At 61.7% G+C, this 56,357-nt stretch carries 57 protein-coding genes and 1 pseudogene (1 of these 58 running past the window's edge); 40 read left to right on the top strand and 18 right to left on the bottom strand.

The annotated features are described in order from the left end of the window. The 5 genes and pseudogenes from repA to M3465_RS17205 form a co-directional block, all read left to right on the top strand. A partial coding sequence (gene repA / locus M3465_RS15770) for a plasmid partitioning protein RepA (RefSeq protein WP_249502746.1) occupies positions 1-1,194 on the top strand: 1,194 nt, incomplete at its 5' end. Further along, a complete protein-coding gene (repB, locus tag M3465_RS15775; protein WP_028288626.1) occupies positions 1,178-2,110 on the top strand; it encodes a plasmid partitioning protein RepB in 933 nt (310 codons plus the stop codon). The genes repA and repB, both read left to right, overlap by 17 nt. A 213-nt stretch (positions 2,111-2,323) precedes the next feature. After that, on the top strand, positions 2,324-3,535 hold the full coding sequence (gene repC, locus M3465_RS15780; protein ID WP_050525470.1) for a plasmid replication protein RepC: 1,212 nt from the start codon (positions 2,324-2,326) through the stop codon (positions 3,533-3,535). Positions 3,536-3,703: 168 nt separating this feature from the next. Continuing rightward, positions 3,704-5,308 (top strand): annotated as a pseudogene (locus tag M3465_RS15785) (ParB/RepB/Spo0J family partition protein); the annotation flags it as partial. A 16-nt stretch (positions 5,309-5,324) separates the two neighbouring features. Further along, positions 5,325-5,465: a hypothetical protein gene (locus M3465_RS17205; protein ID WP_009503871.1), complete on the top strand. Its 141-nt coding sequence runs from the start codon at positions 5,325-5,327 to the stop codon at positions 5,463-5,465. Between the two features lie 156 nt (positions 5,466-5,621). Here the strand turns inward: M3465_RS17205 and M3465_RS15795 are convergent, their stop codons facing one another. After that, complete coding sequence (locus tag M3465_RS15795; RefSeq protein WP_028288624.1) at positions 5,622-6,989, bottom strand: ATP-binding protein; 1,368 nt, start codon at positions 6,987-6,989, stop codon at positions 5,622-5,624. Beyond that, on the bottom strand, positions 6,986-7,645 hold the full coding sequence (locus tag M3465_RS15800) for a response regulator transcription factor (RefSeq protein WP_009503873.1): 660 nt from the start codon (positions 7,643-7,645) through the stop codon (positions 6,986-6,988). The genes M3465_RS15795 and M3465_RS15800 overlap by 4 nt, the downstream gene beginning before the upstream one ends. A gap of 145 nt (positions 7,646-7,790) precedes the next feature. Here M3465_RS15800 and M3465_RS15805 point away from each other — a divergent pair, with 145 nt between their 5' ends. From M3465_RS15805 to M3465_RS15845, 9 genes are all read left to right on the top strand, one after another. Further along, positions 7,791-8,108, top strand: a complete 318-nt coding sequence (locus M3465_RS15805) for a PepSY domain-containing protein (RefSeq protein WP_028288623.1) — start codon at positions 7,791-7,793, stop codon at positions 8,106-8,108. Further along, positions 8,065-9,450, top strand: coding sequence for a ferredoxin reductase family protein (locus tag M3465_RS15810; protein WP_249502747.1), 1,386 nt, complete (start codon positions 8,065-8,067; stop codon positions 9,448-9,450). The genes M3465_RS15805 and M3465_RS15810 overlap by 44 nt, the downstream gene beginning before the upstream one ends. A gap of 181 nt (positions 9,451-9,631) precedes the next feature. Continuing rightward, positions 9,632-10,012 carry a PepSY domain-containing protein gene (locus M3465_RS15815; protein ID WP_028288621.1) on the top strand — a complete coding sequence of 127 codons (381 nt, stop codon included), beginning with the start codon at positions 9,632-9,634 and terminating at the stop codon, positions 10,010-10,012. A 35-nt stretch (positions 10,013-10,047) separates the two neighbouring features. Then, positions 10,048-10,518, top strand: coding sequence for a DUF2271 domain-containing protein (locus M3465_RS15820; RefSeq protein WP_028288620.1), 471 nt, complete (start codon positions 10,048-10,050; stop codon positions 10,516-10,518). Positions 10,519-10,529: 11 nt separating this feature from the next. After that, positions 10,530-12,737 (top strand): PepSY domain-containing protein, encoded by a 2,208-nt coding sequence (locus M3465_RS15825; RefSeq protein ID WP_093362918.1) that lies wholly within the window; start codon positions 10,530-10,532, stop codon positions 12,735-12,737. Then, positions 12,718-13,698: an FAD:protein FMN transferase gene (locus tag M3465_RS15830; RefSeq protein ID WP_028288618.1), complete on the top strand. Its 981-nt coding sequence runs from the start codon at positions 12,718-12,720 to the stop codon at positions 13,696-13,698. Before M3465_RS15825 ends, M3465_RS15830 begins: the two co-directional genes overlap by 20 nt. Before the next feature lie 5 nt (positions 13,699-13,703). After that, positions 13,704-15,611 carry a heavy metal translocating P-type ATPase gene (locus M3465_RS15835; protein WP_036540305.1) on the top strand — a complete coding sequence of 636 codons (1,908 nt, stop codon included), beginning with the start codon at positions 13,704-13,706 and terminating at the stop codon, positions 15,609-15,611. Next, a complete protein-coding gene (locus tag M3465_RS15840; RefSeq protein WP_028288616.1) occupies positions 15,608-16,309 on the top strand; it encodes a VIT1/CCC1 transporter family protein in 702 nt (233 codons plus the stop codon). Before M3465_RS15835 ends, M3465_RS15840 begins: the two co-directional genes overlap by 4 nt. Positions 16,310-16,444: 135 nt before the next feature. Next, positions 16,445-16,606, top strand: a complete 162-nt coding sequence (locus tag M3465_RS15845; RefSeq protein WP_224557872.1) for a hypothetical protein — start codon at positions 16,445-16,447, stop codon at positions 16,604-16,606. Positions 16,607-16,634: 28 nt separating this feature from the next. Here the strand turns inward: M3465_RS15845 and M3465_RS15850 are convergent, their stop codons facing one another. Continuing rightward, a complete protein-coding gene (locus M3465_RS15850; RefSeq protein ID WP_028288615.1) occupies positions 16,635-16,928 on the bottom strand; it encodes a hypothetical protein in 294 nt (97 codons plus the stop codon). Positions 16,929-17,265: 337 nt separating this feature from the next. Between M3465_RS15850 and M3465_RS15855 the strand changes: the two genes are divergently transcribed. From M3465_RS15855 to M3465_RS15950, 20 genes are all read left to right on the top strand, one after another. Next, positions 17,266-17,751, top strand: coding sequence for a hypothetical protein (locus tag M3465_RS15855; protein WP_093362917.1), 486 nt, complete (start codon positions 17,266-17,268; stop codon positions 17,749-17,751). 40 nt (positions 17,752-17,791) lie between these two features. Continuing rightward, a complete protein-coding gene (locus M3465_RS15860) occupies positions 17,792-18,730 on the top strand; it encodes an ArdC family protein (RefSeq protein ID WP_093362916.1) in 939 nt (312 codons plus the stop codon). A gap of 23 nt (positions 18,731-18,753) precedes the next feature. Beyond that, on the top strand, positions 18,754-18,963 hold the full coding sequence (locus M3465_RS15865) for a DUF6330 family protein (RefSeq protein ID WP_093362915.1): 210 nt from the start codon (positions 18,754-18,756) through the stop codon (positions 18,961-18,963). A gap of 88 nt (positions 18,964-19,051) precedes the next feature. Beyond that, a complete protein-coding gene (locus M3465_RS15870; protein ID WP_093362914.1) occupies positions 19,052-19,441 on the top strand; it encodes a DUF3768 domain-containing protein in 390 nt (129 codons plus the stop codon). A 158-nt stretch (positions 19,442-19,599) separates the two neighbouring features. Then, positions 19,600-21,582 carry a ParB/RepB/Spo0J family partition protein gene (locus tag M3465_RS15875; protein WP_249502748.1) on the top strand — a complete coding sequence of 661 codons (1,983 nt, stop codon included), beginning with the start codon at positions 19,600-19,602 and terminating at the stop codon, positions 21,580-21,582. Between the two features lie 76 nt (positions 21,583-21,658). Further along, positions 21,659-22,252: a hypothetical protein gene (locus M3465_RS15880; protein ID WP_025042408.1), complete on the top strand. Its 594-nt coding sequence runs from the start codon at positions 21,659-21,661 to the stop codon at positions 22,250-22,252. Next, entirely contained in the window at positions 22,252-22,905 is a 654-nt protein-coding gene (locus M3465_RS15885; protein WP_249502749.1) for a DUF6927 domain-containing protein, read from the top strand. Before M3465_RS15880 ends, M3465_RS15885 begins: the two co-directional genes overlap by 1 nt. 124 nt (positions 22,906-23,029) lie before the next feature. After that, positions 23,030-23,356: a type II toxin-antitoxin system PrlF family antitoxin gene (locus tag M3465_RS15890; protein WP_249502750.1), complete on the top strand. Its 327-nt coding sequence runs from the start codon at positions 23,030-23,032 to the stop codon at positions 23,354-23,356. Continuing rightward, positions 23,353-23,871, top strand: coding sequence for a type II toxin-antitoxin system YhaV family toxin (locus M3465_RS15895; RefSeq protein ID WP_127657639.1), 519 nt, complete (start codon positions 23,353-23,355; stop codon positions 23,869-23,871). Before M3465_RS15890 ends, M3465_RS15895 begins: the two co-directional genes overlap by 4 nt. Before the next feature lie 94 nt (positions 23,872-23,965). Beyond that, on the top strand, positions 23,966-24,130 hold the full coding sequence (locus tag M3465_RS15900; RefSeq protein ID WP_009819683.1) for a hypothetical protein: 165 nt from the start codon (positions 23,966-23,968) through the stop codon (positions 24,128-24,130). Then, on the top strand, positions 24,120-24,272 hold the full coding sequence (locus M3465_RS15905) for an antitoxin PaaA2 family protein (protein ID WP_043754116.1): 153 nt from the start codon (positions 24,120-24,122) through the stop codon (positions 24,270-24,272). The genes M3465_RS15900 and M3465_RS15905 overlap by 11 nt, the downstream gene beginning before the upstream one ends. A gap of 103 nt (positions 24,273-24,375) precedes the next feature. After that, entirely contained in the window at positions 24,376-28,650 is a 4,275-nt protein-coding gene (locus M3465_RS15910) for a strawberry notch family protein (protein ID WP_249502751.1), read from the top strand. A 16-nt stretch (positions 28,651-28,666) separates the two neighbouring features. Further along, entirely contained in the window at positions 28,667-28,972 is a 306-nt protein-coding gene (locus M3465_RS15915) for a hypothetical protein (RefSeq protein ID WP_093362923.1), read from the top strand. A gap of 124 nt (positions 28,973-29,096) precedes the next feature. Next, complete coding sequence (locus M3465_RS15920; protein WP_093362910.1) at positions 29,097-29,825, top strand: DUF736 family protein; 729 nt, start codon at positions 29,097-29,099, stop codon at positions 29,823-29,825. 156 nt (positions 29,826-29,981) lie between these two features. Then, a complete protein-coding gene (locus tag M3465_RS15925; protein WP_245758954.1) occupies positions 29,982-30,518 on the top strand; it encodes a hypothetical protein in 537 nt (178 codons plus the stop codon). 148 nt (positions 30,519-30,666) lie between these two features. Continuing rightward, positions 30,667-31,248, top strand: coding sequence for a rhomboid family intramembrane serine protease (locus M3465_RS15930; protein WP_249502781.1), 582 nt, complete (start codon positions 30,667-30,669; stop codon positions 31,246-31,248). 439 nt (positions 31,249-31,687) lie between these two features. After that, positions 31,688-31,855 (top strand): hypothetical protein, encoded by a 168-nt coding sequence (locus M3465_RS15935; protein ID WP_156108168.1) that lies wholly within the window; start codon positions 31,688-31,690, stop codon positions 31,853-31,855. Positions 31,856-31,900: 45 nt separating this feature from the next. Continuing rightward, a complete protein-coding gene (locus M3465_RS15940; RefSeq protein ID WP_037240913.1) occupies positions 31,901-32,206 on the top strand; it encodes a helix-turn-helix transcriptional regulator in 306 nt (101 codons plus the stop codon). Further along, complete coding sequence (locus tag M3465_RS15945; protein ID WP_093362909.1) at positions 32,203-33,093, top strand: reverse transcriptase family protein; 891 nt, start codon at positions 32,203-32,205, stop codon at positions 33,091-33,093. Before M3465_RS15940 ends, M3465_RS15945 begins: the two co-directional genes overlap by 4 nt. 19 nt (positions 33,094-33,112) lie before the next feature. Further along, positions 33,113-34,078 (top strand): toll/interleukin-1 receptor domain-containing protein, encoded by a 966-nt coding sequence (locus M3465_RS15950; RefSeq protein WP_249502752.1) that lies wholly within the window; start codon positions 33,113-33,115, stop codon positions 34,076-34,078. Between the two features lie 49 nt (positions 34,079-34,127). On the opposite strand, the gene M3465_RS15955 is transcribed toward M3465_RS15950, so the two are convergent. Beyond that, positions 34,128-34,634, bottom strand: coding sequence for a hypothetical protein (locus M3465_RS15955; protein ID WP_249502753.1), 507 nt, complete (start codon positions 34,632-34,634; stop codon positions 34,128-34,130). 913 nt (positions 34,635-35,547) lie between these two features. Here M3465_RS15955 and M3465_RS15960 point away from each other — a divergent pair. The 6 genes from M3465_RS15960 (at position 35,548) to M3465_RS15985 (ending at position 43,815) form a co-directional block, all read left to right on the top strand. Next, positions 35,548-36,477: a DUF2493 domain-containing protein gene (locus tag M3465_RS15960; protein WP_093363072.1), complete on the top strand. Its 930-nt coding sequence runs from the start codon at positions 35,548-35,550 to the stop codon at positions 36,475-36,477. A gap of 155 nt (positions 36,478-36,632) precedes the next feature. After that, positions 36,633-37,625: a nucleotidyltransferase family protein gene (locus tag M3465_RS15965; protein ID WP_249502754.1), complete on the top strand. Its 993-nt coding sequence runs from the start codon at positions 36,633-36,635 to the stop codon at positions 37,623-37,625. 538 nt (positions 37,626-38,163) lie between these two features. Further along, positions 38,164-38,370 carry a hypothetical protein gene (locus M3465_RS15970; protein ID WP_093363073.1) on the top strand — a complete coding sequence of 69 codons (207 nt, stop codon included), beginning with the start codon at positions 38,164-38,166 and terminating at the stop codon, positions 38,368-38,370. Between the two features lie 519 nt (positions 38,371-38,889). Next, complete coding sequence (locus tag M3465_RS15975; RefSeq protein ID WP_093363074.1) at positions 38,890-39,483, top strand: transposase; 594 nt, start codon at positions 38,890-38,892, stop codon at positions 39,481-39,483. Then, positions 39,470-41,803, top strand: coding sequence for a relaxase/mobilization nuclease domain-containing protein (locus tag M3465_RS15980; protein ID WP_249502755.1), 2,334 nt, complete (start codon positions 39,470-39,472; stop codon positions 41,801-41,803). The genes M3465_RS15975 and M3465_RS15980 overlap by 14 nt, the downstream gene beginning before the upstream one ends. Before the next feature lie 8 nt (positions 41,804-41,811). Further along, positions 41,812-43,815: a type IV secretory system conjugative DNA transfer family protein gene (locus M3465_RS15985; RefSeq protein ID WP_249502756.1), complete on the top strand. Its 2,004-nt coding sequence runs from the start codon at positions 41,812-41,814 to the stop codon at positions 43,813-43,815. A gap of 61 nt (positions 43,816-43,876) precedes the next feature. On the opposite strand, the gene M3465_RS15990 is transcribed toward M3465_RS15985, so the two are convergent. The 14 genes from M3465_RS15990 to M3465_RS16055 form a co-directional block, all read right to left on the bottom strand. Next, a complete protein-coding gene (locus M3465_RS15990) occupies positions 43,877-44,593 on the bottom strand; it encodes a hypothetical protein (protein WP_131815006.1) in 717 nt (238 codons plus the stop codon). 23 nt (positions 44,594-44,616) lie between these two features. After that, positions 44,617-46,935, bottom strand: a complete 2,319-nt coding sequence (gene cap2-3 / locus M3465_RS15995) for an anti-phage 6A-MBL system cap2_3 protein (RefSeq protein WP_243614090.1) — start codon at positions 46,933-46,935, stop codon at positions 44,617-44,619. A 9-nt stretch (positions 46,936-46,944) separates the two neighbouring features. Continuing rightward, positions 46,945-48,117 (bottom strand): anti-phage 6A-MBL system MBL-fold protein, encoded by a 1,173-nt coding sequence (gene mblB, locus M3465_RS16000; RefSeq protein WP_249502757.1) that lies wholly within the window; start codon positions 48,115-48,117, stop codon positions 46,945-46,947. A 222-nt stretch (positions 48,118-48,339) separates the two neighbouring features. Next, positions 48,340-49,419, bottom strand: coding sequence for a TrbL/VirB6 family protein (locus M3465_RS16005; RefSeq protein WP_243614089.1), 1,080 nt, complete (start codon positions 49,417-49,419; stop codon positions 48,340-48,342). 6 nt (positions 49,420-49,425) lie between these two features. Next, on the bottom strand, positions 49,426-49,830 hold the full coding sequence (locus M3465_RS16010; protein ID WP_082386782.1) for a hypothetical protein: 405 nt from the start codon (positions 49,828-49,830) through the stop codon (positions 49,426-49,428). Further along, the gene (locus M3465_RS16015; RefSeq protein ID WP_054540613.1) at positions 49,827-50,015 is read right to left on the bottom strand and encodes a hypothetical protein; all 189 of its coding nucleotides are present in this window, start codon (positions 50,013-50,015) and stop codon (positions 49,827-49,829) included. Before M3465_RS16015 ends, M3465_RS16010 begins: the two co-directional genes overlap by 4 nt. Next, entirely contained in the window at positions 50,012-50,998 is a 987-nt protein-coding gene (locus M3465_RS16020; RefSeq protein ID WP_249502758.1) for an ATPase, T2SS/T4P/T4SS family, read from the bottom strand. Before M3465_RS16020 ends, M3465_RS16015 begins: the two co-directional genes overlap by 4 nt. 4 nt (positions 50,999-51,002) lie before the next feature. Beyond that, positions 51,003-52,382, bottom strand: a complete 1,380-nt coding sequence (locus tag M3465_RS16025; RefSeq protein ID WP_249502759.1) for a TraB/TrbI/VirB10 family type IV secretion system protein — start codon at positions 52,380-52,382, stop codon at positions 51,003-51,005. Then, complete coding sequence (locus M3465_RS16030; protein WP_249502782.1) at positions 52,379-53,047, bottom strand: TrbG/VirB9 family P-type conjugative transfer protein; 669 nt, start codon at positions 53,045-53,047, stop codon at positions 52,379-52,381. Before M3465_RS16030 ends, M3465_RS16025 begins: the two co-directional genes overlap by 4 nt. A gap of 28 nt (positions 53,048-53,075) precedes the next feature. Further along, on the bottom strand, positions 53,076-53,729 hold the full coding sequence (locus M3465_RS16035) for a VirB8 family type IV secretion system protein (RefSeq protein WP_249502760.1): 654 nt from the start codon (positions 53,727-53,729) through the stop codon (positions 53,076-53,078). A 15-nt stretch (positions 53,730-53,744) separates the two neighbouring features. Further along, positions 53,745-54,554 carry a type IV secretion system protein gene (locus M3465_RS16040; protein WP_040884167.1) on the bottom strand — a complete coding sequence of 270 codons (810 nt, stop codon included), beginning with the start codon at positions 54,552-54,554 and terminating at the stop codon, positions 53,745-53,747. After that, entirely contained in the window at positions 54,554-55,708 is a 1,155-nt protein-coding gene (locus M3465_RS16045) for a lytic transglycosylase domain-containing protein (protein WP_173585991.1), read from the bottom strand. The genes M3465_RS16040 and M3465_RS16045 overlap by 1 nt, the downstream gene beginning before the upstream one ends. Next, positions 55,698-55,865, bottom strand: coding sequence for a hypothetical protein (locus M3465_RS16050; RefSeq protein ID WP_008327378.1), 168 nt, complete (start codon positions 55,863-55,865; stop codon positions 55,698-55,700). Before M3465_RS16050 ends, M3465_RS16045 begins: the two co-directional genes overlap by 11 nt. After that, positions 55,862-56,357: the 3' portion of a VirB4 family type IV secretion/conjugal transfer ATPase gene (locus tag M3465_RS16055; protein WP_249502761.1), read on the bottom strand. The gene runs 1,880 nt beyond the window's last position; the window shows 496 of its 2,376 coding nt (coding positions 1,881-2,376); its start codon lies beyond the right edge, outside the window; the stop codon is at positions 55,862-55,864. Before M3465_RS16055 ends, M3465_RS16050 begins: the two co-directional genes overlap by 4 nt.

The following is a 56,357-nucleotide window of genomic DNA, read 5'->3' on the forward strand; positions in this document are numbered from 1 at the left end:
ATGAGCGAAGCTGAGCAGGACCTGGACATTGCCATCGGGCACTACGCAGAGCTTCTTGCGTCCAATCTTCATGCGCAACGTGCTGCCCACTTCCCTCCCGACGCCAAAAAAGTCATGCGCAGCCTGACCAGCGGCGAGGCGGCCGAGTTGCTTGGCGTCGATCATACCTACCTTCGCAAGCTTCATCGAGAAGGAAAGATCGCTGACGTCGAAACCACTGCGGGCAGCCACCGGCGATATACCCTCGATGATATCTGGGAGATTCGCCACGCTCTTGAGGCAAACGCGAAGAAGCCTGGAACCTACGTTCTGGGGCGTCGTGCCGGTGACGAGCTTCAGATTGTTTCTGTTGTGAACTTCAAAGGCGGGTCCGGGAAAACGACAACATCCGCTCACCTTGCACAGCGCTTGGCTCTCAAGGGATATCGTGTCCTTGCGATCGATCTGGACCCCCAGGCATCCCTTTCCGCGCTGCATGGCATCCAGCCTGAGCTGGACCTGATGGAGGGTGGCACGCTGTATGATGCGGTTCGCTACGATGAACCGGTCCCGATCTCGGACGTGATCCGCAAGACCTACATCCGTGGTCTTGACCTGATTCCCGGGAACCTCGAGCTCATGGAATTCGAACATGAGACACCGGCAGCCATTCAGCGTGGCGGCGCCCGCGCATTCTTTGCCCGTGTGCGCGACGCGCTCGACAGTGTCGAAGCGGACTATGACGTCGTCGTCATCGACTGTCCGCCGCAGCTTGGTTTTTTAACCATGTCCGCCCTTTCAGCATCTTCAGGGGTGCTTGTTACCGTTCACCCCCAAATGCTCGATCTGATGTCCATGTCGCAGTTTTTGCGCATGACCGCTGATCTGCTTGGCGTCATCCGGGATGCTGGCGCAAACCTTCGCTTCGACTGGCTGCGCTTTCTGCCGACCCGCTACAAGGTGGGTGATGCCCCGCAGACCGAGGTCATTGCTTTCATCCGGGGTCTGTTCGGCAGGTCAGTCCTGACCAACCACATGGTTGAGTCTACTGCGATCTCTGATGCAGGGCTGACGAAGCAGACGCTCTACGAGGCCGACAAGAAGGACTTCACGCGTCAGACTTTCGATCGTGCAATCGAATCCATGAACGCCGTCAACGACGAGATCGCGGCGATCATCCAGAACACGTGGGGACGCAATGGCAAGAAAGCCTAAACTGGGACTGCCACTGCAGACCCTGCGCAACGCGCCCGACGCTCTTGAAGGGCGCAGGCTGCGCGGCGGCGTTTTCGAAATCGAGCCTGACCAAATCGAAACCACAGGTCGGCTCGATGACAGGCTGCAGATTGAGACTGCGGGCCTCAAGGCGTCAATTTCCAAGAACGGACAGCGAGTACCAATCCTCGTCCGGCCGCTTGATGGTGATCGCTACAGCCTGATCTATGGCCGTCGTCGACTGGAAGCTTGCAGAGAACTTGGGATCAAGGTCCGCGCCATTGTCACAGAGATGGAGGGCGATCAGGCACTTCGTGATCAGCTGTTAGAGAACCAGGAGCGGCGGGATCTAAGCTTCATCGAACGAGCGCTTGTTGCCGCAGCCTTGCTCGACGGTGACCATCTGAGCGCATCCGAACGCACTAACAAGGGTGTCGCCGAGGTTCTCAATCTGACCGAGGCAGGAGTGTCGCAGCTGTTAAGCGTGGTCCGCACCGTTGGGGAGGACTTGGTCCTCGCCATCGGTGCCGCTCCGGGCATTGGTCGGCCCAGGTGGGAAGAGCTCAAGAAGTTGCTGGGGGCTACGGATGCCGATCGCGAACTGCTTGCAGCTTTGGCGGGTGAGGCCAAGACATCCTACCAAGGCGGTATTGACGAGAAATCCGATCATGCATTTTTGGCCGTCCTCTCTGCTGCAGGGAAGCCCGAACAGACCACATCCTCGTCTCGCCCTCGCGGGCGGCCCGGCACGGTGATTCCGGGGGTCGGTGCCGCCACTGTCACGATCGGACGTCGTGGAAAGCAACTCAAGCTCGAGTTGAAGGCCGAGGAGAGCGATTTTGTCAGCTGGCTTGAGGGCAACGCCCCGCAGCTGATCACCGAGCTTCACGAGCGCTGGAAGCGTTCGGAAGACTGAGGAAGAGCAACAATCAAAAAGGAGGCACGAGACAGGCAGAAAAGAAAAAGGCCCCGAGAAGCAAGCTTCACGAGACCTTTCTTAGGTTTCGCACGGGACCAGCCCGCTACAAAACTTCAGTTTTCGCACCTCTGAATGTAGCGATCTGGCCCCTTTCCCGCAAGCGCAAAGCGATTCGCGGGCCAGGGAAATTTTGCCTTCGTGAATGACATCATGGATTACACACCGATTTCGCCGTTTATGCGGCCGATCTCGCACGCCCATCTGCGCGTGGTCGAGCGTCCTGAGGCGTCTGTTCCCGGCAAGCCCGTCAACAAGTGGGAGCTCCTCCGTGAGCTGTCCAAGGCACAGGCCGCCTTCGGGGTTTCCGAGCGCGATCTGACCGTTCTTCAGGGACTTCTCAGCTTTTTTCCGGACGATGCGCTTGGCGGGAACACCGAAATGGTCGTCTTCCCATCCAACAAGGCGATCTGCGAGCGGCTGAACGGCATGCCTTGCTCGACGATGCGCCGTCACCTCGCCCGGTTGGTAGAGGCACGCTTGCTCATGCGGCGCGATAGCCCCAATGGGAAGCGGTATGTGCGCAAGCGTGGCGAAGATCGGGTGGCCTTCGGCTTTGATCTCTCCCCGCTCTATTGCCGGGCCGAGGAAATTGCACGGGCTGCAGAGGCTGTGCGTGAGGCCGAGGACCGTGTGCGGCGACTGAGGGAGGTAGTGAGCCTTATGCGTCGCGACTTGGCCGCTCTGGCGGAGTTCGGCGAGGAGATCCAGCCCGGGCTTGGCCTATGGGACCAGCTCCGCGACAAGGCAGCCCTCACCGCCCGCGCTCTTCGCCGCAAACTCTCGCTTGAGGATCTGTCGGCATTTCGGACTGAACTGGAGACCCTTCTTGACCAGGCGCGTAATGTGATTGACGGTCCTGAAACAGAAGAAATGAACACCAATGATGCCCAATGTGAGCGTCACCATCATAATTCAAATAAAGAATCTATAGATCTTGAACCTGCCTTAGAAAAAGGCGGGGCGGCGGGACGCGCGCCTGATGATGATACGGGTGAGCCCGTGGCTGACCTTGAAGAGTCTGACACGAGGCGGGTGCCGAAAATCCCACTCCACCTGGTAATCGCCGGCTGTCCCTCGCTCAAGACTTTCTATCAGGGCGACATTCGACACTGGCACCAACTTTTTGACGCGGCTTGTCATGTAAGGCCGGCCATGGGGATCAGTGTTTCCGCGTGGGAAGAAGCGCAACGCTGCATGGGACCAGAGCAAGCCTCGATCGTCGTCGTGGCCATGCTGGAACGATTCTCTGACATCAGATCACCGGGTGGATACTTGCGGGCGCTGACGTCCAAGGCCGCGGCGGGCGAATTCTCTTGCGGTCCGATGGTCATGGCTTTGATCGGTCGGCGAAGTGCGGCTTAACAGCTGTTAAGTTTCAACGCCGCGGTGCTCAGTTGGCATGACTTAACAGCTGTTAAGTCGCCTCTTGGCAACCATACGATCATCGAGAGGGAAAGGAGTGTTGGTTTGAGGGTGACGGGAAATGAGATCGGGAGAGTGGCTTCCGGCGCCCGTCGTGGAGAAGATCTGATGACGAAAGCTGTCCGGAAAATCACCCTGTCCCCTTCGCGGGATATCCCTTTTGACAAGCTGGTCCTGAGCCAGTCCAACGTGCGGCGCATCAAGGCTGGCGTGTCTGTCGAGGAACTGGCCGAAGACATCGCCCGCCGCGGTCTGTTGCAGAGCCTGAGCGTGCGGCCCGTCTTGGCTGACGACGGCACCGAGACCGGCAAGTTCGAGATCCCGGTCGGTGGCCGTCGGTTCCAAGCATTGTCCCTGCTGGTGAAGCAGAAGTGTTTGGCAAAGACCCCGCCCATTCCTTGCATCGTGCGCGATGCTGCGTCCGACATCCTGGCCGAGGATGATTCCCTTGCAGAAAGCATGCATCGCGTCGCCCTGCACCCGCTCGACCAATTCCGCGCGTTTGTGGCGCTGAGGGACAAGGGCCAGAGCGATGCAGAGATTGCCGCCGCCTTCTTCGTGACGCCGCAGATCGTGAAGCAGCGCTTGAAACTCGCTTCCGTCGCCCCTGCCCTGCTTGAGGTCTATGCCGAGGATGGCATGACGCTGGAGCAGCTCATGGCCTTCACCGTGAACCCCGATCATGCGCGTCAGGTTCAGGTCTGGGATGTGATCCATTCATCTTGGAACAAGGAGCCATTCCAGATCCGGCGCATGCTGACCGAGACCTCGGTCCGGGCGTCTGACCGGCGCGCGGTCTTTGTGGGTGTTGAGGCCTACGAAGCGGCGGGCGGCACGATGTTGCATGACCTCTTTCAGGGCGATGACGGTGGCTGGCTCGAGGACCCTGCCCTGCTCGATCGGCTGGTGACGGAAAAACTCCAGGCCAAGGCTGAGACGGTTGCCGTTGAGGGCTGGAAGTGGATCGAGGTCGCGCTTGACCTGCCCTACGGCTACAGCCACGGCCTGCGGTCCCTGTCAGGTGATCCGGCACCGATGACGGATGACGAAGGCGCGGACCATGCCAAGCTGCTCGCCGAATACCGGGCGCTGGAAGAGGAATACGCGGGTCAGGATGAAATCCCCGACGGGATCGACACGCGGCTTGGCGTGTTGGAAACGGAGATGGAAAAGATCGAGACCCGGCCGTTGATCTTCGACGCGGAGGAGATCGGGCGGGCAGGGGCGTTCGTCACGCTCGACCGCTACGGCGCGCTGGCCGTCTATCGCGGCTATGTGCGTCCAGAGGATGAGCCGGTTGACGTGACAGCGGTCCAGGATGGTGCTGATCCTGCGGTGGCGGGGCAGGGGGATGATCGTGATCTCACCGATGGCTATGACAGTGCCGCTCATGCCGGAACCGTCATCATGTCGGGAGGCCAGCCGATTGGCGGCGATCTGCCGGAGGATGAGGATGACGGAGCGCTGAAGCCACTGCCCGAGCGGCTCGTAATCGAGTTGACGGCACACCGGACGCTGGCGCTGCGTGAAGCGATCGGGCGCTCGCCCGACGTGGCGTTGATTCTGCTGCTGCTGAAGATTGTGACGGACACCTTCCGCACTTCCTCTGCTTCGGGAAGCTGTCTCGAAGCCTCAGTGCGTCACATCTACATGCCGGCGCAGGCGAGCGATCTGAAGGACAGCGTGGTGGCAAAGCTGGTCGACGAGCGTCATGCGCCGGAACGATCTCGTGGCGCTTGACGATGAGGACCATGCCGAAGGGCAGGGGGCGGATGCCGAAGCGGCTGACAGCGTCAGTGAAGCTGACCTTCCTGCATTTCTGACGGATGACCTGCCTGCTGAAGGCGCGTCGATGCTGGCCTCGGAATAACGTGATCCAGCGGGGGGCGGAGATTCCGCCCCCAATCACCCTATAGTGTAATAATATCAATGGGATGAGCGCGATTACTCGCATTCAGAATGAAGAATCATGTCTACAACAACCATCATCGACACCGCACCCCTCGGGGCGCTGCGACGTGAGACTTCAAGGCCAATGCTCCCGATCTTTCACATGGGCATTTGGAGCATCCGTTGGCAATCTGACGGATGCCTGAAATCCAGAAGTTTCACCGGGACGTGGTGACTGGAGCAAGAGAGAGGTTTCGATCCGTTCTGCGATGGCTGAGACGATAGCGAGGCCAAGCCCGCTACCATCAGTTTTTGCATCTGCCCTCTCGAAGCGCCCTGTCAGGCGTTCGAGTGTTTCGGTTGCTACCGCGGGGCCCTCGTTCGCCACGATCAACTGCCCCTCGCTCGTGAGTGTAACCGCGACTGGGGCATTCTGCGCCCCGTGGCGTAGGGCGTTTTCCACCAGATTCCGGCACAGAATTCCTAATGCGTCGGGGTCGATATCAGACAAGACAGGCGTGTCCGGCAAGTTCAACGTAAGGCGCCCGTTCTCTGTGGTGCGCGCGATATCTTCCACCACGACCCGAGTGATGGTTCTGACATCAGCGCTCTGGTCCATCCGAAGTCTACCGCCTTCCGCCCGCGCAAGCTGCAGGAGACGCTCGGAAAGCCGAGTGAGACGCTTGAGCGTTGCCTCGATCTCGGCGGCACGGGCGTCGATGGTCGGATCTTTGGTCTCTGACCGCAGTCGCTGCGCCTGGGCGATAGCGCCCGCCAATGGTGTCCTTAGTTCATGAGCCGCATTGGCTGCAAAACTTCGCTCAGCCTCGAACGCGTCGCGCAACCGAGCCAAAAGGCTGTTCAAGGTTGCGGCCAGCGGTCCGATTTCGGTCGGCAGGTCGGCCGCGGGTACTTCTGACAGGTCGCGCACGCCGCGCGCTTCAAGCCGCGTACGGAACCGATGGAGAGGGGCGAGGCTAAAGCGCACAGCGAGAATAATCGACGCGAGCGCCAACGGCAGCACGACCAGCAGCGGCAGGCCGAGGCCCATCTGGATTTCAAGAGCAACCGATGCGCGATGCGCCAACGGTTCGGCCACGGTGATGCTGATCGTCCCCTGGAGCGCCGCGTCGCTGTAGAGGCGATGTGTGGCGTTCTGCCCAAATCCCGGCCCGTCGTATGGAGGGAACACGGCAGGGTCCGCCGCATGGGATTGCAGCAAAATGCGTCCCTCGGCATCGCGTACGATGTAGGTGAAGAACTCGTCATGCTCCCGGATCGGCGCGAGGCGCTGCGTCACACCCTGATCTTCTCGGCCGACGATGTCGGTCACGGCCAGCGGAAGGATGCGCTCGGCGGTTTCGCGCAGGGCGCTGTCGAAGACCTCGTCCATCTCGCCCCGAACGATCACCGCGGTAACCGTGGCGGCGGCGAGCCAGAGGATCGTCAGCACAAGGCCGAGTGACAAGCCGAGCCGTACCTGAAGGCTGGATGGCCACATCATGGCTTGCCCAGCCGGTAACCCATGCCGCGCTCGGTCTCGATGATGGCGCTCCCCAGTTTCTTGCGCAGGCGGCTCACGTGCACCTCGATGGTGTTGCTCTCGACTTCGGCGTCGAAAGCGTAGAGCTTCTCCTCCAACTGCGCCTTGGACAGGAGCTGCCCGGGACGCGCCAGGAAGGCCTCGAAGAGCGCCCATTCCCGCGCCGTCAGCGGCACATGTCTGCCATCCCGATGGACGCTGCGCGCGGCAAGGTCGATGTCGAGCGGTCCGTGGGTCAGGATCGGGTTGGGGTTGCCGCTGTAGCGCCGCGCGACCGATCCGATCCGTGCCGACAGTTCCGACAGGTCGAAGGGCTTCACAAGATAGTCGTCAGCGCCCGCATTGAGGCCTTCGATCCTATCGGACACCTGGTCGAGCGCCGTCAGGATGATGACCGGCGTCACGTCTCCACGCGTCCTGAGGCCCTTGAGGAACCCGATACCACGTCCGTCTGGCAGCATGAGGTCGAGCAGGAGCAGGTCGTAAGAGGTTGCGCTCATCGCGTCTGCCGCCGCGTCTAGCCGCGTGACCCAGTCTACTGACTGGCCATCAGCTGCGATCTGGTCGCGCACGGCAGCGCCAAGAGTCGTGTCGTCCTCGATCAGCAATATGCGCATGGTCGTACCCGTCCTTTCCTGATGTCCCTCCATGATCCGTCTGGCTGACACGAAGCTGAAGCTTGTGGGTCGAGCCCCTTCAGGCTGCCGTCAGCTTCGCGGCGCATGAATGGCATCAAGAGGCGAGCCACTAGGAGTGTGCCCCATGAAGAAGACATTGACAATTATCGGCTTTCTCGCGGTCTTTACGGCCGGCGCGGCGCTGGCTGACGACGATTGCTTCGTGCCGATGGCCGACTGGCAGCCGCGCGATGCTGTTGCCATGCTGGCCGAGGAAAATGGTTGGACGGTGCGCCGGATCAAGATCGATGACGGCTGCTACGAGATCGACGGGAGGGATGCCGAGGGGCGTGCGATCGAGGTGACTGTCCACCCGGCCACGCTGGAGGTAATCGAGTTCGAATACGAGGACGACGAGGATGATCGCCGCGAGCGGGATCACGAGAGACGCGACGATGACTGATGCAGCGCGTCGCGACGGTATTGTCCCGGTGCCGAGCCTGCCGGCACTCTCCCGGCTTTCCCTAAACTCTCCTCTAGCCCTGACGGGCCCGGTGCTGGTTGCGTTGCCATGCCTGCTGGCGGCTTTGCTCGGTTTCAACACCTATGCGACTTATGGTGCGGATGCCGCGCTCGGCATCGCCGTCGGGGCCGCGGCAGTTGTCGCGATGGCACAGACCCTGATCCTCGCCGCACGGCCGCCGCTGGTGGAGCCGTTGTTCGGCGGTCTCGATCGCATGTACCGGGTCCACAAGTGGCTTGGTATTTCCGCAATGGTCCTGATGATCCTGCACCAGCAGATCGAGCCGGATTTCGAGCGTTTGGTGCGTGAAACCTCCCTTGGTGAACTTGGTGAAGAGGCGGGCGAACTTGCCTTCAACGCGCTTCTTGCCCTGGTTGCTGTCAGCTGGTTCCGGAGATTGCCCTTCACCCCACTGGAAATCCCCTATCAAATCTGGCGGTTCAGCCATCGTTTCATGGGGGCCCTTTTTGCAATCGTGGTCTTTCACCAGTTCTTCGTCGACCTGCCGACAGAGGTAGATCCATCGCTCTCGGTGCTTCTGAACACATTCGGCATCGCCGGAGTGATCGCGTGGATATTCACCGAGCTGGTCGCCCCGTACCTGCGGCGTAGAGAATTCACCGTCACAGAGATCAGCCAGACCAAGGACACCACCACGCTAACCCTCCGCCCCGAGGGGCGGGCCATGCGGTGGCGGCCGGGGCAATTCGCCTTCTTCCGCGCGCCAGAGGCAGGACTGTCCGAGCCGCACCCTTTCACGATTGCCAGCGCCCCGCGCCCTGACGGCACCCTGACGTTCTGCATCAGGGGGTTGGGTGGCTGGACACGAAGCCTGCCCGCCATCTTGCGGACCGGAACGCGCGTGCAGGTCGAAGGGCCATATGGACGGTTCAATTTCCGCAAGGGCGGTGCGCGCCAAATATGGCTTGCCGGCGGCATCGGTATCACGCCGTTCCTCGCCTGGGCGGAAAGCCTGACAGAGGCGGAGAGTCGCGACATTCACCTCATCTACTGCGTTCCGACACAAGAGGAGGCGATTGGCGTAGAGACGTTGCGCGCTGCGGCTGCCCGCAACCCGAGGTTCAGTTTCGAGGTGGTCGTTACGACGCGCGATGGCAGGCTCACGGCCGAGCGCCTGATTGGCGCGGTCCCTTTCGCGATCCGGCAAGCCGATCTGTGGTTCTGCGGCCCAACCGGTCTGAAGGACGGGATTCTCAAGGGCTTGAAAGCACAAGGCCAAACGCCTCGCCGTGTCCGCTTCGAGCAGTTCGAATTCACCTGAACGCGGGGCAGGGCGTATAGCCATGCCAGCCCTGTAGCCTGCGCTCGCATCTTTTTGGCCCCGTCATCATCGGCGGGGCCATTTTCCTGACGGCAAGCTGAAGCAGGAATCGCTGGGGCGTCAGGATGCCCTCAGGTCGGGGGTGCCAGATTGGTCTCATCAAACGAAAGGACCCCTTGCCATGAAAAAGACCCTGACCGCCCTTGCCCTGATCGCACTTTTGCCCGCCGGCGCTGCGCTGGCCGACGACGATGATTGCAATGCGCCCCGTGACCAGTGGCAGCCGCGCGAGGCCGCCATGCAGATGGCCGAACAGAACGGTTGGACGGTGCGCGACTTCGAGATCGACGACGGCTGCTACGAAATCGAAGGCCGAGACCAGAATGGCCGCGAGATCGAGGTGAAGTTCGATCCGGCGACGCTGCAGATCGTCGAGATGGACTACGAGGATGATGACGACGACCGCGGTGGCGCCCGCAATCCCGCGCCCGCTGGAACGGTCGCTCCTCCGCAGAACGGCCTCTTCGGAAACGGCGCCCCTCCGCAGGTTCAGGTGAACTGAACAGCTCCGAAGCACCCTGAACAAGGATCATTCCCATGAAATCACTTCTCGCAACGCTCGCGCTTACCACCGCACTCACGCTTCCCGGCCTCGCTATGGCACGGCCCGTGACGCTCACAACCACCCTTAACAACTATGGTGGCGACGGCGCTTACCTCGCGCTTTACGTTACCGACGCCTCGGGCGCCTATGTCGGCAGTCTCTGGATGGCTGGTGGCAAGTCCAAGTACTACGAGCATCTGAGCGACTGGTACCGTGCCACGGGCGGCGATACCGCGCAGGTAAACGGTATCACCGGCGCCAGCGTCGGCGCGGGCCGCAGTCTCGAGATCACGCTCGATCTGGCCGACGCGCTGTTCGATGCGGGCTACACGCTGCACATCGACGCGGCAGTCGAGGATATGCGCGACAGCCCGAACGAGGTGGCCGTGCCGCTGACGACGGCGGGCGCGGGCACGCCGGTGAGCGGGCGGCGCTACATCGCCAACTTCTCCTACGACATGTGAGGGGCAGGGCCATGATCCGTACACTCCATCGCTGGCCGGGTCTTCTGGCACTCGCGCTCGTCACGATCCTGAGCCTGAGCGGCGCTGCGCTCTCGGTCTTTCCGGCAGTCGAGCGCATCACCGCGCCGCAGGTGGAGACTGGCCTGACAGTCGCCACCCTCGCGGAGCGCATCCAGGTCGTCTATCCGGGCGTCGAGCAGATCCGGCGGTCGCCCTCCGGTCGGATCACCGCCTATTGGTTCGATCAGGGCGCGCCGGGTGCTGCCGTGATCGACCCGGCGACGGGCGCGGGCGTGGCCTCGGCCGACCCGAACCAGGCGCTTCGCTGGCTCACCAACTTTCATCGCTCGCTCTTCCTCGGGGATGGCGGGCGCATCGCCATGGCCGCCGGGGCCGCGGCGATGCTGGTCCTCTCGCTCTCGGGTGCTATGCTGGTCGTGCGACGGGCGGGCGGATGGCGGCACTGGTTCGCGTCCTTGCGCGGTCCGTTCACGGGCAGGCTGCATGTCGAGATCGCCCGGATCGCCGTCATCGGCCTCGTTCTGTCCTCCACCACCGCCCTCTGGATGACAGCCTCCACCTTCGATCTTTTGCCGGACGGTGGCGTCCTGCCGGCTGATCCCACCGAAGTGAGCGGAGAGATTGGGTTCGCTCTCGATCAGATGGCCACGCTGCTGCAGACGCCCGTCGCCGAGCTGCGCGAACTGAGCTTTCCCTATCCCGGCGATGCGACGGACGTGTTCACACTGAAGACCGACCGGGGCACCGGCTATCTTGACCAGGGAACCGGCGCGCTCGTGGCATGGGCCGACCTGACCGGGTGGGAGCGCGTCTCGGAAACCATTTACATGCTGCACACGGGGCAGGGGGCCGCGATGCTCGGCCTTGTGCTCGGGATGATGGCGCTCGGAGTGCCGGCGATGGGCGTGACCGGCGTCTTGATCTGGCTTGCCGGGCGGCGCGGGCGGCCGCGCATCCGGGGCAACCAGCCCGCGGGCCGTGCCGAGACGATCATTCTTGTCGGCAGCGAGGGTGGCAGCACCTGGGGCTTCGCCGCGACCCTGCATGCCGCGCTGACGGCAGCGGGGCAGGGCGTCCATGTTGGCCCGATGTCGGGCTTCGCACCAGAGCGCTACGCCCGTGCAGAGCGCATCATCGTCCTCGCCGCGACTTATGGCGATGGCGCGGCGCCCGCCTCGGCCAAGGGGCTCCTCGACCGGATGAACGCGTCGGCCCCTGCGCCTGATATCCCGATGGCCCTGCTCGGCTTCGGCGACCGCAGCTTTCCGTCCTATTGCGCCTTCGCCAAGGCCGTTGCGGCAGCGGCGCAGGCGAAGGGCTGGGCCGAACTCATGCCGCTGGACACGATCGACCGCCAATCGCCACAGGATTTCGCGCGCTGGGGCCGAGCTCTTGGCGAGGTGCTTGGCATCTCTCTCGAGCTTTCTCACCAGCCCGTTTCGCCGCGCACCGAAACATTGACCCTCGTCTCGCGGCGCAACTACGGGGCCGAGATGCAGGCGGGGGCCGCGATCCTGCGCTTCGCCCTGCCGCGCGCAACGCCGTGGCAACGGCTGACGGGCACGGGCTTCGCACGGTTCCAGGCGGGCGACCTGATCGGCGTCCTGCCGCAGGGCAGCCCGATGCCGCGCCTCTATTCGCTGGCCTCGGGCCGGCGCGACGGGTTCGTCGAGATCGTGGTGCGCAAGCATCCGGGCGGTCTGGCCTCGGGCCAGCTGACCGCGCTGGAACCGGGCGATACGGTCCGGGCCTTCCTGCGGCGCAATCCCGGCTTTGACGCCGGTCGCGGTCTCACCCCGCTGATCCTGATCGGGGCGGGCACCGGCATCGGGCCGCTGGCGGGCTTCATCCGCGGCAATGCGCGGCACAGGCCCGTGCACCTGTTTTTCGGGATGCGGCATGCGGACAGCGATTTCTTCTATGGCGAAGAGATGCCCGGCTGGCAGGCTGAGGGGCGGTTGACCCGGCTTGTCACCGCCGTCTCGCGCGGCGCGCGGCGCAGTTATGTGCAGGACGCCTTGCGCGCCGACGCGGCGCAGGTGGCCCGGCTTATCTGCGACGGGGCGCGTGTGATGGTCTGCGGCGGGCGCGACATGGCCACGGGCGTGAGCGATGCGTTGGCCGAGATACTCGCACCTGCCGGGCTTACGCCCGCAGTCCTAAAGGCAGAGGGGCGGTATGTCGAAGATGTCTACTGAGCGCGCGCGCATCGCCCTGAACGGCCCCGCCATGGGCACGCGCTGGTCGGCGCTGTTCTTCGCGGATCGGGTCCGCGACACGGATGCAATTCGTGCCGCCCTTCAGGCGGCTGTCGACGAGGTGGACACGCAGATGTCGATGTGGAACGCGGAGAGCGCGCTCATGCGGATCAATGCGGCGCCGGTGGGCGATTGGGTGGTGGTGCCGGAGCAACTGCGGGCGGTCCTGCGCCTCGGGCTCGAGATCGGGCGTGCCTCGGGCGGGGCCTTCGATATCGGCATGGGCGATGCGGTGACGGCCTGGGGTTTCGGGCCCGGGGCCGCCGCGCCCGAGGGTATCCGCGCCGCGATGGACGCCCCCCGCCGCCCGGCTCAGGAGGTGCTGGAGATCGAGGGGATGCAGTTGCGCAAGACCGCGCCCGTCGCGCTGGACCTGAACGGCATCGCCAAGGGCCACGGTGTCGACCGGCTCGCCGAGACCTTGCGCGATCATGGGATTGCCGACGCCCTTGTCGGCATCGACGGTGAGATGCGTGCCATGGGCCTGCGCCCCGATGGCGAGGCATGGATCATCGCGGTAGAAGCGCCGGACCCTGATCGCCGGACGCCGCATTCGGTTCTGGCGCTGCAGGACGCCGCCGTCGCGACCTCCGGTGACTACCGCCATTGGGTCGAGGTGCATGGGCGCCGCCTGTCGCATACCATGGATCCGAGACGTGGCGCGCCGCTGATCGCCTCGCCGGCCTCCGTCACCGTCGTGGCCCGCACCTGTGCCGAGGCCGACGCCTGGGCGACGGCGCTGATGGTGCTCGGTGCGGAGAGGGGTGCGGACCTCGCAAGACAACGTGGACTCGACGCCCTGTTTCTTCTGCGCGATGATGAAGGGAATGCAATGGGCGTGGGAGTCGGGCGTCTTTTTTCCGAAGAACCAGCGGCAATCGCCTCAGCCGGGGGAAGATGAGCCGCATGGAACAGACCCGTACCGATCGCTTCAAGACCGCACTCCTGCTGATGGCCGCAACCGGGCTGATCGTGGGACTCGCATTCTACCTTGCGGGCCAACCAGAGGTTGCGAACCTGATCTGGATTGCAGGAGTTGTTCCCGCGCTGGCAGCGCTTGTGGTCGAAATCGTCCGCAGCATTGGGCGCGGCGAGGTGGGCCTCGATATCGTTGCCGCGCTGTCGATGTCGGCGGCGCTTGTCTTCGGCGAGACCTTGGCTGCGGCTGTCGTCGCAGTCATGTATTCTGGAGGCACTTTCCTCGAAGCCTTCGCTGAGGGCCGTGCACGTCGTTCGATGAAGGATCTTCTATCTCGCGTACCCCGGACCGCGACGCGGCACCGGAACGGCGGTCTTGAGGATGTGCCTCTCGAGGAGATCGCACCGGGCGATCGCCTGCTGATCCGGCAGGGCGATGTCGTTCCCGTGGACGGTTCGGTTACGTCCGACACCGCCTTCCTCGACACCGCGGCGCTGACCGGCGAATCCCTCCCAGTCCGGCTGGCGCGCGGGGCCGACGCCATGAGCGGATCGACCAACGCGGGCGAGGCCTTCGACCTGACGGCGACGCGCGAGGCCAAGGACAGCACCTATGCCGGGATCGTTCGCCTGGTCGAGGAAGCGCAGGCGTCCAAAGCGCCGATGTCCCGGCTGGCCGACCGCTGGTCGCTGGGCTTTCTGGTCGTCACCGTCAGTATCGCCTTCGCGGCCTGGTGGTTCACAGGCGATCCGATCCGCGCGGTCGCCGTGCTGGTGGTCGCCACGCCCTGTCCGCTGATCCTTGCCGTGCCGGTTGCGCTGGTCGCGGGTCTCTCGCGTGCGGCGCATTTTGGCGTTTTGATCAAGGGCGCAGGGCCGCTCGAGACAATGGCGCGCATCCGTACGCTGATCCTCGACAAGACGGGGACGCTGACAGATGGCCGTCCGCAGATCATCTCGATCGACAGCCACGATGGCATGAACGAGGACGACATCCTGCGCCTCGCGGCCGCGCTCGATCAGGCCTCCAAGCACCCTGTCGCGCAAGCGATCGTCACCGCCGCCAAGGCACAGGGCTTCACACTGCCCGTTCCGACAGAAGTGGCTGAGATCCCGGGCGAAGGGGTCTTGGGTCGTGTGGAGGACCGCGAGGTGATCGTCGGGGGCGACGGCTTCGTGGCGTCCCGGGTCGGGCGGATGGTGGGCGATCACCCCGCCAAGGGCGCCGGATCGGTCCTTGTCGCAGTGGCAGTTGACGGTCACATGGCCGGGCACCTCGTCATGTCCGACCCGCTGCGCGAGGGAGCGGGTGCCATGCTGGACGGTCTGCGCCGCCAAGGGATCTCGCGTATCCTGCTGGCCACCGGCGACCGCGCGGACGTGGCCGAGCGTGTGACGGAAGGGCTGGGCCTCGACGGGCTGCGGGCCGGTCTGACGCCGGATCAAAAGGTGTTGCTGGTGCTCTCTGAGCGTAAACACGGGCCGGTGATGATGGTGGGTGATGGTGTCAACGACGCGCCCGCCCTGGCCGCAGCCGATGTAGGCGTGGCAATGGGGGCACGGGGCGCCGCGGCCTCGGCCGAGGCCGCCGACGTGGTGCTGCTCGTCGACCGGATCGACCGGCTGGGGCCCGGCATCGAGATCGCGCGGGCTTCACGCCGGATCGCGGTCGAAAGCGTTGTCGCCGGGATCGGCCTGTCTGTCATGGGCATGATCGCGGCCGCTTTCGGCTACCTCACGCCGGTTCAGGGCGCGCTCCTGCAAGAAGTGATCGACGTTGCCGTGATCCTGAACGCCCTGCGCGCGCTGCGCATCGCGCCACAGGAGCCAGCTACGGGCAAACCCCAGGCGATCATTTCAGAGCAAGCTGACATCGTTCAAGGAGCCACGCCATGAGCCGTCTATCACATTCTGAAATCCATATGGTGCATCGCATCGGCTGGCTGCGGGCCGCCGTTCTCGGCGCCAACGATGGTCTTGTCTCGACCGCGAGCCTCGTCGTCGGCGTCGCCGCAGCCGGGTCCGGCAAGCCCGAGGTCATGATCGCCGGGCTGGCCGGGCTTATGGCTGGCGCGATGTCGATGGCGGCGGGGGAGTATGTCTCGGTCAGCTCGCAAACTGACGCCGAACAGGCGGACCTCGCCCGAGAGAGCCGTGAACTCGAGGAAACGCCCGAGGCCGAGCTCGAGGAACTAACCCGGATTTATGTTGAAAGGGGGCTGGACCGCGACCTGGCGGAAAAGGTTGCCGTGCAACTGACTGAACGTGACGCGCTCGGATCGCATGCGCGCGACGAGCTCGGCATTTCGGAAACCGTTACCGCCCGCCCTGTCCAGGCGGCTCTGGTGTCCGCACTGACCTTCGCCGTTGGGGCGGTGCTGCCCCTGATCGTCGTGCTGCTGGTCTCGGAGGCGCAGATCGCTCCCCTGGTGGCGGGATCGACGATCCTTGGCCTTGCGGTTCTTGGCGGATTGGGCGCTTCGGCCGGCGGCGCAGGCGTCGTCCGTGGGGCCACGCGGGTCACGCTATGGGGAGCGCTTGCAATGGCGGCGACAGCCGGGGTCGGTGCGCTGTTCGGGGTCGCCGTAGGCTAGGAGTTAATGGGGTGTACCCGAACCCCGCTCCGGCTGCTTGTTGCGGCAACGCTCGTCAACATCGTGCTGATCATCGAGGTGCCACAGATCGAGTCGCAGCGCGTGGGGTCATAAACCCATGTCCGCAAATGGGTCATGCTGGACGAGATCAACACCGATGTTCTGGAGCGGTCCTTTGTCTGGGAGGACCGCACGCCCATCGGCACGTTCAGTTCCGTCTTCACATCCAAAATCCAGTCCAGCCTGATCGCGCTTGCCAAGTCGGGCGGGGCATCCGTTGTCGATCGGCCGAAGTAATCTCGATCAGCGCGGGGTCTACCCAGCTTCACTTGTTCCCATCGATCCACTTCGACATCAGCTCCTTGTCGCGGAAGCATTCGTCCGGCACGGCGCGGCGCTTGATGCGGGCGAGGCGCTCGGCAAAGGCGACCTGCTTTGATGTCGGGCGGCTGTCCTGCGTGCCCGGCTTCAGCTTGGCCTGTGCGTCGATCCAGGCGCTCAAGGAGCGCCGATCTTGCTGAACCTCACACGGCAGAAGCGTCTGGTTGCGAAGGGCCAGTGCGCGCGCATAGGCGATCTGCTTTGGCGTCGCGGGCAGGGCGTAAGTGGTGCTTTCCATCGGGGATCTCCCTTCTTAGCGTGGCTTTCAACATAGAACATAACAGGAACAAAATCAAGCCACCTGCGGAAATCATGGGGTTTGAGAGGAAGAGGAGGGCCGGGGGAGGTCAGGCCTGAGGATGCCCGAAAGAGGGTGTCCGGGCCTGATCCTGTTCCTCATTGGGGTCTGATGCCGGAAAGTGGAGGATCCTACGTTCTCATGAGCTTTGCATTTAACGCTCCTCGGCATCAGATCCCTAAAGAGTGAAAGTGTTCGTCGGGTTTTGTGACTGACGGATGAGGGCCTTTGGGGTCCCTCAGATGGGTCCGGGCCGGATTCCGGTCTGCCGTTCCTGATGAAGGGCATTCCCATGCAAACAGGTGTCTTGCGCGTGCTCCGCGCAACCGCTGCCTCGTGGTGGCGGCATAGAGAGCTGCGCCGAACTGGCCAGACGGCGCTGGCACAACGGCGCGAGCGCGAGACCGTCCTACGTGATCTCGGTTATCTGAAGCAGGCGGCGTTATTGCCAAACGCGCATGTGATCTGCGGGGAGGGCGGGACATTCCTCCATCTCGGTTGGACCACCGTGTCGACCTTCGCGCCGATCAAGCGCTTTCCCTTGGCCGCCCTCGCGGTCGCACAAGGGACCCCGTTCATCGATATCCGACCCGTCACCGATGTCATCGCCTTCGCGAACCTGCCGCGGGTGGCGCGGGACGGATCGGACGACTCTGAACCTTCGGGTCCCGGCAGGTCCGTGTCGCTGACCACCTACATCGACATGGCCGAACAGCTCGGCGCGAGCATCACCAACGATCCGCGGCCCTGTCGGTCAACCTAGTGACCACTCCCTCTCACCAAAACTCGAAAGGACGCCAGCCATGGCCCGATCCCGCACGCCCAAATTCGATGCCTCAGAGGTCATCACAAACGAAATCATCCGTATCATTGAGCGCGGCGTGCTGCCGTGGCGCCAGCCCTGGACCGCAGGCGGCAGCTCTCGCCCCGTGCGCGTGGGCGGTGAGCCCTACCAGGGGGTGAACAACTTTCTGCTGACGATGCGGACCGTGATGGCGGGCCACAGCTCACCTTTCTGGATGACGCTGCCGCAAGCCAATGCGTTGGACGCAAAGGTTCGCAAGGGCGAGAAGTCCTCTGTCGTCGTTTACTACGGTCAAAGCTGGAGGGACGCCGGCGATGAGGATGACCGCAGCGACGGGGATGATCGCTCCGAGGAAGCCCGTGTCTTCCGCTTCCAGAAATCCTACCGCGTATTCAACGCCTGCCAGATCGAGGGCTTGCCCGACAGCTTCTACCCTGACCCGGAGCCCGTGCCCGAGCATCCGCCGTCCGAGCCCATCCCGCACATGCAGGCGTTTTTCGATGCCATCGACATCACGACCGTCTTCACGGGCACGGAAGCGTACTATTTGCCCCCCGTGGACAAGGTCTACATGCCGTCCATCACGCGGTTCCAGGACCCGCGCAATTTTTACGGGGTCTGGGCCCATGAGCTCGCCCATGCCACGAAAGCCCCCCATCGATTGAACCGTGATTTCGGGTTCTCGAAGTTTGGCAACACGTCCTATGCGCGTGAGGAGATTGTCGCGGAATTGACCTCGGTGTTCCTAGGCCAGTCGCTCGGCTTCACGGCGCATACGCTCGAGATGAATGCCGCCTATCTCCACAACTGGTTGCGGGTCCTTCGGTCGGACAAGGGCGCGATCTTCCGGCACGCCGCGGACGCGCAGCGCGCCTGTGATTATCTGATCGCCAGATCGGAGACGGGCAGGGCAGGGGACGGCGCCGAGGCCGCCTGACCGCGCGGAGAACGGAGACACCCATGTCACGTAAAGAACCCAAAACGCTGCGGGTGGCCTGCTTCAACGACGGCCGCCGCAAGATCATCACCTTCAAGCGCGGTGCCTATTGGTGGAGCACGTCCGAGGGCGCTTATCCGCTCTCGGCGGCGCTCGAGAGCATCAAGGAACAGGGTGGCTGGGTCGAGACCATCCCCAACCCGAATTTCAGACCCAAAGGGCTGTTCGGGTAGGGCGCCTTCGGCCTCGATTCATCCGCCAAGCGGAAAAGAAAAAGCGGGCTTTGAGAAGGGTGTTTCAAACCTCTCAAAGGAGATCCCCATGTCCATGAATGTTCAACCCCAGCCAGACCGTCCGGATCCGACCGTGATCGCGGTGCAGAACGACGCGTTTCGCAAACTTGCATGCCTTGGAGTGCCGCCCGCGCAGCCCATCCAGGGCCGGATGCATGTCACCCGCTCGCTTATGGAGGCCGGCGATGGCTTCATGGCCGAGGCGGTGAAGGCGACTGGTGAGTTTGCCACATTCGAGCCCGAAAATGACCCGGAAGGCTGGCATGATTTCGGGGCGGTCGAGATCCGGGGCGAGACCGTGTTCTGGAAAATCGATCTCTATGAGGCGGACTCGGATTTCCGCTACGGGGCTGAGACCCCGGACAACCCCGCCACCACCATGCGCGTGCTGACCATTATGTTGGCGCGCGACTGGTAGAAGGGCAGGGGACACCCTCTCCTGACACCCCAGGCGATGAAGGCCCACTGACCCCTCAAAGGGAGAGTGGGCCTTTTGTCGTGGTGATCCCTGAAGACGGGGATTGGTCACGCGCGTGAAGGCGCGGGCCACACCTCACCCACCTGGAAGGATATCCCATGACTAAAAGCATTACCGCTCTCACCGTCGCCATCGGCGATCTGACCGCCCATCCCGCCAACGTGCGCAGCAACTCGCCGGAAACTTATGACCCCGAGAACATCGCGCATCTGAAGGCCAGCATCGCTGTGCTGGGCCTGCTCCAGCCTCTCCTGGTCCAGAAGCTTGACGGCAAATATGCTGTCCTCGCCGGTGGCCGGCGCCATGCAGCCCTGAAGGAGCTGGCCGCAGACAAGGCCGCCAAGGGGTTCACTGCGAAAACCAAGATCGACTGTCGCCTTGTGCCGGAGGAGTGCGACGTCACCACGGCACTGTCGCTCGCCGAGAACATCACCCAGGCCCCGATGAACGCAATCGACGAGTTCGAGGCCTTCGCCCGCATGATGGAGGTCGACGGCCAGACGCCCGAGACCATCGCGAAGTCATTCGGCACGACCGTCGCCGCCGTGAAAGGCCGGTTGCGCTATGGCCTGATCCACCCCGACATCCGCGCCGCGGCTCGGGGCAAGGTGATCACGCTCGACACAATGAAGGCCTTCGCCGAGCACCCGAGCCAGGAGGCACAGCGCGAGGTCTTCGAGGCGCTCACGAAAGACGGCGGCTATCTGCAGGCCTATACCGTCCGTCAGGCACTCAAATCCCGCGGGGTGCAGGTCAGCGACGATATCGGGGCTTTCGTGCGCGAAGACTACGAGGCACGCGGCGGCGCCGTCGCAGCCGATCTGCTGGAAGAGCATTCTGTGCTCGAGGATGCGGCGCTGGTCGAGACCATTCTGCTCGAGAAGCTCGGTGCCGCTGCCGAAGAGGCCCGTATGAGGCTGGGCTTTGCCTGGGCCGATGCGATGGTCCGCTATGATTACGCGACCATGGCCGACTACGGCCGCGTCTATCCCGGCCCGATCGAGCCGGATGAGACTGCCCAGAAGCGCATCGACGAGATCGCCGCCGAACTTGAACAGCTGCAGCTCGAGATGGAAGATGAGGGGCTCGACGACGGTGCCTACAACGCCCTTTACGACCGCGTCGACGCTCTGGAAGAGGAAGCGCGCGATCTGCAGGAGGCCTACAGCGCCGAGGACCTCGCACGGTCTGGGGTGATCGCGTCGTGGCAGGGTGGGCAGATCACGCTCCATGTTGGCCTCGTCCGCCCCGAGGACACCGTCAAAGAGGAGGGCGCACGCGGCTCTTCAAGTAACCCGACGGGGGAGGAGGCACCGGACGCCGGCGAAATCAACTACCCGGCCTCGCTGGCCGAGGATCTCAAGACCGAGCGGGCCATGGCGCTCGGTGCCGCGATGGCGCTGCATCCGGAAGCCACGCTCGATCTGACGCTTTTCAAGCTGGTGAGCGACGTCCTGGCCAGCGGTATGAGCGTCACGCAGGCGATCAAGATCGACGCCCGCAAGGAATACCGCAGCCATGCCAAGATGGACGAGATCGACGAGACCTCGCTCGAGCAGGTGGCGGCGGCGCATGATGCGCTGGACCTCTCGTGGCTCGATGACAGCCGCTCGCCCGCCGATCAGTTTGCGGCGTTTCGCGCGCTGAAGGCCGGCGAGAAAGCCAAGCTCGTCGCTTATGCGACAGCCAGCACCACGCAGTCCTGTTTTGCCCGGGACCGGCAGCGTGACAGCCTGATGCATGCGTTCGAGATCGAGATCATGCCCGATATCCGCGCCCACTGGACGCCGAATGCGGCGCTCTTCAATCGCTTTAAAAAGGCCTGGCTCCTGAAGATCCTCGGCGAGGATCTGGGTCTCGCCCAGGAGGCTGTGACGCTGGCCTCGTCGAGCAAGAAGGAGATCGTCGCCTTTTGCGACAAGCTCTTCGCTGAGCCCTTCGCGACGCTCACGGAAGCGCAGCGCGCTGCCGTGGGCGCCTGGTGTCCGCCCATGATGCAGACCGCCGGTGTCGCCTTTGATGAGGCGGAGCCCGCTGCGGAAACCCCGGAGCCTGACGGCGACATCGCGCAAGCGGCCTGAGTCCTCACGCGACCCGCGCGTGGACCATGCCGCCCGCGCGGGTCGACCCTTCCAAACCGAACAGAAAGACATCCCCATGGCTATTCTCAAGTTCTCTGCCTCCGCTGTTGCGGCGCAAATCGCACATGCGCGTGCCTGCAAGACCTTCCTGCCCAACTGGAACGGGCCCGTGGACAGGCCGGCCCTGATCCTCATCGTCGGCAATGGTGTGCATCTGCGCTCGAACGGCATCGATGGCACGACCACCCGTATCGTTACCACCGAGCAGGCCGATCCCTCCTTCGCCTTCGCCGACGGCATGAACCCGTTTCGGGACACCGACTGGATGGCGCAGCGCCGCATGGCGTTTCGTGATCTGACCGGCCAGTTCTACACCGACATCCTGGATGACGTGCAGGTGCTCATCGACCGGGGGCGGGGGGCGATCCGGCTCGCCACCGATGGCCACAGTATCCGCGTCTTCGTGCGCCGGGCCTCGGATTATCTCATCGGCGGGACCTACGAAGTGCCCTCGGGCCTCGGCGGCACCTTCCGGGTCATCCTGAAGGATGCCTGCGACACCTTCGCGATCGTGCAGAACTGCGGCAATTGCGAGGATTTCGACGCCATGCAGCCCTACCGCGTGCCGCTCGATGCGCTGATGGAAATCGATGACCGGAGGGCGGCGTGATGGGTTGGCTCTTCTACACCGACGGCCGCGTCCAGACCTACGCGGATGAGAAAGCGGAGATTGCTCGGCTGTGCACCTTCGAGGGCGAAAGGCGCAAGACGGAACTGGTCAAAGCCTGCAAGGTGGGTTCGACTTGGTACGCGGTGGCAAAGGTCACAAATATCGACGGCACCCCTGTCGAAGACACGACCTATGTCACCGATGCGGATGGCTCCATCACTTTCGCCGCCGTATTCCTTACCCGATATGATGACGGCTGCTGGGGCTACAAGGACATGGAGGAAAGCGCGGGACCGGTCGAATCCCGCGCGCCACTGAGCCTATTGGCCCTGCTGTCCGAGCTGAAAGACCCAGACAGCTACGCCCAGGACTGGCGTCAGCGCTGCCGGGACTGGGCGTCGATCCCGGACTACGAGGAAGGCGACAAGATCAAGCTCGCAGCACCTGTGACGCTCACCGATGGCAGTACCTGCCAGATTGTCACCGCGACCCACTACAGGCGCGGGCGGCAAAAGCGCCGCTGCTACCGCATCGAGGAAACTGGTGGGCTCGTACGCCTGTCAAAGGCCTCGCTTGCGGGCTCGGAGCTGCTCAGCTCCACGAAAGGTGCGGCTAGCCCGGTGCTGGCGGAGTTCCTGGCGGGGCGAAATTAGGTCCTGCGCCGGACGGTTCATCGACCTGCCCGGCGACAGCAGATGCTGCGGCTTGTCTTGACAAGGCAATGCAAATGCATTACCTATCGCGGGCAGCAAAGCCCCTTTTCTTCAGGAGACTGCCATGACAGCGCTCGCACAAGATGTCTCGAAACTCACGGATCGGTATCAGACGACCGTGCCGGCGGGGGTGCGCAAGCAGCTCAAGCTGGGCAAGGGCGACCAGATTCGCTACTGTACCGAGCCGAGTGGTAGGGTCTATATCGAGCCCGTGCGCAGCGACGAGGATGATCCCGTGCTCGGAGCTTTTCTCGATTTTGTCGAGGCCGATATCAAGGCGCATCCGGACCGCATTCGGGCGTTCGATGGGGCTTTGCATGATCGTCTTGCAGCACTGGTCGGAGACGTTGACGTCGATCTCGATGCGCCGCTATCGCTCGAGGATGAATGAGCGGCGATAGCGTGCCCGCCCAAGCGCCCCTTGTCGTAAACGGATGGTCGATTTATGCGCATCCGCTCTTTCTGGACCAGCTCGAAGGGCTGATCGAGGAAGTCGAGGCGCGTAAGGCACGCGATCCAAAGACATGGCGCAAGAAAAACCCGACGAAACGGCTGGCCGCCATCTTCAAGCTGGTCACCGAGGCCATACCGGCAGATCCGGGTGCCGCCGCCTTCCGGCAAGGCGGCACACTCGGCGATCACCGCAAGCACTGGTTCCGGGCGAAATTCTTCCAGCAGTATCGGCTGTTCTATCGGTTCAACAGCGATGCGAAGGTCATCGTGGTGGCCTGGGTGAACGACGACAAGACCCTGCGCGCCTACGGCAGCAAGACGGACGCCTATGCGACGTTCAAAGGAATGCTGGAAGATGGCAATCCACCTGACAATTTCGACGCGCTCTTGAAAGAAGCTGCAGCGGCAGGCAAGCGGTTCGAGAAATCCCTTGAAGCGGTGCCCGATCGGTAAGTGGGCCAGCTTGCTATGACCCTTTGGCATTATCATTTACGACGCCACGCTCGAAGATGTAGCATCGGCTGATAATGCGGTCGGAGAAAGCACAATGAATGAGACGGAAAAGGATAGGCAGCACCTCGGTCTAGAGGAGCAATGCGCGCCTGACCTGACGGGGCACCGTTTCCCAATTGCTGTACGCGTTGCAGACATGCCCGATGACCTCGGCAAGCTGCTGGATATCGGGCTCGAGGAGCATTTCCGTGGCCGCTGAAGCGAATTCTTATGACACGTGGTTTTGCGCGCAGGTGCAGGCCGCGCTGGAGGATGCACGCTCGGGAACATCTCAGGTTCAGGTGATGCAGGCCGCACAGGCATTGATTGATGCGAAGCGGCAGGTCGAACCCAAGTCCTGACCAAGCCTTTGAGGTCGGCGCGGTCTGACCCCCGTCACCCTGAAAAGCGAAAGGGGGCTTTTTGTCCTTTGGAACTCAGACCCTGATCCAAAGGAAAATCCCCATGACCAAGCCCAAACCGGCAAATCCGGCTCTCTCGATCTCCCACCCTGACCTCGCCTCTGCCCTCGAGCAGATCGGCACGGAGATCGACCTCCATCCGCTGCGCAGCTCAGCGCTGGCGCGCATCATGCGCGAGACGTTTCATGGCAGCGATGCCGGCGGTGCCTGGGACTGGCGCATGGCATATGACCTGATGCAGGCTGCGGCTATCCAGGTGTTGCTGCGTGGGGACGGCGCCGAAGGTGACATCGCCGCCGCAAAGCTGCTTGCCTCACGGCTTCTGACGGAAACGCGCCGGTCAGAGCAGCAGATCCGGCTGCAGCAGTTTTCCACACCGCTGGCATTCGCGACCATGGCGGTGCGGGCCGCGGCGATCCGCAAGAGCGAGACCGTGCTGGAGCCGTCGGCGGGCACCGGTGCACTGGCCGCTTTCGCCGCCCGGGCCGGTGCCATGCTTTTGCTCAACGAGATCGACCCCTTTCGCCAGCGCCTCCTGCGCGCGGTTTTCGGCGGCGAGGTGACGGGCCATGACGGCGAGCATATCGACGATCTGCTGCAGTCGCCCGTTCTGCCCGACGTCGTGGTGATGAATCCGCCCTTCGCCTCCTCGGTCGATCGCTCCCGAGACAAGCACATCGCCGCCAAGCATCTCATCGCGGCTGCAAAGCGTCTGGCACCCGGCGGGCGGCTGGTGGCGATCATGCCGCCAGGATTCACGCCCGAACGCGATTCCGCGTATTGGTCCCGCGCCTGCGGTCTCCTGACGCCGCGATTGGCGCTGACGATGCCGGGACAGGTCTATCGCAAGCTCGGCACCTCTGTCGAAACCCAGCTCATGGTCTTCGACAAGGTGCAGGAGGATGGCGAAATGATCCGCGTCCCTGTGCGGGATCTGGATGAAGCCCTTCCTTTTGTCGTCGCCGTGGCCGCAACCCGGCCTGAGATGCGCCCCGTCCAACGGGCGGCAGCGGTTACTCCTGCGCGGCCGACCGTTCCATCCTCTGCTCCGCGCAAGACCGCCGCTGCGCCTGTCGCCGCCTCCAAACCCCGGGCCAATGCCGTTGTCCCGCTAGTTTTCACGAGACTTGAGACCCCGCGCGACAACACGCCGATCTCGGACATATATGCGCGCTACCGTCCGCAACGGATCGAGATCGCGGGTGCGCAAGAACATCCCACGCCGCTCGTCGAAAGCATCGCCATGGCCTCGGTTGCCCCGCCCATGCCCTCAAATACGGGCCGTGATGGCTTGCGCCTGCCCGCACGGTTGATCGAGGAGGGAGATCTCTCCGAGGCGCAGCTCGAGACCATCATCATGGCGCATGATGCCCATGGGCGTGATCTGCCCGGTCGGTTTACCATCGATGACGACCAGACCAAGCTGACGCGCGCCGATGATGACCCGGATGCACGAGCCTATCGCCTTGGCTATTTCCTCGGCGACGGCACCGGTTGCGGCAAGGGCCGCGAATGCGCGGGGCTCATTCTCGTGAACTGGCTGGCCGGGCGCAGGAAGGCGATCTGGGTCTCCAAATCCGCGACGCTCATCGAGGACGCGATCCGCGACTGGACCGATCTCGGCGGCTCGCCCGCCGACATTCAGCCGCTCTCCAAATGGAAACCGGACCAGCCCATCCCGATGGGCGACGGTATCCTCTTCGTCACCTACGCCACGCTGCGGTCCGCGGGCAAATGCGGCACCACGCGGCTGAGCCAGATCCTCGACTGGATGGGCGAAGATTTCGACGGCGTCCTCGCTTTTGATGAGGCCCATGCCATGCAGAACGCGGCCGGATCGGAGCAGGGCAGGGGGGTCAAACCCTCCCAGCAGGGCCTTGCTGGCCTCCGGCTGCAACTGGCAGCACCCCGCGCTCGCGTCTTCTACATCTCGGCCACGGGTGCGACGAGCGTCCACAACCTCGCCTATGCCGCGCGGCTGGGGCTCTGGGGGCAGGGCCCCGAATACCCCTTCCCAAGCCGCGAGAGCTTCGTTTCTGCGATGGAAGCCGGCGGTGTCGCTGCCATGGAAGTGGTCGCGCGCGATCTCAAGACGCTCGGGCTCTACACGGCGCGTGCCCTCAGCTTCGACGGCGTGGAGTATGACGTGCTCGAACACGCGCTCACTCAGGCCCAGATCGAGATCTACGACGCATACGCGACTTCGTTTCGGACGATCCATCACAATCTCGAGGCCGCGCTGACAGCGACCGGCGTCAACGACGCCTCGGGAGAGACTAATGCCTCGGCCGCACGCTCCTCGGCCAAATCTCGCTTCGAGAGCACGAAGCAGCGCTTCTTCAATCATCTGCTGATGGGCATGAAGGCCCCGACCATCATCCGCGCCATCGCGGACGATCTGGCGGCGGGCAAGGCTTGCGTCATTCAGGTGGTCTCTACAGGCGAAAGCCTGCTGAAACGTCGGCTTGAGACGATGGACCCGGAGGACGAGCTGGTCGAGGGCGCGCTAACGCCGCGCGACTACGTCCTGGGATACCTCGAACAGGCCTTCCCGATTCATGCGCAAAAGCTCGTGGAGATTGACGGCAACATGGTGGCGGAACCCTTGCGGGATGAGACCGGCGCGCTCGTCGTCTCGCGCGAGGCGCTCGCCCTGCGCGATGCGGCCATGATGGAGTTGATGACGCTGGCGCCGATCCCCTCGGCGCTCGATCAGATCCTCTGGGCTTTTGGCGACGAGGCCGTCGCAGAGGTCACGGGTCGGTCCATCCGCCCTTTGAAGGCCGAGGATGGTCATCTCTTCATCGAGAAGCGCGCCGCCAGCAGCAATTCATCCGAGACCCAAGCCTTCATGGACGGCGAGAAGGATATCCTTATCTTTTCCGATGCGGGCGGGACGGGCCGGTCCTATCATGCGGCACAAACGGCGAAGAACCAGAAGCGGCGGCGGCACTATCTTCTGGAGCCCGGCTGGCGCGCGGATGCGGCCATCCAGGGGCTCGGGCGCACGCATCGCTCGGCTCAGGTCAGCGCGCCCTTCTTCCGGGTCTGCACCTCGGATGTGCATGGCGAAAAGCGTTTCACCTCGACGATCGCCAAGCGCCTCGACCAGCTGGGGGCCTTGACCAAGGGCCAGCGCGAGACCGGCTCGCAAGGCATGTTCCGCGAGGAGGACAATCTCGAAAGCCCGATCGCGCGGGCGGCTCTGCGTGGGTATTTCGCCGATCTTGCCGCCGGGCGCGCCGAGGCGATGAGCTACGAGAGCTTCAACGACTGGACAGCCCTGCGACTGATCGACAAGGACGCTGTGCTTCTCGAGGAGCTTCCCCCGATCCAGCGGTTTCTCAACCGGGTTCTGGCCCTGCCCATCCACATTCAGAACGCGCTCTTTGCCGAGTTCATGCGCCGGATTGCCGATCAGACTGAACGGGCGCGCGCGGCGGGCACGCTCGATCTCGGCGTCGAAACCCTGCGCGGCGAAAAGATCGAACAGGTCTCCACCGAGGATCTCTGGACCTGCCCGAAATCCGGTGCGGTCACGCGGATCATCGGACTTGAGGTGACGGACCCGGTGCACGTCCTTGGTGCCGAAGAGGCCCTCTCACGCAATCCCGACAAGCTGCCGATGGTCAATCGCGCCTCCGGCCGCGCAGCGCTCATCTCGGCGCGGCCCATGCAGATGTATGACGAGGACATCGTCACGCTGATGCGCAAGGTAGTGCGGCCAAACGGGTCGAGCTATCTCGAAGAGGCGCGGTTCGAGTCCTCGGCCTGGGAAGAGATCAACAGGCCCGAGTTTGCAGGATTTTGGGATGCCGAGGCTGCGTCCCTGCCAAAAACCACCACGACCAGGCTCTACCTGCTGACCGGGCTGTTGCTGCCGATCTGGAAGGATATTCCGACCACGAATGAACGCATCTACAGGGTCACGCCGGACGGGGCGGCCGCCATGATCGGGCGCACGCTGAGCGAGGAAGGTGCGGCCGCGCTGCGCGCCCGCTTCCTCGTCTCCAATCCGCAAACGCCGCAGGAGATGTTAACCGCCGCCCTCGGCACCACCGCGCCGGTCGATCTGGGCCGGGGTCTGACCCTGACCCGTCGCCGCGTCGCAGGCGAGATGCGCCTCGAGCTTGGCGGCGCGGACAAGGGCATGATCGAAGGCCTCAAGGTCATGGGGTGTTTCACTGAGATCATTGCCTTCCAGTTGCGGGTGTTCCTGCCGCATGGGGACGGGATCGACACGGGAAGCATTCTGGCCCGGATTGTTGGAACCGGACCAGACGCCACGCGGGACGTGGCTTCAGTGGCAGCGGAATAGGTGAGGGGTGAAGATCTTGACACTCGATGAAATCAAAGCCGCCATCGATGCCGGTCGGACCGTGCATTGGGCCAACACCGGCTACCGCGTGCACAAGGACAGCCTCGGCCAATACCTGATTACGTTTGAGCCGAACGGCAGCACCATCGGGCTGACCGACCGGAGCGGGCAGCGGTTGAACGGGGAGGAAGCAGAGTTCTTTATCGCTGGACCGGAGGGTGGCGACGAGAAGAGCCAGGACAGCCAACTGAGAGCAGACGGGCAGGGGAGGGGCGTCGTACCCGGCGGGGAGGTGGCACAATCTCTCAGGCGACAGCGCTGAACTGAAGGTTGGGAAGAAAGGAAAGCGAGCTTTCTGGTTTGTGATCCCAGGAGGGGTCGAAAAAGCAATCCCGGATGCGCTGGCAAGGACGTCAGGCACCGGCCAATCCAAAAGGAAACATCCCATGTTCGCAGGAACCCTCACCCGCAATGTCGAGACCGCAGCCGCTCAGTACACCGGCATGATCCACTCGACGCGCTTTGACATCGCCATCCAGTTGGAGGCGCGGGCCAAGATGTCCGAACGCAGCCCGGATTTTGACGTGACGGCAGTCAACAAATCAGGCCGCAAGGTGCGCATCGGCACGGCCTGGAACGAGACCGGCAACACCAGCGGCAACCCCTACATCTCGATGCAAATCGATGTCGGCTTGGGCCCCTTCCGGGTCAACGCGGTGCAGACGAAAGAGGCGCGCGCGGCCCAAAGCGGCGAATTCGAGATCATCCCTCTGGTCTCGAACGGCCTGATGAAATCCGGCTCGATCTCGGGGGAGCTCACCGCCATGGACGCCGACAACGCCTTCACCGGCTACATCGCCAACATGATGTTCGATCTGGAGTTCATGCTGATCGAGAACAGCTACAAATCCGAGGAAACCCACCCCGATTACCGTATCGAGGTCAGCTCGCCCCGGGGCACACCGATCCGCGTCGGCTCGGCCTGGATGGCGAAAAGCAGCCGCACGGGCAATGACTACCTGTCGCTGCTGATCAACACGCCCGATGGCGACCTGCGCGTGAACGCCGTGCAGAACGAAGAGCAGCGCGGCGGGCAGGCCTTCTCCATCATCCCGTTCATCGACAGCGGTGAGCAGCCGCAGGACGCAGGCACGGGGCTGTCGTTGGTCGCCTAATTGGCACGCGAGGGCGAGACGATCTGAACCCAAAGGGGAGCCGTGGGATCACGGTTCCCCTTTTTCCATGTTTGGCTGCATGACGGGCGCCATCTGCTTGCGATCTGCTGAATATGATATACGATAATATATTATCGAATGGACGAAGGTAGGCGCATGGTGGCGAGACTAGGAAAAGCTCCGTGGTTCGAGAGCTTTGATGTAGAAGCAGAGGTTGCAGAGCTTCTTGCTCATATCGAGCGTTGCACCGGATTTGCGCTGCTTGACCGCAAGCGTGATGTCATCATGATCCATGCAAGGGCAAAGCTCGACAGGACAAGGCAGGCATTTCTGGAGGCCAAGGCGGCGGGAAAGCCGGTGTCCACATCGCGGCGTGCGTATCTGACCGAAGTTCAGGACACGATCTTCATGGCGATCCCGGAGGAGAACCTCGCGCTGATGCCGCTAAGCGAACAGGTCCTGAACGACCCTTCATTTTACGCGGACGCCATGCACAGTGCCGCTGCAATCAGTGAGGATGAGCTTTTCATGGCGCTGTCCTCTTCGCTGAAAGACATGACAGTCCAAGACGCCCGGGCCTTCGTCTCGAAGCTTTGGCACAACACGATCGATGACAATGCGCGCAAATACGCCGAAGCCCTGAAGCGTCCCGAGCGTGAACCGCAGCCCTTTCGTCCGGGAAACACCGTGTAAGATCCGAGCCATTCTCTTGGCTTGAGCCGTACCGAGGTTGGCCGCCTCAAACCCCCTTTCTTGGAGGTGGCATCCTGTGCAGCGCGCGAAAGCCGTTGAAGGTGCTGTGGTGACGTCTACTGTCGCCAACATGATGAACCGGGATCACATGCGCGCCTTCTTTCGTCGCGCCGCGGCGCTTGTCGCCTTTGTCGCACTGCTCTGGGCGGTTCACCTCCTCAATTGGATTATCGGTTACGGCTTGAATCCGGCCTTCGGCCTGATCCCCCGTCACGTAAGCGGATTGGATGGTGTCATCGCCATGCCCCTCCTGCATGGAAGTTTCGCGCACCTTATGGCAAATACGCCGCCGCTCTTGGTGATGGGTGGGCTGTTGGTGGCAACGACCACGAGGGCCTTGCTGCCGGTGACCGCAGTGGTGATCGGCCTCGGCGGCGGTCTTGTCTGGCTGTTCGGAAGCTCGGCCATCCATATCGGCGCGTCAGGGCTCGTCTTCGGCTGGTTTGGCTTCCTCGTCGCGCGCGGCCTCGTGGATCGTTCACTGATCACGCTGGGCGCGGCACTGGTGGTCGGTTTGCTCTACGGCTCCATTCTCTGGGGCGTTCTTCCGGGCCAACCTGGCGTCTCGTGGGAGGCGCATTTCTTCGGCGCCATCGCGGGCGCGGCCGCGGCGTTACTCGTCCGAACGCATGTACATGCGCCGCGCCTCGGCGGGGTCGATCTGGACTGAAGCAATGCACTCGGCCAAAACCGGACATCGGTGACGGATACAGCGAAGGTCCGGAAGCGACCTTCTTGGACTTTCAGGGCCTCGGTGACGGCGTCTTCGTTCGTAACGGTGTCCCTTAGGGAAGTTGCAAAAAAAATCGCCTACAGCGATCTTGTATCGCGCAAGGAAGATCCTATCTATGTCTTATCGGTATGCCGGGCTTCGGTTCGGTTCGGAATAAAATCGCTGTACTTAGGGTCGGTTCACCGATCCGTGGAGGGGCTAGTTCCCTCTGACGCCTACCCCCCAAGCGGCCCCTGTGGCGGCGGCGGCGGGGCGGCGGCCCCCCGGGCGACCCCGGGGGGCCAGCATAAGGGATAAGGACGGTCTCTCCGTTCCTCGCGCTGGTGGCGACACCCTTTCGCAATCCTGCGGCAGGGCCAGCAGAGGAGGCCATAACATGGCTTACGACACCGACGAGATCAGCCAGCGTGGGACACGCGAGACAAAACGGAAGCGCAAGCCGACGTGGAAGTCTCGCCTGTTAAAGGGCGCATTCTGGGTAGCCTGGGGGATGGGGAAACTCTTTGACCTCATCGAATGGCTGTCCCGGTTGTCCGGCGACTAACCGCGCGACCCTTAATGTTCGCATTTGGCGAAAGGAGGACCGAGAATGCTAGGTGAAGCACTGAGATTGATCCGGGTCTTCCATGACCTGAAACAGAACGAGTTGGCGGAACGCCTCGATATTTCCCAATCGCACCTTTCTGATATCGAACGATGCCGGAAAGTGCCAAGTCAGGAAATCGTTGCACGATACGCCGAAGAGTTTGATCTGCCAGTCAGTTCGATCTGGTTTTTTGACGAGAAGTTGACAGAAGGCACGACGCCGGGCGCTATCGAGAAAGCGCGTGGGGTTGTCGCTGACAAGATACTTGATTTTCTGAGGATGATCGAGCGGAAGCGAGCGTCATCATGACGAAGCGCCGCGACAAGTCCTATGCCCTCGATCAATGTGCCCTTTATCGGTGCAGCACACGCAAAAAGTTGTTCAAACTATTACAGACCAGTTCTGAGAAGTTTGCTGAGTTGAAGGCCGCACCCGATCTCTACAAGCCTCTGCGCAAGAAGAAAAAAGACGGAACATTCCGTCCTGTCCTTGCACCACGGGGCGATCTGAAGCGTATTCAACGGCGGATCGGAGAGTTGCTGCTGCGGGTGAAAACTCCGGACTACCTGATGTCGCCAGTGCGCGGTCGCTCGAACATCGACAATGCCGCACGGCATCGCGGTGCAGCAGCGTTCCATCTTCTCGACATCGAAGATTTCTATCCGAGCTGCACAGCCAGCAAGGTAGCATGGTTCTTAGGAAAATATCTTGGGTGCCCTCCCGACGTAGTGAAAGTCCTCCTTGATCTCACAACGCTGAACGGGGTTCTGCCAGCCGGAAGCCCTGCCAGCCCATCGCTGGCCTTTTGGGCCTACGCTGACATGTGGGACGAGATTGATCAGCTGACCCGTGATGCCGGATGCCAGGTTAGCGTGTATGTCGATGACATAACAGTTTCTGGGCAAAACGTTCCCGGGGTGCTGGTTCATGCGATCAAGGAGCGGCTTGCTCACCATGGTCACAGCTTCAAAGCGTCAAAGGAAATCGGTCAGATTAATGCGCCGGTAGTCGTAACGGGCGTGGTGGTGCGAGATCAAACGCTTCTCATGCCAAACGTTCAGCACCTAGAACGTCATAAACTTAGGGCAGAGATCGCGAAACTTCCCGAGGGATACGAGAAGGCTAAGAAGATGGCCTCTCTCATGGGGCGTGAAGGCACCGAGCAGCAAATCCTGGCGCGCAACCAGGCACACTGATTTTCAATGATGGGTTAACATGACGACGGTTTTCTTTTCCTACTGCCACGCTGACGAGGCACTACGAGACCAGCTGGAACGCCAGCTCAGAATCCTTCAGCGTCAAGGCCTGATAGAGACTTGGCACGACCGCCGGATTGAGGCGGGGCAGGACTTCGCCGGTAAGATCGACGCGCACATTGAAGCCGATGAGATCATCCTGCTGCTGGTAAGCCCGGATTTTCTAAACTCTGACTATTGTTATGAGATCGAGATGACTCGTGCACTGGAACGGCATAAGGTGGGAGAGGCCATCGTGATCCCGGTCATTCTGCGCGATTGCCTCTGGCATGGCGCACCCTTCGGCAAGCTGATGGCCACGCCAACGGACGGTCGTCCGGTCACGCAATGGCCGGACATCGACCATGCGTTCCGTCTCGTCGCCGAAGCCGTTCAGGCGGCAGCAAAGCGCATCGGTAGTCCACAATCGGTCACCAAGCAGTCAGCGGCACCTGCCATCATGCAAAACACGCAGTCAGTCAACAGATCGACACCGGCTCAAGTGATCCGGTCAAGTAATCTGCGGGTGGCCAAAACGTTCACAGACCGTGATCGTGATGCTTTCCAGACCGAGGCGTTTGAGTTCATGGCAAAATATTTCGAGAACTCGCTTTCTGAATTGTCGGCTCGCAATCCCGAGATTGACGGGTCGTTCCGCAGGCTTGACGCAAATCGCTTCAGCGCTGTTGCCTACCATAACGGTCAGTCTGCTAGCCGCTGCACCGTGTTCATGGGGGGGCGGCATATGGGGGGCATTGCTTACACTGCGACCGAAAATGCAGACACCAACGGGTTCAATGAGAACCTAACCGTCGAGGCCGATGAGCAAACCCTGTATCTGCGGAGTATGGGGATGGCACACTTTGGCCAAAACAGAGACCAGAAGCTGACGTTCGAGGGTGCGGCAGAAACTTATTGGCACATGTTTGTGAAGCCACTTCAGTAACCGCATCAGCAACTTTAGGGGTGTCTGGTTTTGTTTGACGATGCGTCCATCAAGGTTGCGAAATCTTCTTGGCAGAATGGCGGAAGATTACGGGCGCGAGACCAGTCTCGGGATCATTTTCGTTGAGGACAATTTTCCAGGACCTAAATACTGCTTCGATGGGCGATCTGTCGGGTTTAGTACCTGCCAGTGGACAGTTGATCTTGTTCCTCATAGGCCCTCGGGACTGAAATGCGCATAAGCCAAAGGCACCGTTCCACATGACGATGTCGCCAATTTCAGGTGAGGCGTAGCTTCCCACTTGGATATCTCCAGCGGGGTCGAGCACCAGTTTCCAGTCTTGGCCATACGAGAGGCAGAGGTCAGGTCTGTGATCTACATAGTGAATACTGAATAGGTCGTCGCCTTGGCCATTCAGTGTCGCGAAGCCAAGGTCTTCATCGAGTTTTACAACAAGCATGGCGAGTTCTGCCCCTCTGCCAAAGTTACAGAGACCGATTTCTCCCACTTCTAAGTCGGCCATTGGCTTGAGATTTGTTGAGAACAGAACTTCCATGATACTACGTTACTTTCTATTTACATGCGGCATCTTGAGTCGATTCTTGAGACCAATTCATCCTACTGGCCGAACGCACGTAGAGAGAACTGACATAGTGCGAATGGTAGCCGACCAACTAAAAATGCGTGGCTTACCACCTACCCTCTATTGCCCCTATATCTCACGCCAATGCCTCGGCGGCTAGGTCTGATTCAGCGGATCCAAATCCTCGAGCGGGCGCCGCGTGAGAGGAGGTTGCCAGGTACTTGCGTTAAACAGACTCGCGCAGATCGCAACGAATGACCACAATTCGCCCATCACGTCGAATGCTTGGAAAAGTAATCCTTATAGTCGGCAGCGGCGTCGCCAGCACATCAACCTTGGGCTAAGCCTTGCGGCCTCCCCAGCTCGGCTTCGCGTGTCGCAGGGGAGAACGGCCCTTCGGTCCGTCGCGCATTCGGCCATGCGGCCTCACCGCGGTGTTGCGCCTGGCATCCCGGTTTGCCCGCCTCGCGAGCACGTCCCTCCCCGGCCGCTCCGCCGGTTTGCGCTCTGGTCTGTTTTGGCCCGAGGCCAAAACGATCCCGCCGCTCCATCCGTCTGCCGCGTCCGGTCGGGCCGTTTGCCTGCTCGTGTCGGGCAAACCTACCGTCAAAACACACACACATGAGTGCGGAAGCATATCCTCCGGATGGCCCCCAAATCAGCCCGCGTCAAGGATCGCAAAACTTTTCGGCGAGGACGGGGCCTGTGGCATGGGGCGGTCCCTTGCGTGAGCGCGCGCATGTGTCGGATGCCGCGCTCGGAAAACTTTTGCGCCCGGCAAGCCGGCGGCTGCGCCGTCCCTGACCCGGGCAGATTCGGAAACCAGGCATTCGGCCATGCCCCACACTCACGTGGTGGCCTTGGAACTGAATACTGGAGACCAGACATGGCTTACGACACAGCAAACACCTACGAGACCATCGAGCTTTTCGGACTGACCGAGAAGGACGCGCAGCTGCCGATCCCGGAAGATCACATCCTGACCGACCGCATCATCCGCGAGAGCTTCGAGGCTTTGCTCGGGCCGCTGCGCGCAACCGGGCTCGAGGCGGAAATCGAACCGCTGGCCCATGGGCTCGCCACGATCCTGCAGCGCCGCAAGGTGGCGCTTGGCAAGGAGGTCGACCGCACCGCCGACAAGATCGGCGCGCTGGCAAAATCCCACGACGGATCGGAGATCGCCGAGACCGCGCTCGAAGAGGCGCAGGCGCGCTTTGTGCAGCTGCGCGAGATTGTCAGCGCCATCGAGGTGATGAGCGAGGCAGCGGCGGAATGCTACGAGATCGAGACGGGCCACGCCTACATCCCGGCAGCCGGCTCGCGCGCAAGCGTCCGGGCGAAAGAGACCGGGGCGGTCTTCGAGGCACGGCAGCTCCTGGAGCAGCACGACCGCGAGACTGCCGAGAAGTCGAAAGTCGAGGGGGTGCCCCTGATCGTCTCAGGCGCCACCGACTGGACCGATGTCGATGTGATCTTCAACACGCTCGACAAGGTTTGCGAACGGATTAAGCAGAACCGCAACCAGGAGATCTTCCTCTGCCACAAGGGTGGCAAGTACGGGGCGGAGATGATTGCGGCTCGGTGGGCCCGGGCACGCGGCGTCGCACAGGCGCGCTTTGATCCTCGCTGGTCCGCGCATGGGCGGGCGGCACCGTTCAAGTGCAACGACGAAATGCTCGACGACAAGTTCGCGGCGACGGGGGTTGTCCTCTTCGGCGGCAACGGGGTCGCGCTGAACCTCGGGCAGAAGGCGGAAGCGAAAGGTCTGACGGTCATGCGGGTTGCGGACCCGGCGAAGAAAACTGCGGAGACGTGAGTTGCGAGGGTCGCCTTCGGGCGGCCCTTTCGTTGTTTCTCATGCGCGTGGCGGGGCCCAAATTGCTTTGCCTAGCATTTTCCTGTTTTGATAGGTATATGTGTGCCAAGCAAAACTTGGAAATGATTGGCATGACTCCACTCAGCAGCATCGCGATGAGCGCCTATACCGATCTGGTACGTCTTTTGAAGGACGACGCTTTGTCCGGTGTCGAAGGCAAGCCGACTCTCAAGGAGCGCGGCGACAAGGCCTATTGGTACGCAGCCCGGCGTGTCGGCACCGAGATGCGCTTCATCTATATCGGCGAGGACAGTGACGAGACGCGTGCACGTATCAACCGGATTGAGGAGCTGCGCTCGACCGCCAAGGATCGGCAGGCGGAACGGTCTCGGCTTGTCCGCCTCTTGCGCGCCGAAGGCATGACCCCCACCGACCGGGCAACCGGGTCCATCCTGTCGGCCATGGCCGCAGTAGGGACATTCCGGTTGGGTGGCACCATCGTCGGAACCAATGCATTTCGCCTCTATGAAGGCGAGCTTGGTATCCGTCTGCCAATTGGCGGTATGGCCAATACTGGCGACATCGACATCGCGCAGTTCGAGAAGCTCAGCGTTGCGTTGCAGGATCAGGTCGACCCGGGTCTTGCCGAGACGTTCTCGGCGCTCAAATTCGATCCTCTGCCATCTCTTGACCAAGGTCGGACATGGCGATGGGCCCAGGGTGGCAGCGGCCAGTTGGTCGAGTTTCTCACACCGGCGTTCGGAGATGAGACCCTCCGTGATCTGCCAGCCTTGGGCGTGAACGCCCAAGGACTGAACTATCTCAACTTCCTGATCGCTGAGCCGATCCACGCGGCGGCGATCTATAGATCCGGCGTTCTGGTGCAGGTGCCCCGCCCGGAGCGTTATGCAGTCCACAAACTGATCATTGCCGACCGGCGCCGCGATGGGGCAGGAAGCCTGAAATCCGCGAAGGACCGCGAGCAGGCGGCTTTCCTTATCGAAGCGATGGCCGAGGACCGGCCCGATGATCTGGCTCGGGCCTATGCCACCGCAATGGAGGTTGGGCCGCGCTGGCGGGAACACATCGGCAACTCGCTGAAGCGAATGCCTGATACCAGGGGGATGCTCGACAGCTTGGGCGCGTGATGGCCATAACGGGGTCGCCTTCGGGCGGTCCTTTCGTCATATCTCATGGCGCGTGCGATCGGTCACACTTATCTGCATCTCACGGCGTCCAGCACCGTCATCCCTCTACCCGGTCCGTCAGAGTTCGGCCCATCCGCATCGGTACGGGCTGGGGATGGTGCGCACATCGCACATCGTCAGCAGCGCAAGACCGAGGGGTCGAGACGTCGCACTTGAGGCTGCAGACCTGCACAACCCTCGGGTGGTGTTGCGGAACATAGCTCCCACGCGGGCGGGCTCCGTCAGCACCCCGGCCAGGCTCGACGGGACGCGGACGCGGATGGTGGCGGTTGCGTGATGGCAAGGGTCATCCGGGTCTCTCCTTTTTGCTCATAGATGTGGATCGCACGGGGTCGGCCCAATCGTGCCCTCAGCTTGCGCTTCGGCAAGCACAAATACGGCTTCCACGCCTTTGCCGCGGACCCTCCGCATTTGCGCTTGCGACCGGGCCTCTTGCCCCCGTGCCGGGTGATCCCCATCGCAACAAGGAGTAACCCAAATGACCAATCACTACGTCGCCACCGTCCCCGTCAATTTCACCGATACCGATGGCCAGGAGCGCACCCGTTTTCAGCGCGTGGGTGCGATGTTCCGCAACACCCGCAACGGGGACGGATCGGAGTTCTTCAGCCTCAAGCTCGACTTCCCGGTCGCGGTCTCGGAGCTGGTGATGTTCCCGCCGAGCGCGAAAGATCCCCAGGACTAAATCCTCTGACGAGGATGGGCCGCCCCAGGACGATCTTGGGGCGGCCCGATCCCTGTTCCAGGGATGCCGGTCCCTGCGCGTTCAACGGACGCACTCCGCCCGAAATGATCAGGCCGCGACAGACCGGCCAGTCAGCCTCAAGGGGGCCATCCACAAAAACCGGCAGGCCAGGGCCTCTCGGTTTTTGCGGCAGAGATTTGGCAAGCCAAATCTGGCCCTCCTTGACCCTGCCTGTCCGCCCTGTCGGTGGGGTTTGCGCCCGCACGCGGTTCCGTCCGAACACATGCGTGTTCGGCCAGACCCTCGGGCGGGGCTGGCGGACGGGACCCCTAGGACAGGTGGGTCGCCCGGTGGTGAAGGCGGCAGAGCCGCGGCCCTGCGGGCCGCGGCGTGAAGCGGACACCAAGGCTGCCTGAGACTGAAGGCGACGTAAGTATATAATTGACAGCTAGGTATATTATCGTAAGGTAGGGGCAGCCTTGGTGGAAGGTGGCAGGAAATAGGGGGTCTTTCTTCCGCATGTCCCGAACAAAACGCCTGACAGAGATCGAGAAGATGCAGATCGTCCGCGAGGCCGCGGAGGGTGTGTCGACGGCCGAGCTGGCCGAGCGTTTCGAGGTCACATCGCGGGCCGTGCGCTACGTCTTGAAAGCCGATGCCGAGCGCCAGACCGATGCTGCGATCCCGGTTTCCGCCGTCAGTGTGAAGGTGACGGCCGCGGAGCTTGAAGCCCTCGACGCGGTGTTGGCGAAGGTGGGGATCGAGAGCCGGGCCGAGGGGCTGCGGCGGCTCATTCAGGCGGCAGGCGGGGTGTTCGTTCCGGACGCGCAGATGGCGGCAGAGATGGCGCGCTACCGCGCTTCACTGCACGAGGTCGGCAATGGGGTCGCGCAGATCGCCAAGCAGATGACGCGGGCCAACCGGATGGGGAAGGGGGCCGCGGGGGGCACGCGTGCCGAGTTCACCGAATTGCGCCTTGCCCAGATGCGCGGGTTGGCGCGGTTCATCCTGGATTCTGCGGACGAGATCGATCTGCTTCTGCGCCGCCGTCGGGACGCGATACAACTGCAGGCCACGGCCGCGCTGAGGGAGTTTGCCCATGCGGCTGAATGATGCCGTCCACGCCGTCACGGGCGAGGTCTTCCGGGACGGCTGGAGCCGCGTCCGGGGCTCGATGCAAGGGCTGCACGTGGCCAAGCAGAGCCAGCTTGTGCGCGCGGCGGCCGGGCACCGTCCGGCGGTCTTCAAGGCGATCCGGGGCGGGGGTACGCATACCAAATCGCAGCTCTCAAACCAGCTCGATTACCTCACCACGAAGTCGACCCATATCGTGGACAGCAGTGGGTTTCTGGATGGCAAGACGAAGCTCGAGGCGGGTGACATCAAGGACCTGACCGAGCGCTTTGCCAAACGGTGGGATGCGGGCTTCAAGCCCAAGCTGGGCCAGACCACACACATGCTCATGTCCTTCCCCATCGGCACGCGCGGGGAGGATGTGCGCGACATCGCGACGGACGTGGCCGAGCGGTTCTTCCAGACCGATGAGGGGCATTTCGACTACATCATCGCGGTGCATGAGGACCGCGATCACCCGCATGCGCATCTGGTGCTGAACCGCCGCTCGCAGGAAGGCGAGTTCTTTTTTCTGGGGCGCAACCATCGCTTCAACTATGACGACTTCCGCCTCGCCATGGTCGAGGAGGCCGAGAAGTACGGTGTGCGCCTGGAAGCCACGCGGCGGGTGGATCGCGGGGTTGTGCATTACCCGGCCCGCACAAGCGAGGTCTACGCTGCGAAAGAAGAGGGCCGCGCGCCTGTTGAGCGGGAGCGTGTGGGGCAGGACCTGACGCGGACGCTGGCGGAGATCGCCAACACCAGAACTGTCTATCACTCGCTTGCCGCGGAGGCTTCGCGTGAAGCCCGCGAGGATATTGCCGCAGCCCTCTTCCGCGCGGGCGAAGTGCTGGCGCGCGGCGGGCAGGTGGACCGAACAGGAGATGTGTATATGGCCGAGGATCAAAGTTTCGAGGATCTGAGAAGCCTCTATGCCGAGAAGCTCGCGCGGGTGCAGGGCATGATCGCTGAGAAGTCTGACGCGGAACGTCCCGTGCTGGAAAAACGCCTCATCGAGATCCAGACGCAGGTCCAGCACATGCAGCCACTTGGTTTGCGATCATCCACGCTGTCAGAGGCCCCCTCGGAGGGCGGGATCTATTCCGAGGCGAACATCGACACCAGCCGGCTGGACCGTCTGGCCGAGCCGGACTTGCGGTCGCGCATAGACACCGCACTACGGGGCACCGGGATCAGCACATCGGAAGTGGTGGCCCGGATCGAGACCGGGGCCTCGAGCGCCGCGCTCGAGCATCAATGGATCGCCAATGATCTCTCCAAGGTGGCCGAGGCGCGCGATCTGAACCTTGAACGCCGCGCTGATCTGGAACAGGCGCGAGACAGTCTCAACGATGTGCATGTCGCGCTCGGCACGCTCTTGGAACGGGAAAACGTGCTGCGCCGGGATGGCGTCATGGAAACGGAAACGGACAGCGAGCGGTTCCATTATCATGAGGGCGCGGTCCGGGCGATGGAAGGGACAATCCGTCAGGAGATGCGCGCAGAGGGCCTGACCGCGCAGCAGATCGAGGACCGGGACCCAGAGGTTGTCTCGCGGGCGGAGCGCCGGATCGAGACGGAGCAGCGTGCCTATCTCGAGGCACATCCGGAGCTGCTCGCACGTCCTGGCGATGTGATCGACCGGTCTGAGCCCTACAGGGAGACCATCACCGATGCGGCCCGCGCCAGCGAAATCACCCGCGAGGTCGACCGGATCATGGAGGCACGCGACCTCCGCACGCCTGTTGCAGATGCGGTCGCGGATGACGTCTCGGAGCGCTATCCGGACATGCCGTCCCACCTCGCCCGCGGGCTTGGCGCGACCTATGCGGCCGTTGTGGAGATACGCGACACGGAGGCCATCAATCAGGTCCGCCGCGAAACCGAGTTGCGCGACGGGCTTGGGTTTGGCACGCGCGACGCACTCCTCGCAGCCCGCGGTGAAACTGCACCGCAGTTTGACCGGTCCGACCGCTTCGCAGACGAGATTGCGCGTGTCCTGGACCATGAGCGGGCGGGGGAGTTATCCGCGCCCTTCGAGACCGAGGCGGAGCGGGACGCCTTCCGTGGCGAGATCGCGCGGGTGCTGGACGTTCGCCAACTCGACCGGCTCACATCCGGCGATGCCGATGCGCTGGACAAGGTTCTCGAGGACCGCCTCGACCGGCTCTATGTCGCCAAGGTCTACCTGCAATCGGATGCAGCGACGGCCAACACGGAGGCCTTGCGCCAGGTGGTCGATGATCTTGCCGACACCGAATATGAAAAACACCGCGCGACAGACGTGGATGGCGAAACCGAGCGGGGTCAGGTCCATTGAGCGCCGCCATGGGAAAGGCGCGGATCGCCACGGGCGTCCTGTTGGTGACGCTGGTGACCGGGGCCATGGGCTATACCATCGCCTCGGCGGTACTGACCTACCAGGATCTAGGCTTCGGGGCCGAGATCGACTTTGCCTATATCGCGCAGAACTATCTGGCGATCCTCGATCGCCGCCCCGAGGATGCCCAGCTGATCCACCTGATCATCGGCAGCTTCGCCGCCGCCGGCATGATGCTGAGCCTCGCCCTCTCGGGGTCCGCTCTGACACGCTTTGGCCAGACCCATTGGCAGACTGCGCGCGAGATGAAGGCCAATGGGTTTTTCGGGGCGCCAGGGACCGGGTTCATCCTCGGCAAGCTGGGGACGCCGAGCTCCCGCGCCAACTACATTTGTTCGAAGGTTTTCCCGCATGCGCTGATCGTGGCGCCCACAGGCCGCGGCAAGACCACGGGCTTCGTCATTCCGAACCTGCTGACCTGGCAAGGCTCTGCCGTGACGCTCGATGTGAAGGGCGAGTGCTTTGAGGCCACGGCCCGGCATCGCGCAGCCCAAGGCGACAAGGTCTATCGCTTTTCCCCCACCGATTGGGAGGGCAAGCGCACGCACCGCTACAACCCGCTCCTGCGAATCTTCGAGTTGAAGGACCCTGCGCGGCAGCAGATGGAATTGCAGCTCCTGGCGACGCTCTTTCTGCAGAGCGATAACGACAGGGTGCAGGGACTTCTGAAAGGTGGGATCGATCTCTTCGTGGCGGCAGGCCTGCTGGCCTTCCAGCGCAAGCGCCCGACTCTCGGCGAAATCTACCGCATCGCCGCCTCGGGCGGGAACAAGCAGAAGGAGTACTTCGCGCGCGGCCATGAGGTGGATAACAGGGCCGCCAAGCTGATCTTCACCCGGCTCGCCTCGACCAACAATGATACGCTGACCTCCTACGTCTCGCTCCTGATGACCTCGGGGCTCGATCAATGGCAGAACCCGGCCATCGACGAAGCGACGTCCGTGTCGGACTTTGATTTCCGAACGATCCGCAAGAAACCCTTTTCGGTCTACCTCGTGGTCCAGCCGCTGATGGTGAAACCATTGGCACCACTGATCCGGCTCTTCTTTTCCGATCTCCTCTCCGCCATGCAGGAAAAGGATCCCGGGCCGGATGAGCCCTGGCCGGTGATGATCATGCTCGACGAGTTCAATCGCCTCGGCAAGATGCCCATCGTGGTCGAGAGCATCGAGACCTTGCGGACCTATCGTGGACATCTGGCCGTGGTCACGCAAACGATCCCCGCCCTCGATGAAATCTATGGCGAAAACACCCGCCGTGCGCTGCAGGGCAACGCGGGCGTGAAACTTTATCTCACGCCCTCGGATGAGAAGACCGTCGAAGAGCTCAGCAAGGCTGTCGGCAAGACCACGAAGACCGTCATCACGCGCTCGCAGTCCATTGGCAAAAACCCCTTCGAGGGCCGTAGCCAGTCCACCCGGACCGAAGAAAGCTCTCTCCTGCCCGAGGATGAGGCGCGCCGCCTACCGCTCGATGAAATCGTCATGGTGATCGATGCCCAGATGCCGGTCCGTGCAAAGCGGATCCAATATTTTGACGACCGGCTGTTCAAGGCGATCCATGCGGCACAGACGGGGGAGCTGCCGTTTCCGAAGCCGGGGGGAGGGGGATCGCAGGGCACGCTGCCGCTGAGTGTGCGCGCCATGCCGATGACGCCGCCGTCGGATGGGCCAGGGGGAACAGAAGCCGATGTGGAGAGGGCGAGCCAGGCTGGCGATGGTCAACCGTCAGGCCAAGCCGACGCCGCTCCAAAGAAGACCGCGCCTGTCGTTCAAGCCGTCATCGCCGAGGAACAGCGCCAGATGGAGATGGATTTTGGCAGCGGCGTCGCGGATTCTGAAGCAGCGAGCGTAGCTGATGAGGCGCAGATGCGCTCTGCAGTCGATGGCTTGGACGACATGGAAGCGATGCTGCAAGAGGGGGATGGCGGCGCAAAGCTGGTTGCTCGATAGGGTGGCGGGCGCGTTCAGGAAGTTTGCAGCCGCATATTTAGGTCTGTCGTGTCGCATTCGCTCAGTGTTCTAAGCACAGCGACAGAATTTTTTCGGCATAGACCTGAGACGCGTGTTCTACAGAGCTCTTCGTCACCAAAAATACCCACATCAAAAGCCCAATAATTGCGGCTCCGCAAAGCAGTGCCCCGAGAACGAACGCAGTCGACCCGCTCTCGAGATCATATAAGAAATATGCACTTCCAAGAGCCACCGTGGTGGTGATTGCAATGCCCAATGGTTTCAATCCGAGCAAATTGCGCGCGAACCCATACGCAATGTTCTCATTCAACAGAAGGCTTGCTTCTGATTGCGGGCGGGTGTGCTCAAGCAACCAACGTACTGCTAGCAAGCGGTCATCCTGAGCGTTCTTTGGGTCCTGGGTCTCATCAACTAAACTCGGCAAGATAATCTTGCTATGTTTCTCAATGTATGAGCGACACCTCGTCTTCATGGTCTTGGGTAAACGATCATCGGAAAGGGAAAGCAAAGACGCAGTATGCAGACGTCCAACTCGGCTGCCCATTTTGCGCTCAACATTTTGACCAAACTTACGCGCCAACCGCGTCAACGCGAACAGGACCCCGCAAGTGACGACAAATGCAGCTATGGTACCCAATTGGGTCCAAACAGCTGGAAACCAAACAAAGACAAAAAGGAGCGCGGGCAACAGCGTCAAAAGCGCCGGATTGAGACGGGCAGTCCTATCGTAGCGGTCCATACCGAACATCTTATCCATCTGCATGAACTCTTCGATGAAAATTAGGCATTTTCGTCTCCTCCGAGTTCGGAGGACAAGTCCACCGCCTCTGCGATAAGCTGACGGTACCCAGTTGGGGTTCTGATAATCATCAGAACGGGAAACAGCTGTCCAATTGCAAGCTTGGCCGCTGTACTGAAATCAGTTGTAGAGGGACCAGTGGACGCAAGGTGATTGTGCCACGTTCCTAGCGCGTAGAGAGTGTTTCCCGAAGACTTGGATAATTGTGCGAGCTGATCACTCAAACCTTCGGTACCCAGAACAAACTCCGTTTTAGAAAATCTGCTATCGGGCGGAGCTGGAATCGTATCTACGACTTGAAAGACGTTACCGATGGCCGAGAAGCGCCCGACCAAAACACCGCCGGTTTCAGATCCCGGCTTGCGCGCAATTTCAGCGTCAATTTCTATCGTAACCCGGCGGGCAAGCCGCGTTTCAAGCGCGCCCATCTTGGGTCCTTTTACGATGGTATAGGGTTCAACGTTATGGCTTTCCCAATTCTGGGAAAGACCATCGGCCTGCAGGTGCCCAATGTTGAATTGCCCACTTTCATCCACATACCTGCCGGAAAGCACGTCGCTTGTCAGCTTCGCGAGCGGAGCCGCCATCATAGAAAGCCGAGTGTCTGAGGCAATCATCGAGAAGCTCGAGCAACCTTGACCAATGATGATCTCGTCAGCGCTTTGGCCCATCACTTTAGATCGGAGTGCGTCGTCGCTCCGTAAATGGTGATAAAACTCGGTCATCAGGTCGCTGCTACTGGGGTTGGCGCTCTGGCCTGACACCGAGAAGAAACCAATGTCACTATCACCCATTAGGCTTGCTTCCATCACCCGTGGTGTCTTGCCCTTCGCCCAATCTGTATAGCTCAGGGTTTCCCGCAAAACCGCAGAGGCGGTAGTGTTCAATAGTGCTTTGGATTTTTCGAGCTTCAGCTTTCTGCGAAGCTCTTTGGTACGCAGCACAGTGTTGGCATCAATCCGATACCCATCCGTCTCCTGCGCAAGTTTGCTGACGTCATGCGCAAATTCCCCAGCCTTGGAAGAGTAGAACATCGAATCCAAATCAGCAGAATACGGCAAGCAGGAATGTCGCGCGTAGTTGTGCGGTTCCATGGTGTCGTTGTCTATGACCGATATCGGGGCACGGCCGGACCGCGCGAGATGCATCGCAATTTTCGAACCTAAGCTTCCACAACCTAGCATGGACCATGAAAGCCATTGCGAGCTGGGATCACCATGCGAGGTTCTTCTCAAGACATCGATCGAGATCGAATCTCTGTGGCCCGCCAAACGGACAATCGCACTTGATGTCGGCTTGAGATCATCCACAGATTGGAATTCGATCACATATGGGCAGATTTCAAGAGGTGAGGCTTGGCCAATGAGATTGAACGGTCGGCGGGCGATCAATATCACTGTGACTGGCAACGCCTTTTTGATGGTATAGCCGTCGAGCTTCGAACGCAGCCACTTCATCCTCTCTGCCAGCATCTTGCCGCAGCCGTAGAGTTCAGCGCGTTCGTATAACTCTGCAACGTTGCCTACTGTCTCTGGAAGATAGCGGTCACAGATGATTGGCTTTCCGTTTGGATGCTTGCCGGGCCAGACAATCAGTCCGAGGCTAAACCCCGTCCATTCGTTGTCACCTTTCGGGACCTGTCCAAGGGATTTCAGTGTCTTTTCATCAATTTTGACCTGCTCATCGCCCTTTAGACAGATTCGATAGTAGGGGTCGGACTGACCCATCTGCGCAAAAACCCACGTACGGTGCCAAGTCCCGCCGGACCTACGTTTAACTACACTCCGGATCTGCGAGGCATCTCCAACAATAAGGTCGTTCAAGTGGTCACGCCGAACAAATTCCCAACCATGTTTTGGATCATTCAGTTTCAGCATCGCTGCTCGATCGAGCCAGTCCAGAAGTTGCTGGAGAAGCGCAAGAATACCGCCCCCGGACTGAATTAGCTCACGTGGAGATCCGAAAACGAGGCACGGTTCGGGCGCTGCACCGGCCGCACTTGGCTGTAAGTGAGGATGGGACCGGTCAAAGTCGTCCCGTAAACTCGGGCGCGGTGCAAACAGAGGGAAGGAGACAGGAAACGATAGTTTGACGGGCTCGACACGTCGTACTCCCGACGGGCTTTCGCCTCGAAACCGAGATGGAAGTTCCGTTTTGATTTGTAGAGTCACATCCACCGGACAATCGTCATCAGCCCGCGACGCAATAGCTATGCCGATTACTTGAGGGTGCTTGTCCAGTGTGCGAATCGCACGGGCAATGGCTACGGGAACGGCTAGAAGATTATCGACGGTTACCATGCAGCTGACTCATGCCAAGTCTGACCCACAACCATGAGCATGTGCCTCGACTCCAAGAGCGGACGATGAAGAGATCGCGGCTGCCATTTTCAGGGAGGCGACTTTTGGACCATGTTCGGTGATTTCCATCTTTAGCGGCTTGTCACCTTTTTCGTCCTCTAAACACCGGAACTCCCCATTGATTTCCGCTTCGCTCAGAATGGCTTCATATTCTTCCTTTGCGCGGATACAGGGCGGATCGTTGTCGTCGTCTATAACACTCTTACTGCTCGCCAGGATTATTGCACCGCCGTTTGCTTGCGAAAGAGCTGATCGGGCATCTTCAGAAACTACCGCATCTTTTCCCTTTTTGGACCAGCTGTCGTGCGACAGTGACCGCCAGGAACAATGATGGGGCGCGATCAAGACATCATATGCAAGAACCTCGGGAGTTTCAGAATACTCTGCCCAAATTTTCTCCCAAATCGCCACTTCGGCGTCACCACCAAACAGGTACTGGGCGGCGTTTTCGGTATCATCTTTCGCAAGCGTAAACTGAGTGATGACACTAGAGTTGTTCTTGCTGAGCAACTCTTCTTCGTCTTCATCGTCCGTGACCGGCAGCGGAGCCAACAAGACCGCCTTGAAACTGTCATCTGCTACGCCGCAAATCTCGGAAAATGTCTCGCCCGTTTTGATCAGAATGTCGGCCAAATCATCCGTCTTGCCGTCCGCATCCTCGCTCAGGATCAAAATTCTGCTTCCGTCTTCGATATCTTTGTCCTGGCGGAACATTTCAACGCGCCGGCGCGCTTCTGTCGCCCAAGCCTTTGCGTCAGCGCAAAGCTTGTTGGTACTGCTGGCACGTCTAAAAACAATTGGGGAAGACCACATCTCGCAAATTACGATCTTGTCGTCTTCGGGCGACCAATCCTCAATTTTGCCGAGATGAAAATGGTTCTGCAGTCCAGAGCAGTGATCCATGTCCGGATGCGTCAGCAAGAATGCATCGATAAACAGACGTCCGTCGCTGTCACGGTCAAGCGCTTTGCGAAGCTGTGCTCCAACATCAGGCACATCCTCATCTTTGTCATCAGCAGAGGCACTAATATTTATGTCTACGAGAATATAACGGCCACTCTGTGTTTTGATTAGGCTCATGTCACCATTGGCGACTTTGAAATGCGAAGTTTCGACGCTCATCAGTACTGCTCCTTAGCTTGGAAAACCTGAGTGACGCGCCTCCCACCGAATCGAACAAGTTTACGCTTTGTTCTTAACATAGTTGATCGAGGATAGCCTTTCAACAACATGTTGTGTCCCGCAATAGGCATCGCCAAAATTCCATTAATGACTATGGTCTGCTTTAAAAACCTGCGCCGCTGCGTTGATGGGATGCGCAGATGTCCACTTCGTTTCGCGCCATCACCGCTTGCCAAGGCGTCCCAACCTTGAAAGCTGTGCCAGCATCCGGGCTCCTGCGCCGGTCCCGTCGCCGGGAGCAGCAGCGGTTGGCCCTCCCGCAGTATTGGGTCGGCTTGGCAACGCTTGCACACCAAAGAATTGTCGCGCCCGCAGAGCTGCGTATTCCGCGCCAGTCGCACCTCCGATGGCGTACCGGTTGTAGACTTGTTGGCTGCCTGCGAGTCCTCGGGCAAAGGCATAGCTTCCCCCGAATCCGGCCGAGAGTGCTGGCATCATGATGTTTCCAGAAATCGCCCGAACCAGGAATGGCGTTGCTATGATGAATCCCTTTGCCATCAGCACCATCATGAAGAACGGAATGAGCGCACCGATGTTGGAGGCGCCTTCCGGGTCGCCCAGCTTAGCAAGAAGCGCACGCGAGACACCCGTGATGGTCGCGAACACGCCGGCAACGACGATCGGGTATATCGCGAAGGAAATCAGTGCCGAAAGCCAGCGTGCGAAATAATCCTTGGTCACCTCGAACAGGGTCAAGAAGATCATCACTGGCGCAATGCCAATTAGCAGAGCGATCATGAGCCGGGACGCCACAACAATAAATGCCGCCAACCCGCCAAGAATCGAGAGCAGCAGAACCCCAAGTGTGTCAAGCAAGGCACCCGCCATCCAGTTCAGCTCAGATCCCGCAGCATTCAGATAATCCCCTAGCGCTGCAATCAGTTCGTCAAATTCCTCTGCAAAGGTACCGGACGGACCAGGTGATCCGCCGCCGACAGAAGCCACAAGGGCGCCGGCAATGCTGTCAATTCCGTTCAGTATTGCTGAGGCAAGCGCATTGAACTGGACCCAGTTGGCCGCGAAGACCCCTATAAGTCCGACCTTCACGGCCAGCCAAAAGGCAGTTCGGCCGTCCATGGCGCGATACTGGTAGATCATGTTGATGAAGACCAGAATGACAACTAGTGTTGTTCCCAGAACCAGCAACGTGCCGACCGTTGCGGCGACCGCGCCGAATTGCGTCTCGGCAGCGGTATTGAGATAGCCTTCAGCGGTTTCCACGAAATAGGTGACGACACTCATGGAGACCTACCAGTTTCCGGTGGCTTCGCAGATAGGCATGGCTTCGCGTCGAAGCTCATTTGCTTGGCGTCGGTATGCGGAAGTCGCTTCCACGATGTCCCAGTATTCAGATGCGGCGAAATGCTCGATGTATACGCGTTCGGCTGCTGCCCAAGATGGATACCGCGTGGGACAGTCGCAGTTTTGCGATTCTACGACGCGCTCCATGCTTTGAGCCCGATATATCTGTTGGATTAAAAGGCGCTTATAGGATTCGCGCACATTGATGTTCTGCATCCACTTCGGCTCAGGTGGCTGGTCTGGGCAAACATTTGGGTGGTTGTCGAGCGTCGGGATCAGGTTCCGCTCGGCTACGCCAGCAGTTGTGCCAAAGATCAAGAGCAGGCCAGCGACTGCGATAGCCCGTGTCATTCCGATGCCGCCTTCATTGTACCAGTCTCACGCTTCAAGAAAGTGGTGTAGCCGTAGTCGCCGGCTTCGGCGGTGATAACCTCCCACCCTTCCGCGCCGCGCTCATTCAAAGCACGTCGCACCTCGTCGTAGTCCTTTTGCTTCTTCACCGGAAAGGACAGGATATCGTATTCAAAGGTTTTCATTGGGAAGCTCCGATCTCATTGGTGCCGGGGAGGTAGAATTCGGTGATGCCGCGCCTGCCATCATGGCGACCGGCCTGGATGATTACGTCGATGGAGTTCTCGATGTACTGGATCATGTCGGCATAGGTCATCGGGATCTCGGTCTTGAGTGCGGCGATGGCCAGACGCTGCACGGCAAGTTGCGGGGTTTCTGCGTGCAGCGTGGTCATTGAGCCGCCATGGCCAGTGTTGATCGCCTCGAGGAAGGTCATGGCTTCCTTGCCGCGCACCTCGCCCAGGATGATCCGGTCGGGGCGCATGCGCAACGTTGCGGTGAGCAGCACATCGGCGGTCTGGAACTCCGCATCGCGATTGGCGATGAGGGTCACGGCATTGGGCTGGGTCGGCAGAAGCTCGGCGGCTTCCTCGATGGTGACGATGCGTTCCTCGGATGGCACGTGCGAGAGGATCTTGCGTGCAGCCACGGTCTTGCCGGTGGAGGTGCCGCCCGAGACGATCATGTTGAGTTTGTTCTCGACGCAGAAGGCCAGCGCATCGTCGATCACGCCCGCGGCCACCACTTCGCGCAGTTCGTGGGTTTTCTCGAGGCGGAGTTCTTCAAGCTTGCGTTCCTTGCCAAAAAGGAAATCAAGCGCAATCCCGTCAAGCGGCAGGCTTGAGAAGAACCGAAGGCTGATCGACATGGCCGAGAGCACGGCAGGCGGGGTGATGACCTGTGCGCGGATCGGGCGCCCCTTGTAGGTGATCGAGACCGAGACGATCGGGCGGTCCTTGCTCATCGTTGTGTTGGCGGAAGAGGCGATCTGGTTGCCGAGGTCCTTCACTTCTGTTGCGGTCAACGCCTGGTCCAGCCTCCGCATGAAGTGATCGCCCTGGAATTCGCCCCAGCAGGTGCCATCAGGGTTGATGCAGATCTCGATGACATCGTCGCGAGCGGCGGCGTCGATCCGGTCGAGCGAGGTTTCGAGATAGCTCAGCGACATGGGCTCAGAATATCTCCAGATCGCGGTCGACCATGACCGTGACGCGGGCGCCCTGGTCGACATAGATGACGGGGCCGATGGAGAGGTAATCGCCTATGACGCTGTCCGTGGCATCTGCCAGATCATCGCCAACGTCTTCGAGAGCGTCGGCGGCAGTCTCATCCTGGACTTCGGAGGCGGCAGCACTGGGTGCTGCTGAGATCAGCGAGATCAGGGCGGCCGACCCGAAACGCTCGGCGAAGCGTGTGTCCACGAAACCGGTGACGCCAGAACGGCCCAGTTCATCACCTCCGAAGGAGCTGATCTGGACGGTCTGGCCCGCGGGCAGGATGATCCGGTCCCAGGCGATGGTGACCCGGCGCTGCGCGATATCGACGCCAGCGCGGTAGCGCCCGATGAGACGGGATCCGCGGGGGATCAAGAGGCGCGCGCCATCGACGCTGTAGACATCCTCGGACACCACGGCACGGGTCTGGCCGGGCAGGGAGCTGTCAAGGGCAGTTTCCATGACGGCCTGGATCATGGTGCCCTGTAGAATCGTGTTGGAGGGATTGGCGATCACCTCGGCCTGCGTCACGGTAGAGGGCAGCGCCCCGTTCAGCACGAAATCCGTCACCTCGCCAAAAGTGCGTTCGGTCAGAGCCGTTTCATTCGCTCCGGAGGCACCGCCAAAAGCGATGGTCGGCGAGGCGATGCGCCGCTCCTGGAAGGCGCGTTCCTCCGCGGCGCGGCGTTCAAGTTCCGCGAGCCGTCTTGCTTCTTCCTCGCGCCGGAGCCGCTCTTCTTCCCGCGCGCGTAACTCGTCCTCGGTGGGCCCGATGGGTGCCGGAAGGGGCCGGTTGGCCTCAAGCTGCGCGAGCTCAAGGTCCATGCGGAGTTGCTCCAGTTCGCGGTCGCGCGCCGTGAGCTCATCGCGAAACTGCTGTTGCGCGGTTTCCGACGCGGCTTGTAGTGCCGCGATCTTAGCGGTCAGCGCGTCGATCGCCTCTGCGGCGGCGGTGTCTTCCTCGACGACCGGTTCAGGGGCGTTGCGCAACTCCTCGATCTGGGCCTGCAGGGCGGTGATCTGCGCCAGAAGCTCGGCATTGGGCTCAACGGGGTCTGGTCCGACGAACACAACCTCGGGCTCGGGCGGGGGCAAGGTCTCGATGGCGCCAAAGCCGTCCCCCTCGTTTTGGAAGACGTCTGGGGTGGCCGTCGGCAAGGCTTCCTCTTCGTCGGGCTGTGAGAGGAGATAAAGCAGGGCACCACCTGCGCCGATGACGAGGACCACGACCAGCGCGAGAAGGGGCGACCGGCGCTGCGCCGCTATGGGGGCGCGGGCACTGCCTTTATCCAGGGCGGCGAGGCGTTTTTCCAGCTCGGTGTTCCCGGTATCGCTCATGAGGCGGCCTCCGCGGGCGGGATCGCCTCGATGCAGACCACCTCTTCGCCAAGTCGCAGAACCCATTGGCGGTTTACGCCGCTGACGCGGATCACGCCGTCTTCAGGGGTTTGCGTGTTGACCGTGCGCTCGCGGCCGCCCGCGTAGCGGAAGATCGCTGGCACAGGTGCGTTCCGCGGAAACGCGAAATACGTGAACGTCCCGTCATCCCAGATGCGCGTTGGCGTGAACTCGGTCCGCGCGCTGGCACCGTAGTTGTAGTTCGGCGCTTGGGCCGCGATGGCCCGGGTCGGGCGCGCAGCGTCGTCCGGATAGCGGAACTGCACCACGTAGAAGGTTGGGCTGCGGACCTCCTGGACGTTGAAGTAGTAGCTCCGGCGGTTCGTATAGACTGTCACATTGGTATGCACCCCGCGCGCCACAGGCTTGATCGCGAAGGCCTGACCGCCCGGGACGCCGTCGATCTCGAAGCCCTCGGTGTCGCCCGCGATGATTGAGCGGATGCTTTCGCCCTCGCCGAACTCGATGGTGGTCACATGGGTGAGCGACACGCTGAGACGGTAGACCTGACCCTCCTGGTAGGTGGCCAAGCGCACGCGGCTGTCATTTGGGCCACCGCGCGGGATGGCTTCGGCAAAGGCAAGGCTGGGCAGCAAGACAAACATGGCAGCAACAAAGACCCTATTGATCAAACTAATTCTCCAATCTGTCGGAGCGGATGGAATATTCGAGGACGGTGAAGCCGAAGGGATTGGTCCAGACCTCATCGATGGAGCGACGGGTTTCGGGGCGGAACTCGAAGAGAAGCGTGGCGGTGAAGAGCCCGGTCTGGGTGCCGTTGATGGAGGTCAGCCGCTTGCGCAAGCGCACAGTGGCGCGGTTGGATCCGATCCGGTTGATGCTGAGGATTTCCACGTCGAGCCTGGCGTTGGGGCCATAGACGGTCGGCGGGTAGTTCTCGTTGGCGCTGTTCCAGATCTGGCGCAGCCTGCTCTCGGCGGCCCCGTCCGAGCGGCGCAGGACGCTGCGGATGCGCAGATCGTTATCGAGCTGATTGTAGATCTCCCGGTCGGTCACATAGCGGAAGACCTCCGCCTCGATGATCGCCTGGTTGGCTGTGACAGACGTCGCGCCCACCGAAGCCTCGGGCAGGGCAAAGCCGGTGGCGGGATCATAGGGCACGACCACAGGCGGCGGATCGACATCGAGGATCGCGACAGCCGCCGCGCTCAGGCATCCGAGAATGCCGAAGATGAGCCCGATGAGCCCAAGGCGCTGCCAGAGGCGTTCACGGCGCAGAGCACCATAGACCAGCTCTTCTTCGATGATTTCCTGTTCACTCGCCACGCGTCATGCCTCAAATCAGTCTGCGCGCAGGTCCGGCAGCGTAAAGTCCATGAAGCGCTGCTCTTCGGCGATGGTGGCGGCATCGATCACGCCGCCTGTGCCATCGCCCACGGTCTGCACCGCTTCGAGCTGCCACATGGCGACCAGCGCGATGGCCAGTTCCGCCGTGACGCGGGTGTTGAGATCGACGCTTTCCTTCAGCTCATCCATGTCGTCGATGAGCCCGACAAGGCGGTCCACCCGCTCGAGCGATTGGCCGGCATCCTCATAGCTGTTCTGGGCGGCGGCCGAGACAAGGGCACCGGTGGTGGCCTGCGTCGCCACGCGGTTGGCCCCGGGATTGCCGCTGGTGGCCATTTCCGAGAGGGTGTCATCGTCAAATCCGAGATCGGCCAGCACCCGGTCCATCTGTGTTTCGATCTCGCCTGCGCCAGAACCGGACAGGCCGGAGAAATCCCCAGTCTTGATCGCCTCAATCGTGGCGAGGATGTCGCCGAACTCCTGGTCGAGCAGACCATTCAACTCGTCTTCCATTTCCGTCCGGATGATCTCCGGCAGTTCGGCGAGGCGGGTGAGGGCCTCGTAGGTTCTTTGCAGCTCCGCGAGTTGGTCCGTGAGAAGGCCGAGCTGTTCGCGGAGCTGCGTCAGCTGCTCGTTTTGCAAGATCTCGTCCTCGATCATCTGCCGCAGCTGCTGGATGTTTTGCGCGATGTTCTGGGTATCGACGACGGGCACGCCTTGCGCGAGGACGGGGGATAGGGCGCCAAGATGCAGACCAACCCCAAGTGTCGTGGCCAAAGCTGTCCTCAAGAGCAGATGTCCCATCATTCAATCTCCCTGATCGTAAAATCCATGAACGCGCCTTCGGCCATGCGGGCGCTGGCCTGGGCCAGCTCTTCGGCGGAGAGCACGCGGGTGCGGGCGGCCTGAAGCCGGATGCGGGCGGCCACGAGACGCACGAGTTCGGCGCGGGCATAAGTGTTGAGCGCAACGCTCTCCTGCACATCCTCGGTCTCGGAAATCCGTTCGACGATATCCGCAATACGTAGGGCGGCTTGCCTGATCGCGGCGGGTGAGTTGTTGCCATAGAAGGCCGCGCCGTGCCCAGTGAGCGAGAGGTTGGCATTGGCCAGAAGCGCGGGGTCGATCGTGCCAAGCGCTTCGATCCCGCCGATACGGGTCAAATAGAGGTTATAGCGTTCGGGGATCACCTGGACGTAGTGCTGGGTCTCGCGAAAGGGTGGCACGCCGCCATACTCGAAAACCCGGCCGGGTCCCGCGTTATAGGCCGCGAGCGCATTGATGATATTGCCGTCGAAGGTGTTGAGCTGTGTCGCGAGATAGCGTGCACCGCCATGCACCTGCAGGTAGGGGCTGTCATAGTATTCCGGATTGATGCCCAGATCGCTGGCGGTACCGGGCATGATCTGGGTGAGGCCAAAGGCGCCGACGGGAGAGCGTGCACCGATGGTGAAACGGCTTTCCTGCCAGATCAGCGCCTGTAGGAGTGCGCGCCATTGGACCGGGGAGAGGCCCGCGCGGCCAACGCCGGCAAAGCCGCTGGTCTCCTGAGCCACGCGGATAATGAGCTGCTCGATGTTTTCCGCCGCATCCCCGAACATCTGCGCACCGCCGGGATTGGGGTCGATGTCGGCATTGCCATAGACCGCCTCGACTGACCGGGCCGGATCCCCGCTGCCGCTTTCCAGCCCCGAGACCATAGCCGGCAAGCCCTGACCGCCGAAGCTGGTCTGGGCATCGAGGATGCGTTGCAGGGTTTCCAGCTGCTCCCGTTCGATCTCGGCAATGAGTTCGCGCACGGCAAGCTTGTCGGCCTGAACGGCCAAGTCAGCCTCGCGATCGCCAGTCTCGACGATGTCACGCGCGGTCAGCCCACTGTCATTGGTCGGCACGCCTTGAGACAAAGCGAGACCGGGCAGCAGGCAAAGGGCCAGGATATGAGGCAGGCTAGACTTCAATGTCGCCCTCCGGTGCGCCAAGGGGCGTGAAGGTGCAATCAGGCGAGATGGCTGTCGTGGAGGCGAGGAAGGTGAAGCAATTGGCCTGCGGTTCCTGGTACTGGGCACAGGAGGCCAACGCACCGAGCGCGGCAACGAACATCAAAATACGGGTCATGAAAGCCTCCAGAAATCAGGGCGGTCGCGGTAATCGGCGCCGACAAGCGCTTCGCCCTTTTCCATGCCGCCAAGGATGGTGAGATTGGGTCCAAGCGCGCTCAGATCGGCATCGACGACGATCGAGCCCTGATCGTCGCGGATCAGCGCCAAGCGGCTGTTGCTGCCCGTGTTGAGAAGGACATCGAGCTCCTTCTCCGTGAGGTTCAGCATGGCGTAGTCCGCTGGCTGCGCGCGGATATTGGGGAGCAGGATCTGCGTCGGCACCGCCTCGATGATGGTCTTGCCGGTCCGGGTGCGCTCGAGCTGGCTTGCGTATTGCGTCATCATCACCGCGACCGTGTTCTGTTTGCGCGCTGTCACCAGCCAGTTCGACAGCCGCTCGGCGAAATACGCGTTATCGAGGGCCTTCCAGGCCTCGTCGATCACGATGATGGTGGGGCGGCGGTCCTCGATTTCGCGCTCGACCCGGCGGAAGAGATAGGACAGGACC

The organism is Marivita sp. GX14005 (assembly GCF_023370775.1).
In the GTDB taxonomy this organism is placed as follows: domain Bacteria; phylum Pseudomonadota; class Alphaproteobacteria; order Rhodobacterales; family Rhodobacteraceae; genus Marivita.

Bases quoted from the DNA above. Each gene is read 5' to 3' on its own strand.
- M3465_RS15955 (WP_249502753.1), bottom strand. From the start codon at position 34,634: ATGGAAGTTCTGTTCTCAACAAATCTCAAGCCAATGGCCGACTTAGAA.
- M3465_RS15895 (WP_127657639.1), top strand. From the start codon at position 23,353: ATGAGCGGCGATAGCGTGCCCGCCCAAGCGCCCCTTGTCGTAAACGGA.
- M3465_RS16040 (WP_040884167.1), bottom strand. From the start codon at position 54,554: ATGGGACATCTGCTCTTGAGGACAGCTTTGGCCACGACACTTGGGGTT.
- M3465_RS16020 (WP_249502758.1), bottom strand. From the start codon at position 50,998: ATGTCGCTGAGCTATCTCGAAACCTCGCTCGACCGGATCGACGCCGCC.
- M3465_RS15890 (WP_249502750.1), top strand. From the start codon at position 23,030: ATGACAGCGCTCGCACAAGATGTCTCGAAACTCACGGATCGGTATCAG.
- M3465_RS15945 (WP_093362909.1), top strand. From the start codon at position 32,203: ATGACGAAGCGCCGCGACAAGTCCTATGCCCTCGATCAATGTGCCCTT.
- M3465_RS15875 (WP_249502748.1), top strand. From the start codon at position 19,600: ATGACTAAAAGCATTACCGCTCTCACCGTCGCCATCGGCGATCTGACC.
- M3465_RS15980 (WP_249502755.1), top strand. From the start codon at position 39,470: ATGCGGCTGAATGATGCCGTCCACGCCGTCACGGGCGAGGTCTTCCGG.
- M3465_RS15865 (WP_093362915.1), top strand. From the start codon at position 18,754: ATGTCACGTAAAGAACCCAAAACGCTGCGGGTGGCCTGCTTCAACGAC.
- M3465_RS15880 (WP_025042408.1), top strand. From the start codon at position 21,659: ATGGCTATTCTCAAGTTCTCTGCCTCCGCTGTTGCGGCGCAAATCGCA.
- M3465_RS15855 (WP_093362917.1), top strand. From the start codon at position 17,266: ATGAAGGGCATTCCCATGCAAACAGGTGTCTTGCGCGTGCTCCGCGCA.
- M3465_RS15925 (WP_245758954.1), top strand. From the start codon at position 29,982: ATGGTGGCGAGACTAGGAAAAGCTCCGTGGTTCGAGAGCTTTGATGTA.
- M3465_RS16030 (WP_249502782.1), bottom strand. From the start codon at position 53,047: ATGTTTGTCTTGCTGCCCAGCCTTGCCTTTGCCGAAGCCATCCCGCGC.
- cap2-3 (WP_243614090.1), bottom strand. From the start codon at position 46,935: ATGGTAACCGTCGATAATCTTCTAGCCGTTCCCGTAGCCATTGCCCGT.
- M3465_RS15870 (WP_093362914.1), top strand. From the start codon at position 19,052: ATGTCCATGAATGTTCAACCCCAGCCAGACCGTCCGGATCCGACCGTG.
- M3465_RS15840 (WP_028288616.1), top strand. From the start codon at position 15,608: ATGAGCCGTCTATCACATTCTGAAATCCATATGGTGCATCGCATCGGC.
- M3465_RS15935 (WP_156108168.1), top strand. From the start codon at position 31,688: ATGGCTTACGACACCGACGAGATCAGCCAGCGTGGGACACGCGAGACA.
- M3465_RS15990 (WP_131815006.1), bottom strand. From the start codon at position 44,593: ATGGATAAGATGTTCGGTATGGACCGCTACGATAGGACTGCCCGTCTC.
- M3465_RS15900 (WP_009819683.1), top strand. From the start codon at position 23,966: ATGAATGAGACGGAAAAGGATAGGCAGCACCTCGGTCTAGAGGAGCAA.
- M3465_RS15965 (WP_249502754.1), top strand. From the start codon at position 36,633: ATGAGCGCCTATACCGATCTGGTACGTCTTTTGAAGGACGACGCTTTG.
- M3465_RS15860 (WP_093362916.1), top strand. From the start codon at position 17,792: ATGGCCCGATCCCGCACGCCCAAATTCGATGCCTCAGAGGTCATCACA.
- M3465_RS15910 (WP_249502751.1), top strand. From the start codon at position 24,376: ATGACCAAGCCCAAACCGGCAAATCCGGCTCTCTCGATCTCCCACCCT.
- M3465_RS15950 (WP_249502752.1), top strand. From the start codon at position 33,113: ATGACGACGGTTTTCTTTTCCTACTGCCACGCTGACGAGGCACTACGA.
- mblB (WP_249502757.1), bottom strand. From the start codon at position 48,117: ATGAGCGTCGAAACTTCGCATTTCAAAGTCGCCAATGGTGACATGAGC.
- M3465_RS15975 (WP_093363074.1), top strand. From the start codon at position 38,890: ATGTCCCGAACAAAACGCCTGACAGAGATCGAGAAGATGCAGATCGTC.
- M3465_RS15985 (WP_249502756.1), top strand. From the start codon at position 41,812: ATGGGAAAGGCGCGGATCGCCACGGGCGTCCTGTTGGTGACGCTGGTG.
- repB (WP_028288626.1), top strand. From the start codon at position 1,178: ATGGCAAGAAAGCCTAAACTGGGACTGCCACTGCAGACCCTGCGCAAC.
- M3465_RS16010 (WP_082386782.1), bottom strand. From the start codon at position 49,830: ATGACACGGGCTATCGCAGTCGCTGGCCTGCTCTTGATCTTTGGCACA.
- M3465_RS15960 (WP_093363072.1), top strand. From the start codon at position 35,548: ATGGCTTACGACACAGCAAACACCTACGAGACCATCGAGCTTTTCGGA.
- M3465_RS16005 (WP_243614089.1), bottom strand. From the start codon at position 49,419: ATGAGTGTCGTCACCTATTTCGTGGAAACCGCTGAAGGCTATCTCAAT.
- M3465_RS15800 (WP_009503873.1), bottom strand. From the start codon at position 7,645: ATGCGCATATTGCTGATCGAGGACGACACGACTCTTGGCGCTGCCGTG.
- M3465_RS15885 (WP_249502749.1), top strand. From the start codon at position 22,252: ATGGGTTGGCTCTTCTACACCGACGGCCGCGTCCAGACCTACGCGGAT.
- M3465_RS16015 (WP_054540613.1), bottom strand. From the start codon at position 50,015: ATGAAAACCTTTGAATACGATATCCTGTCCTTTCCGGTGAAGAAGCAA.
- M3465_RS15795 (WP_028288624.1), bottom strand. From the start codon at position 6,989: ATGATGTGGCCATCCAGCCTTCAGGTACGGCTCGGCTTGTCACTCGGC.
- M3465_RS15815 (WP_028288621.1), top strand. From the start codon at position 9,632: ATGAAAAAGACCCTGACCGCCCTTGCCCTGATCGCACTTTTGCCCGCC.
- M3465_RS15940 (WP_037240913.1), top strand. From the start codon at position 31,901: ATGCTAGGTGAAGCACTGAGATTGATCCGGGTCTTCCATGACCTGAAA.
- M3465_RS15810 (WP_249502747.1), top strand. From the start codon at position 8,065: ATGATCGCCGCGAGCGGGATCACGAGAGACGCGACGATGACTGATGCA.
- repC (WP_050525470.1), top strand. From the start codon at position 2,324: ATGGATTACACACCGATTTCGCCGTTTATGCGGCCGATCTCGCACGCC.
- M3465_RS15805 (WP_028288623.1), top strand. From the start codon at position 7,791: ATGAAGAAGACATTGACAATTATCGGCTTTCTCGCGGTCTTTACGGCC.
- M3465_RS15835 (WP_036540305.1), top strand. From the start codon at position 13,704: ATGGAACAGACCCGTACCGATCGCTTCAAGACCGCACTCCTGCTGATG.
- M3465_RS16025 (WP_249502759.1), bottom strand. From the start codon at position 52,382: ATGAGCGATACCGGGAACACCGAGCTGGAAAAACGCCTCGCCGCCCTG.
- M3465_RS15930 (WP_249502781.1), top strand. From the start codon at position 30,667: ATGCGCGCCTTCTTTCGTCGCGCCGCGGCGCTTGTCGCCTTTGTCGCA.
- M3465_RS16050 (WP_008327378.1), bottom strand. From the start codon at position 55,865: ATGACCCGTATTTTGATGTTCGTTGCCGCGCTCGGTGCGTTGGCCTCC.
- M3465_RS15850 (WP_028288615.1), bottom strand. From the start codon at position 16,928: ATGGAAAGCACCACTTACGCCCTGCCCGCGACGCCAAAGCAGATCGCC.
- M3465_RS15920 (WP_093362910.1), top strand. From the start codon at position 29,097: ATGTTCGCAGGAACCCTCACCCGCAATGTCGAGACCGCAGCCGCTCAG.
- M3465_RS15845 (WP_224557872.1), top strand. From the start codon at position 16,445: ATGCTGGACGAGATCAACACCGATGTTCTGGAGCGGTCCTTTGTCTGG.
- M3465_RS15825 (WP_093362918.1), top strand. From the start codon at position 10,530: ATGATCCGTACACTCCATCGCTGGCCGGGTCTTCTGGCACTCGCGCTC.
- M3465_RS15970 (WP_093363073.1), top strand. From the start codon at position 38,164: ATGACCAATCACTACGTCGCCACCGTCCCCGTCAATTTCACCGATACC.
- M3465_RS15830 (WP_028288618.1), top strand. From the start codon at position 12,718: ATGTCGAAGATGTCTACTGAGCGCGCGCGCATCGCCCTGAACGGCCCC.
- M3465_RS15820 (WP_028288620.1), top strand. From the start codon at position 10,048: ATGAAATCACTTCTCGCAACGCTCGCGCTTACCACCGCACTCACGCTT.